The organism is Occallatibacter sp. (assembly GCF_036502485.1).
Taxonomy (GTDB): Bacteria; Acidobacteriota; Terriglobia; order Terriglobales; family Acidobacteriaceae; genus Telmatobacter.
In genome coordinates, this window is the sequence record NZ_DASXYM010000165.1 from 1 (window position 1) to 49,198 (window position 49,198).

Below are 49,198 nucleotides of genomic sequence, written 5' to 3' on the forward strand. Positions count from 1 at the left end.
TTGGTGCCGTCCTTGGCGGTGAACCAGAAGGATTCCATTGGTTCTGGTTCGTGCGCTCCGCCGCCCCAGGTCTGGATACGTTCGAGGACGGCCTCATTCAGGCGAGTCAACTGCGATATCTTGTCCAGTTCGTATCCGGCCGAATCGAGTGAGCCTGGGCGAACATGAATCGCAGATCCGAACTTGTCCACATTCATGCCGCTGTCCACACCCAGTTGCATCACATACTCTTCGGAAGGCTTGGACACTGTCATTCTCGCGGCAAGCAAGTAGCGCCCGTCTGACGTAATGTGGAGGTCACTATATTCGCCGTTTTCAAAATCATTGGCGATCACTCCGAGCCCTGTTCTCCAACTCAGATTGTTGCCGTTCGTGGCCACCGAGAAGATGGGCTCGCTTCCCGAAACTCCGCTCGTGAAATATAGATTCTTTGAGTCTGAAGCCCATGCGAACTCGTCGACCCAGTTGTCGAGTTTTGGAAGTAAATCTGCGAGGGTCTTCGTGGATCGGTCATACAGCATCAACCGGAACTTGTCGCTTTCGTAGCCGGCGCGGGCCTGGCTGCGCCAAGCGATGTACTTCCCGTCGGGCGAGTAGGCGGGATCGAAATTGCCGCCGGCGCTGGTGCTGATCTTTATTGGCTTGGCGGCGGGGTCGGTGAGGTCGAGCGTGTAGATCTGCGCGCTGGTGCTGGTGGCCGGCACCGGATCGGGATTTTCAGTGAAGGCCAGTTCCTTCGAATCGGGCGAGATGGAGAAGCCGCCACCACCACCGAGCGAGAAGGGCGGAACGTCGTGGGAGTCTCCGGGATTGAGGTCGCGGATTTTACCGGAGTCGAGCTGGACGAGGAACAGGTGGCTGCGCTTGGGGCCGGTGAAGTGGTTCCAGTGGCGGTAAAGGAGGGCGGTGAAGATCTGCGCCTTGACTTTGCTTTCGGCTGCGGCCTTGTTTTTATCGGCGTTGCATTTGTCGCCTTCGGCCTTGTCGAAAGTTATGGCGGGGCAATCGGGATAGACGCTCGATGTGAAGACGATGGACTGCCCATCCGGCGACCACCTGGCGTTGTCGGCCTCGGTGGCGATGGTGGTCAGCTTCTTTGCATTGCTTGTCGCGCCGGTTGGGGGGTCGAAATCGGCGAGCCAGATCTGTTGCGCGCCGTCGCGGCTGGAGAGCAACAGGATGTGTTTGCCGTCGTGCGAGAACTGCGGGCCGCTGTCGCCGGGTTGGGCGACGCTGATCTTCATGGGCTCGCCGCCTTCGATCTTCTGCAGCCAGAGCTCCGGCGTCTTCAAGTTCTTTTCGAGATCGACGGTGGTGACGGAGTAGGCCAGCCATTTGCCGTCGGGGGAGACAGCCGTCTCGCCCAGACGCTTCATCGCCATCATGTCGTCGAAAGTCATGGGGCGCTTGGACTGTGCGAAGAGGGCAGGAGACAGAAAGACAAAGAACAGGACGGAAAGCTTGATTCGGTGCATGGGTTTCCCTGTCTGCGCGAGCGGCGGCTGAACGTGGCGCGAAGGAGAAGTTTACACCGCGAATGGGCTGGAAACCTGTGTGCGGGACCCGTCTGGCTGGGTGAATCGAGGGTCCCCAGGGACAACCGCAGATCCTTCGACGCCGCCGGTCAAGGGCGACCGGCTTCGCTCAGGATGACAGTTTTGGTGGTGGTGCGGTCGGGGGTTGGGTCAGTGGTGGTGTTTGCTTCCCTCCCCGGTCCCCAAGTGCGAGGGACCGGGGGCACCCGGCACTCGGCGTCGGTTGTGGAGCGGTCAGAGGCTGGGTGAGATTCGTGGTTTCCCACCTTCGGACGATAAGGCTGTCCGAAGGATGGGGCACCCGGGTTGGTGGTTATGGACGCTACTTCTTCGGGCTGTACTCGTCGCGGAGTTTGGTCTGGCGAGTAACCATGGGGACGGCCACGCCCTGGATGTAGACCTGCTTCACGTCGGTGCGGACGTCCAGCGGGTCGCCGTTGGCGATCACCACGTTAGCCATCTTGCCCACGTCGAGCGAGCCCAGCTTGTCGCCGAAGCCGAACATGTCGGCAACGTTCTGGGTGATGGCCTTGAGGCCTTCGTCGTAAGGCAGGCCGTAGGCTACGGCGAACCCCGCGGCGTAGGGCAGGTTGCGCACGGAGTGGCTGCTGACCGGGCCTTCGCCGTCGGCGGACGAGATAGCGATTTTGACGCCGCGTTTGGCCAGTTCCGCCGGCAGGGTGTAGACCGCGTCAAAGCGCTCGTCGGCACGTGGGGCGTCGTAGATGGAGCCGATGATGACGGGCACGTGATACGCCGCAATCTTGTCGAGGACCTCCTGCGACTGGGTGACGTGATTGAGGATGACTTTGAGCTTGAACTCCTGCGCCAGGCCCATGATGACCTCGACGTCATAGCCTTCATAGACGCCGATGACCACGGGGCGCTCGCCCTTGAGGTACGGGATCAGAGCCTCGAACTTGAGATCGCGCTTGAAGGCTTTGTCGTCTTTTTTGGAGGCGGCATCGCGCTTGGCCACGTAGTCCTGGGTATCGAGGAAGGTCTGGCGGAGCTGGGTGATGAGGCCCATGCGGGTGGAGGGATAAGTGCCGAACCCGCCGCCGCGGCCGCCGCGCCTGCGCTGCTCGGCGCCGTAGTTCATGGCGAGAGCTACATCACGGCCCATGATCATCTGGTCACGATCGCGGCCATAGAGCTGGATGAAGATGTCCTGGCCGGAGATGGAGTCTTCACTTGCCGGTGCGACGACGGCATTGGTCACGCCGTTGAGGCGGGCGACGGGGATGAGCTCGGTCTCAGAGTGGAACGCGTCGTAGACATGCATGTGCGGCATAATCTCATCAGAGCGTTCGATCAGGTCATTGGTCATCTGGTCGGCGGAGATTTCAGTGAGGCCGAAGTTGGTTTCAGGGTCGATGAGGCCGGGATAGACGGTCATGCCCTTGGCATCGACGATCTGCGCATCTTTGGGGATTTTGACTTCGCCGGCTTTGCCGACGGCGGTGATTTTGCCATCGGACAGGACGAGGACGCCGTCTTCGATGGCGCCGTGGGAGACGGTGAGGAGCCTGCCGCCGGTGATGGCTATGACTTTGGGTGAATCAGTTGCCTGGCTCGGGGCAGGGAGTGAGAAGACGGCGAATGTCACTCCAAGCGCGATGGCTCCCAACGTTGCGCCGGAAAAAAGGCGCAAGGATGAGGTACGGAAGGTTTGTGGGGTTGAGGGCTGAAGGGCAACCGCAGGTCCTTCGACTCCCTTCGCTGCGCTACGGTCGCTCAGGATGACAGCGTTGTTTGGATGGCGAGATTTGCCGAAATGCAAAGATTTGAAGTTCACTGGCCGTCCTCCTGGCTGCCGATTTCGTCGTCTGATCCGAACCCGCCGCTGTCGTGCATGACTCCGGTGAAGTGCGTGGTGCCCCAGCCGGGCAGGGAAACGTCAAAGAACAGGTCGCCGTCGATGTAGACCTTTTGGGCACGGGCATAGGTGGAAAGCGGATCGTGGTTCCAGAGGACCAGGTCGGCGTCTTTACCGACGTCGATGGAACCGGTGCGGTCGTCCACGCCGATGATCCATGCGGGGTTGAGCGTGACCATGCGAATGGCTTCGTCTTCGGTGGCGCCGCCATAGTGGACCATCTTGCCGGCCTCCTGGTTGAGGCGGCGGATGTGGTCATCGGAGTCCGACTTGAGCGCAACCTTCACGCCTTCGCGCATGGAGAGGACCGCATTCCACGGAATGGCGTCGCGTGCTTCGTCTTTGAAGCCCCACCAGTCAGAGAAGGTGGCGATGCCAGTGCCGTCGGCGGCGATCTTGTCGCCTACCTTGTACATCTCGAGGGCGTGATGGAAGGCGCGGATCTTGTAGCCGTACTCCTTGGCGATGGCTTCTTCGGTGAGAAACTCGTCGGCGCGGTAGCAGTGGATCTGCACGTAGAGCTTGCCGCGGAGCACGTCGGCCAGGGCCTCAAGCTTGAGGTCGCGCTTGGGAGCGACGGCGTCCTTGTCGCCCTTCTTGACCTTGGCATCGTAGGCATCCCAATCAGCCATGTAGTGTTTGGCGTCTTCAAAGGCCATGCGCATCACTTCGAAGTTGCCCATGCGCGTGGAGGGAAGCTGGTCGCGGCTGCCGTAGACGCGTTTGGGATTCTCTCCGCTGGCGAACTTAATGGAGCCGGGCGCATTGGGGAAGAGCATGGCGTCGCGGTCGAGGCCGAACTTATTTTTGATGACCACGGCCTGCCCGCCGATCATGTTGGCGGAGCCGTGCAGCAGCAGTTCGGTGGTGACGCCGCCAGCGAGGGCGCGATAGAGATCGGCGCTGCGGTTATCGAAGGCATCGATCATGTGCATCGACGGCGTCACCGGGCTGGTGGCCTCGTTCACGTCGCCGTCGAGTGCGGAGTGCGAGTGAGGATCGATGATGCCGGGGGTGAGCCACATGCCGCTTGCATCGAGGACCTGCGCGGAAGACGGAGCGTTGACGGTGGCGCCCACGCCGGCGATCTTGCCGGCATGCACCCAGACGGAGCCGTGCTCAATGGTGCCGTGGCTGGCGGTCATGACGATAGCGTTCTTAAAAACTAAATCCTGCGGTGGCGGCTGTGTGGCGGTCTGCGCGTGTGAAGCAAGGACGCAGAGCAGGATGGGAACGGCGCAGCCCGCCTGGCGCAGGGCGCGCGCACGGTTAGGCAGAGAATCCAAGGGGAACCTCCTGAAGATGAGTGCGGTTACAAAGAGTGGGCGGAGTCGGGGAAGAATCGCGCCGGTTCGATACGGGAAAATCCTTATGCGGGATGCTACAGCATGGGGCGTGAGGTTGCCATTGATGATTACTCAGGACTCGCCGAGTATCGCGTCTGCGATGCGAGCGGCTTCAACGGCGGGGCGCACGGAGTGCACTCGAACAATGGATGCGCCATTGAGGATAGCGGCGACCATTGCGGCCAGGCTGGCGTTTTCGCGCTGGCCAACAGGAGCGGGATCGCCGTTGTGCAAAGGCGCGAGGGTGTGGGCGAGGAACGATTTGCGCGAAAGGCCCGCGAGGAGTGGGTGGCCGAGTTCGAGGAGTTGGCATTGGTGAGCGAGCAGCGCGTAGTTCTCGGCAAAGCGTTTGCCGAAGCCGTAGCCGGGGTCGAGAACCACTGCGTGGGGCGGGATTCCGGAGCTCTCGGCAAGGGAAAGGCTGTCGCTCAAGCCGTCTCGCACCATGTTCAGCACGGCGTCGGGCGCGAGGCGATCCTGGGTACGCCATTCATCGGGGCGGCCGCGGGTGTGCATCAGGATGACGCCTGCGCCCGCTTCTGCGCAGACGCGGGGCATTGCGGGATCCCAGGTGAAGCCGCTGACGTCGTTGATGATTTCGGCACCGGCGGCGAGTGCGGCATTTGCCGTGGCGGACTTGTACGTATCGATGGAGACCACTGCATCGGGGCGAGCGCGGAACAGCGATTCGAGCACAGGTAGAAGGCGAGCCTGCTCTATTTCAGGGTTCACTGCCGCGTCTACGTTCCCGGCGCGGGAGCCGGGACGGGTACTCTCGGCGCCCAGGTCCAGAATGTCGGCCCCCTCGTCGAGGCATTGCAGACAGCGAGCCACGGCAGCCTCATGAGAGAACGCCAGACCGCCGTCGCTGAAGGAGTCTGGCGTGATGTTGACCACGGCCATGACGAGGGTGCGCGCCGCCAGTTCGAGGCTGCGCGTACGCAGGCGCCATTCGGTGATTGTGCGGTGGCTGAGCATGCTCGATCGGCGACATTTCGATTCTATGGGCTGGAAAAGGGCAGTGCGGAAATGCCTGCTACACTCGCGCCATGTATTGTTCCTCACGGGCACTGGCGGTTGCGTTGTCGTGTTCTTTGATCGCAGGCCCGCTTCTGCAAGCGCAGGGTGTTGCTCGGCACAAAGCGGCAGCGCGAGCTGTGGCGAAGACGAGTGCACTGGCTGAGAGCGTGAACGCGATTCTGGCAGAGCCTGCTCTGAGCCGTTCGGAATTCGGGATCAGCGTGACGACGCTGGATGGGCAGGTGCTTTATTCCCTGAATGACGGGAAGCTGTTTGTTCCGGCATCGAATGCGAAGCTGCTGATCACGGCGGCCGCTTACGCTTTGCTGCCGGTAAAGATGCTGACGTGGACCACAAACATTGTGGCGGCCGGGGAGGTCGATTCCGCCGGTGTACTGCATGGCGACCTGGAGATTCTAGGTGCGGGCGATCCCACGCTGAGCGTGCGGAAGTATCCTTATCAGCCGCCTCCGCCACCTCCGCCGCCGGGAACGCCGCCCGCTTCTCCCGCGCCGAAGCCGCGGCCGATGGAGGTGCTCGAAGGACTGGCGCAGCAGATTGAGGAAGCCGGAGTGCGCGAAGTGACGGGCAATGTCGTAGGCGACGACAGCTTCTATCTCGACGAACCGTGGGGCGCGTCGTGGGCCTGGGATGACCTGCAGTGGGGTTACGGGGCGCCGGTGTCCGCGCTGTCGTTCAATGAAAATGAGGTAGGCCTCACAGTAGGCGGCGACGCCGATGCGGGGAAGCCGGACCAGACAGCCGTACAGTGGAATCCGCCGGTGGATTATTACCAAGTGGACAATGCCATGACCGTGGCAGCGGCCGGCGAGCAGGCGCATCCGGGCCTTGACCGCCGGCTGGGGAGCCGCATGGTGCGGGCGTTTGGCACGGCGCCGCAGAATGGATTTCACACCAATATGGCACTTGATGATGCGGCGGAGTTTACCGCAGCGGCGTTTAAGTTGGCGCTGCGAAGCCGCGGCGTCAAAGTAGACGGCGAACCGACCGCGGCGCACCGTTCTTCCATCGCAACCGGGGAGTTCTGGGCGGAGCGGTCGATGCCGATCCAGACGCTGGCGCCATCGACGGCAACCACTGTGGCCGCGCCGCTGGAGGCGCGCAAAGTGCTGGCCCATCGCACCTCTGTTCCGCTGGCCGAGGATATCAAGGTGACGAACAAGGTGAGCCAGAATCTGCATGCCGAGTTGCTGTTGCGGCTGCTGGGCAAGACGTTCGGCACGGATGGCAGCTTCGCCGAGGGCGCGCGCGTGGTGCGGCAGTTCATGGTGAACGCCGGCGTCGACGACAACGATTTTTTCCTCTACGACGGCTGCGGCATGAGTATGGATGACCGGATCGCCCCGCGCGCTTTGACTAAGCTGCTGACCTGGACCGCGCGGCAGCCGTGGGGAGAGGCCTGGCGCGAAACGATGCCGGTGGCCGGGGTGGATGGGACGCTCTCCAACAGGTTTAGGAACTCGCCGGTCGCGGGGCGTCTTTGGGGAAAGACAGGGACTCTAGCCGAAAGCAATGCCCTCTCTGGATACGTGACGACCGCCTCGGGGAAGATGCTGGCCTTCTCCATCATGGTGAACGGCCATCGTCCGGGATCGAACGAAGAGATCAAGGCTGTGGACCGCATTGCGGAGGCGCTTGCGGGAGCTGAGTAAACCCCTTAGGAGACTTGCGGATTGGAAAACATCTTCAGAGACAAAGCTTCGCATCGAATGAAATGACGGGCGTTGTGCCCGACCTCTCGCCTGGGGTTCTGAACAATATGGGAATCACGGAAGTGGTGAACGGCACTCTGCGTGGGATGGGGTGCGAAGCGGACTGTGTTCTGCTTGTGAGCCGCGACGAGCGGCAGGCGCGGCATTGCACGATATTGCAGGTGCCGGATGAAGTTCCGGATGGATACTACGAGGTCAGGTTCCGCAAACAGACAGCTTTCCTGCGTCGCCGCGATGGCCTTTGGGGGACGGGGATTGCCTGGGCGGAGATTCCGGCACGCAAAAGGACCGCGCACCCGGAGCCCTTCGTGGCTCAGTGGATGCGCACTCTGGCAGGCTAGTTCAGGCTTGGGTGCTCAGGGCGAACCAAGGCGGCAGCCGGCCTGGGCCGAGCGACCTAGTATCATCAAGGCAGATGCACACCTATAGGTCTGCTGCCTCAATTGCCGTGTTCTGCGCGGCCGGCCTTTTTATGGCTCTCGGCTGCAAGTCGCTGCCCCCCTCCAAGCCTGAATCCCAATGGACTCCGCAGGAGGCCCGCGGGGCAGTTGTGTACAAGAGCGGCTGCGCGCGCTGCCACTATCCAACCACGACGCAAGGACTGAACGGGCCCGGACTGCAGGCGATCACCAAGGTTCCAGCAATGCCCTCAGGTGCTCCGCCCACGGACGAGCGGCTGGTCAACGTCATTGTCCATGGGCGCAACATGATGCCGGGGACCCAATTGGATAGCCAGCAGATGCAGGACCTTCTGGCCTATCTGCACACGTTATGACGAACGAGCCCGAACAGCAGCCAGAGAATCAGCCCGGCCGGCCGGTACGCCGTATGCCCTTGCCGGGCGTGGCTGCGATTGCGTTCTACCTGATGATTGTGGCGGGCACGATTGCGGTGGGAGTTGTCGGCAGCCATTATCCGCCGCTGTACCTGCTGTTCTCGGTGGCGTTCCTTACTGCCAGCGCGGGGCTGATCGCATCTTTCCGCTGGGCGTGGGCACTGGGGCTGGCAGCGGTCTTCTCCCTCACCGCATACAACGCGTGGGTCTTCTCGCAGCAGCGCTCGGCGCCTGCGGCGGTGCAGGGGCTTTTGAACCTGCTGTTCTTTCTCTATCTGATACGGCCTGAGGTCCGCGCCGGGCTGCGGTAGATGACCAGTTTCATAGTTCCTGTATCTGGCCGGCTTAAGTTCAAGGTGGCGTTCTCTTGAGGAAAACGCCATTGGGCTGTTGCGGCTTCGAGGGCATAGCAACTGTGAAACCGATGCAGACATGCTCATTTGGGGCTTACGCCCGATTTGATAAGCTTCCTGCCATGTCCCTTGTGCTCCGTAAGTCTCTCGTTCCCCTGGTTCTTCTCTCTTGTGCTTCCCTGGCGGTAGCAGCCGACAGCCCGAAGAAGCGCGCCATCACGCTCGACGACCTGGCCAAGATTCAGCGAGTCGGGTCGCCGGCCGTTTCGCCCGATGGCGAGTGGGTGGTCTACTCCGTTTCACAGATCGACACCAAAGAAGACAAGTCGCAAACCCATTTGTGGATGGTGAAGTGGGACGGATCGGCCGATCTGCAGCTCACCTACGATAAGGAAGGCGAGTCGTCGCCAAAGTTTTCGCCGGACGGCAAGTACATCAGCTTCATGTCGTCCCGTCCGGGAACGGCCAAAGGCTCGCAGGTATGGGTTATGGATCGCCGCGGCGGCGAGGCGCAGCAGCTGACCGGCATCACGGATCAGGATGTTGAAGGCTATGCCTGGTCGCCCGACGGCAAGAAGCTGCTGCTGACACTGCATCCCAAGGCGGAGCCCGAGCCCGAAGAAGGCAAGAAGCCGGCGCCTCCCAAGCCCATCGTGATCGATCGGTACCGTTTCAAGCAGGATGTGCACGGCTACATCCGCAACGACGACTACGACGCGCTGTACCTCTACGACCTTGGCACCAAGAAGGCCGAGAAGCTGACTACGGACAAGAATGTCAGCGAAGAAAATGCCCAATGGTCTCCGGATGGCCAGTGGATCGCGTATGTGAGCAATCACGATCAGGATCCTGACCGCACCAACAATACGGATGTGTTCCTGGTGGCGGCGAAGGCCGGATCAGCGGCCAAAAAGCTGACCACCGAAAAGGGAGCGGACGGCGGACGGCTGGCGTGGTCGCCGGATTCGAAGTCGATTGCCTACACGCGGGGTCTGGATCTCAAGCTGTTCGAATATGCGCAGTCCAAACCGGCAGTGGTTACGGTGGACGGCAAGGTGACTTATCCGGCAACCAAGCTGGATCGTGCGGTGAGCCAGCCTATGTTCACGCCGGATGGCAAGCTGAGCTATTTGGTCAATGATGACCGCAATGAGTATCCGGCTGAGGTGGAATTTAGCGGCGAGGGCGTGAAGCGCCTTGAAGATCAGCAGGGCGTGATGCAGACCTGGGAGTCAGAGAAGGGACACATCGCCGCGCTGTACACGAATGACTCCGATCCGGCCGAAATTTATGCTCTTGAGGGCGGCAAGCTGCGCAAGCTGACCACGCACAATGATGCGTTGATGGCGGAACTCGAGCTGGTGCCGGTGGAAGACATCGCAGCCAAAAGCAAGGACGGGACGGATGTGCACGCGCTGCTGACCAAGCCGGCGGACTGGAAGCAGGGCTCGGCGGCGCCGATGATCTTGTTCATCCACGGCGGGCCGAATGGGCAGGATGCGCACTCGTTTGATTTTCTGCGCCAGTGGCTGGCTACCAAGGGATACGCGGAACTGAACGTGAACTACCGCGGCGGTTCCGGGCGCGGCCAGGATTATGCCAAGGCGATCGCAGCGGACTGGGGCCACTATGAAGTGATGGACCTGCAGGCAAGCGTGGACAAGGCAGTCTCCATGGGTGTTGCAGATGCCAACAAGATGTGCGTGACGGGCTGGAGTTATGGCGGCATCCTCACCGACTATATGATTGCTTCGACGGATCGTTTCAAGTGCGCCATCTCGGGCGCGGGGACGGCGAACACGATGTCGTTCTACGGAGTGGACCAGTACATCCTGCAGTACGACAACGAGCTCGGTCCCCCGTGGAAGAACCTGCAGACCTACATCAAGATCAGCTATCCGTTTTTCGAGGTGGATAAGCGCGTACATACGCCCACGATGTTCATGGGCGGAACGTCTGACATGAACGTGCCGTTGCTGGGCGGCGAGCAGATGTACGAAGCGCTGAAGTCGATTGGCGTTCCGACGGAACTGGTGGTGTATCCGGGGCAGTTCCACGGGTTCACGAAGCCCAGTTACGTGAAGGATCGCTACGAGCGCTGGCTGGGGTGGTGGGACAAGTACCTGAAGCCGGGGCAGACACCGCCGGCACAACCCGAAAAGAAGTAGCTTGATGAAAGACGCCCCGCATTCGATGCGGGGCGTCTTTCATTCGTTGGGAATCCTGAGCCTTGTCATCGAATCGCTCTGCAACTCATCGGCGCGATGGAACTGCGCGATCACAGCCGTAATGAAGGCGCCCACCATCAGCAGAATGCCGATGAGGATGAGGGGAACGCCGACGATCACAGGCCAGCCAGTGCTGGTGTAGTCGATGGCGAGCTTCGTCGCGGCCATTGGGATCGCGACGTTGAAACCAGCATTCCCGTGGCCCCAGGCGAAGATCAGCCACAACCCTCCTACGAGGCATACCAGGGCTGCAATCAGCCAGCGATCGGTTCTCATGGTCATCTCCTTCGCCGCGTGCCAGTCGGGGCGATTTTACCGCACTGCGCATGCGCGGGTTTGAGTGATAGCCTTCCGGGGAACAAAAAACAAGGAGCAAATCCTGTGCGTACTCCCTTGCTTCACTTTGCCACAATCCTCCTCCTTGCCGGAGGAGCTACCGCAATCGAGGGCCAGGTTCCGGTCAGAATGCCGGCACTCGCAACCGCAGCCGCAGAACCCGCAGGTCTGTCCGCCGATCCAGCCGCAAACGTCTCTGACAACGCCACCGATCCGGTAGCCGATCCAAAGGCAGTGGTCACGCTGGGCAATGCGCGGTTCACGGTATTAACTTCGCAGCTCATTCGCATGGAGTGGGCGGCGGACGGCCACTTCGAAGACCACGCCAGCTTCGTGTTTCTCAATCGCAAGCTGCCTGTGCCTAAGTTCGAGCGTGTTCTTTCAGAAGACAAAGAGAAGCTGACCATCCGTACCGCGGCTCTGACGCTGGTCTATGCGCCCAAGGCCGGGGATAAGTCGAAGCCGGACGGCAGGTTCACACCCGAGAATCTCACCATCAATCTCAGCGCGGGTGACAGGCTGGTGGTGTGGCGCCCCGGCATGGTGGACGATCAGAACCTGATGGGCACCACCCGCACACTGGACGGCGCACTCGGCGAGAAGACGCGGGAACCGGTTGAAGAGGGCCTGATTTCTCGCGCCGGCTGGGCGATGGTGGATGACTCCTCGCGGCCGCTGTTTGACTCGGCGGACTTCAGCTTTCGCCAGGGCGAGAACAGCCCGTGGCCGTGGGCGATGGAGCGCCCCGCCGGAGACCACCAGGACTGGTACTTCTTTGGCTACGGGCACGACTACAAGAGGGCACTGGGCGACTACGTTAAGGTAGCGGGCCGCATTCCTCTTCCGCCAAAGTTCGCGTTCGGCACGTGGTGGTCGCGGTACTGGGCGTATTCCGACCAGGAGATTGAGGAGATCGTTCGCGGCTTTCATGAGAATGATGTGCCGCTCGATGTCTTTGTTATCGACATGGACTGGCATCCCACGTTTGGGATGAAGTTCAGCGTGATGGACGCGAGCAATCACTCGAAGGGGTGGACCGGTTATAGCTGGAACAAGCTTCTCTTCCCTGATCCCGATCAGTTCCTGGCTAAACTGCACGCTGACAGCCTGAAGACCAGCCTGAATCTGCATCCGGCTTCAGGCATTCAGCCGTGGGAAGATGCATATCCGGCGATGGCCAAGGCCATGGGCATCGACCCCGCGACCAAGCAATACGTGCCGTTCGACATCACCGACAAGAAGTTTGCGACCAACTATTTCAACCTGGTGCTTCACCCGCTCGAGAAGCAAGGCATTGATTTCTGGTGGCTCGACTGGCAACAGGAAAAGAACACGAAGATGGAGGGCGTGAACCCGACGTGGTGGCTCAACTACCTCCACTTCACGGATCAGCAGCGCGAAGGACACCGGCCGCTGTTGTTTCACCGCTGGGGCGGACTGGGGAATCACCGCTACCAGATCGGCTTCTCCGGCGACACGGTTTCGCAATGGCCTTCACTGGCCTTCCAGCCGTGGTTTACTGCAACGGCTGCGAACGTGGGTTATGCGTACTGGAGCCACGACATCGGGGGACACATGCCGGGCGCGGTTGATCCGGAGTTGTTCACGCGGTGGGTGCAGTTCGGGGCCTTCAGTCCCATCCTGCGCACGCACACGACGAAGAACCCCGATTCGGAGCGGCGCATCTGGGCCTATCCCGAGCCGTTCTCGTCCATCCTGCGCGATACATTCCACCTGCGGTACGCGATGCAGCCGTACATCTACACGGAGGCGCGCCGCACCTATGACACCGGCGTGGCATTTCTGCGCCCTCTCTACTACGACTGGCCTGAGGCCTCGGAAGCGTACACCAGCAAAGACGAGTACCTGTTTGGCGATCACATGATTGTGGCGCCGGTGGTTACCGCCTCCGATAAAGTCACCGGCCTGGCAACCGAAGACGTGTGGCTTCCGCAGGGAGAGTGGGTTGAGTGGGCGACGGGCAAGCACCTTGCCGGCGGACAAACGTACAAGCGCAGTTTCGCCATCGACCAGATTCCCGTGTATGTGAAGGCAGGGACGATAGTCCCGATGCAGCCTCCCATGCAGTACACGGGGCAGAAGGCGGTCGATCCGTTGATTCTCAACGTCTGGCCACTGCAGTCGGGCGCCACCAGCGATTACTCGGTCTATGAAGACTCCGGCAACTCCATCGACTATCAACGCGGAGCGTTCACTCACTTGCCCATCAAGGCCACGCAAAAAGAAGACACTCTGCGCGTCGAGATCGGCCCGGTAGAGGGCAGCTTCCCGGGCATGATGCGCAACCGCGGCTATGAGCTGCGGCTTCCGGCTGACTGGCCGCCGGAGACCATCACCGTGAACGGAGCAGCGCTCCACAAAGCCGGACCTACGGGCAAAGGCGGATGGAGCTACGAGGGCGACACGCTGACCACGGTGATCGCGGTGCCTTCTGCGAGCGTCGAGTCGCGTGTGGTCATTGAAGTGCGCCGTGCGCAGGGACTCACGGCCAGACGCTCCGAGCTGGACGGCTTTGCGGGGGCGATGAGCCGGCTGCGCGGCGCCTATGAAGCCATGCACCAGACATGGCCTGTGTCGCACCCGCCCGATCCGCTGGTGGATGCAATGCAGGCGGGCGACCGCCTGGGCTATCACCCCGAAAAGGCCACGGAGGAGTTCGCGCACTTCCGCGAAACGCTGCCGCAGGCCCAGGGAGCTCTTGATGAGGCTGCCAAAGACTTCGCGCAGCGCATGAACGACTACGCCCGGAGTGTGAGCACGACTAACAAGCCCTCCGACATGGATGCCCAGAAGCAGCATCGGATGGACGCCCTGAGCCGCGCGCAGAAGCTCATCGCTGAGGCTACGGAACTGATCGCGCGCGACACCGGGAAGCAGACGGTGGCGCCGGCAGGAAAATAGAAGATCCTTCAAGAACAAAAGGGCGGGATGCGGACCTCAATCCGCATCCCGCTTTTGCGTTTCTACTCCCTTTGACCTATTCCGTCTTCCGTGTTTTACGGGTAGATCCCGCGAACTCTTACCGCGTCGGCCACCCGCCCGATGCCGAGCATGTTGGCAGCGATGCGCATGTGGACCTTGTGGTCGAGACGGATCTTCAGCACGTCGTGGAAGGCGGTTTTCATCACCCGCTCCAGGCGGTCGTAGATATCCTGCTCCTGCCAGAAGAGGTGCTGTTCATCCTGCACCCACTCGAAGTAGGAGACGGTGACGCCGCCGGCGTTACAGAGAATGTCAGGAATGATGAACACTCCTTTGTTTTCGAGGATCCGGTCGGCTGCCGGGGTGAGCGGACCATTGGCCGCCTCTGCCACAATCTTGGCGCGGACCCGGGGAGCGTTGTCCACGCGAACGGCATTCTCGAGGGCTGCGGGAACCAGGATGTCGCATTCCAGGGTCAGCAGATCCTCGGGCGTAATCGGCTCGGCTTCAGGGAAGCCTTCTACCTTGCCGGTCAGAGTCTTCAGGTGAATGAGTTCGGGAATGTTCAGGCCGTTGCGGTTGTAGACGCCGGCAGTCGAGTCGTTTACCGCGATGACCTTGGCGCCGGCATTGTGCAGCAGCAAAGCCGTGACGGAGCCCGCGTTGCCGAACCCCTGCACCACGACGCTTGCGCCATTGAGCGGCAGGCCAAGGTGCTCGCATGCGCGCTCAATGGTGTAGAACACGCCGCGGCCGGTGGCCTCGTTGCGTCCCAGCGATCCACCGAGATTCAGCGGCTTGCCTGTGACCACGCCCGGGACAGCGTAGCCCTTCATCATGCTGAAGGTATCCATGATCCAGGCCATGGTTTGCGAGTTGGTGTATACGTCCGGCGCCGGGATGTCCTTCTCCGGCCCGATGAGGGGCAGGATAGCGCTGGTATAACGCCGCGTGAGCCGCTCCAGTTCATGCGGAGACATGTGCTTGGGATCGCAGGTGACGCCGCCTTTGGCGCCGCCGAACGGGATGTTGACGACCGCGCATTTCCACGTCATCCAGGTGGCCAGCGCCTTCACCTCATCCAGAGTGACCTGGGGGTGATAGCGGATGCCGCCCTTTCCCGGCCCGCGCGCCGAGCTATGCTGCACGCGATAGGCTTCGAAGCGGTGAATGTGGCCGTCGTCCATCCGCACCGGCACGCTCACTGTGAGAACGCGCTCCGGGAACTTGATCATCTCCCGCGTATCGTCATCCAGGCCCAGAACAGCGGCTGCCGCGTCAAAGTTCTGCAGCGCGAGTTCATAGGCGTTTTCTGCCCTTGTTGTCGTCAACATTGTGAGTTCCTCCTCGGCCATCGACGGCCGTGTGGCGGCAGTCCCGCGGGAAGACTTTCAAGCCGACTTCATCCACGGCCCGAAGTGCGGAACCGCTGTGAAACCCGGTACGGGATTCTACGCTCTCAACCGGCAGTGCCGGCGAGGGCAACTTCCGGCTCATGCGGATGCTGCGCGTCATACACCGGCGTGAGCCAATCGCGGTAGAAGCTTACGCGCCCGTGCACCGCGTCGGTGTACAACTGCTGCATGCCGTGAGTGATCGGCCCGACGGCTCCATCCCGCACCGGACGGTGGTTGATACGCACGACTGGCGCCAGCCCCACCGCCGTTCCGGTGAAGAAGGCCTCGTCGCACACCAGCAGCTCGCTGCGGTCGATGGAGCGCTCCACCACTTCAAGGCGCATCTCATGACGGGCAAGCTGCATGATGCAATTGCGGGTGATGCCTTCGAGCACGTTGTCCGAGACCGGCGGCGTAATCAGCCGGCGGTCGCGCACCATGAACAGGTTGCAGGTTGCGCCTTCGGCAACATGCCCGTTCTCGTTCAGCAGGATGGCCTCGTCAAAGCCGCTGTGCCGCGCCTCATCGGTGGCGAGCGCGCTATTGGCATAGGCGCCGCAGATTTTGCCGCGCGCCGGAATGGCATTGTCGTCGATGCGCCGCCACGAGCTGACGCCGGCGTGCAGGCCGTTGGCGCTGTGAAGATATTCACCGAAGGGCATAGCGATGATGGCATGGGCGTCCTGGTCGTCAGGCGCTACGCCGATGCGCTCCGAACATTTGTAGGCCAGCGGCCGCACGTACACGTTCGTCTCGAAGCGATTGCGGCGCATCAGCTCCAGCGTGATGTCCGTGAGTTGCTGGGGCGACAGCGGCACGGTGATGCGCAGGATGCCGCAGTTACGCTTCCAGCGCTCGTAGTGTTCCGGGGCTCGTAAAACATAGAGCTGCTGCTGGCTGTCGTTCCAATGGCCCCGGACGCCTTCAAACACGCCCGTGCCGTAGTGCAGCGCATGGGTAAGGATGCCGACCTTCGCCTCGCCCAGGCGCATGTACTGCCCGTTGAAATAGATGATCAGGTTCTGATCTGCTTCCACCTGCATGGCTTCTCCCTGTCCACTACTGCCGGGCCAGTCGAGTCCACTCGTGGAAACGCGGAGAGAGCCTCGTGGCGGCCTCTCCGCGTCGCTTCCGTGTGCCGCTCAAGGGGTCTTTCCCCACCCGGCGGTGACACTCTTCGAGCCCGCAGTATGGTCCGCCCACGGCGCAGGTCAGGGCTGTGACCGCCATCACGGGCGGAGATCCACCTGAATGTGGGTGCTACAGCGTCTTGCGGGGCTTGCCGAGCTGTGCTTCGTAGTTCGCGGGGCGCCCCATGCTGACGTATGTGAAGCCGTGCTCGGCCATGGTCTGGGGCCGGTACAGGTTTCGCCCGTCAATCACGATGGGGAACTTGAGCAGGCGATTGAGCCGCGGCAGGTCGAGCCGGGCGAACTCTCCCCATTCGGTCAGGATCAGCACGGCATCCGCGTTCTCCGCCGCTTCGTACGGGTTCGCGGCGTAGCTCATCTTGTCAGAGGGCGGAAGCACGCCCTTGGCACGTTCCATGGCCGCCGGGTCGTAGGCCTGAACTTGCGCACCGGCATCCAGAAGCTGCCGGATGACCGCAAGGGCCGGGGACTCGCGGATATCGTCGGTGTCGCATTTGAACGCGAGGCCGAGGGCGGCGAGCTTTTTGCCGCGCAGCGTCCACAGGGCAGACCGCACTTTGTTGAAGAAGACCTCGCGCTGGGCGTCGTTGATGCGCCGAACTTCTTCAAGGAGCTGAAAATTGAGCCCCTGCTGGTGCGCCACCCAGTGGAACGCCGCAACGTCCTTGGGGAAGCACGATCCACCGTAGCCCAGCCCGGCATGCAGAAAACGCGGGCCGATGCGGCGGTCCATACCGATTCCGGCGGCGATGTCCTCGATATCCGCCTCGACACTTTCCGCAAGGTTGGACACCGCGTTGATGAACGATATCTTCAGGGCCAGGAAGGCGTTTGAAGCGTGCTTGATGATCTCCGCGCTCTGGGCGGAGGTCACCAGCAGTTTCGCCGGCTTGTCCGCACTGCACATGCCGGGGAGGGCATCGGGGCGGCTGTAATAGGTCCCCTCGCTCAGCGGAGCATAGATGCGCCGCAGCACCTCGGCCGCGCGGTCAGTTCCGGCGCCCACCACGATGCGGTCGGGATGGAGAAAGTCCTCGACCGCAGATCCTTCGCGCAGAAACTCGGGGTTCGACGCGACGTCAAACCGGGCAGTTGGGACTCCGAGGCGATTCAGTACACGCCGGATCCACTCGTTGGTATAGACCGGCACCGTGCTTTTTTCCACGATGACCTTGTAACCCGAGATTTCGCGCGCGATTTCGGAGACAACCGCCTCGACAAAAGAGAGGTCGGCGGCCCCGGAATCGCCCTGCGGCGTGCCCACGGCAATAAACACCGCCTCGCACTCCCGCACCGCTCCGCCGAGGTCCGTGGTGAACTCCACCCCTTTGCCGCTGTGCTTTTTCAGCAGTTCCGGCAGGTGGCGTTCGTAGATGGGAACTCCGCCGTTGCGCAGCAAGTTCACCTTGGCTTCGTCGTTATCGACGCAAATAACGCGGTGCCCGATTTCCGCGAAGCACACCGCGGCGACCAGACCCACGTACCCCGACCCTATGACGCAAATGGACACTTCATTCATGGAATGTACCGGTTCAGCCATTATAGAAGCAGATGTGGCAGGGCGCTTGCGGCTACAATGGAGGCGGAGCTCGAGAGCCAAGATGAATCTGGACCTGCGCATTCCCATGGGGCTGATGTTCTCCATCGTCGGTATCATTCTGACGGTATTTGGAATCGCCACCAACCACGACGCGGCGCTTTACGCCAAGAGCCTGGGCGTCAACGCCAACTTGTGGTGGGGCATTGTGCTGCTGATCTTCGGGCAGACGATGTTCCAGTTGGGACGCCGCAGCCAGAAGCGCCTGGCATCGCAGCCGTCCGAGCCCCTCGACGAGAGCCGCCCGAGCCACGGTCACTGAGTCGCGGCTTGTTCCGCTCGACCGGCACTTTGCCCCCGCGTATAATCGGACCTATGGCGGCGCAGGCTGCAGGCAATCTTCCCGACGAATCCGCCCATCGGTCCGAAACTCCCGGACCTGAGACGATAGCCAAACTGCGCGCGCTGGAGGCACGCCTGGCCACGCTGGACCGGCTGATGGTCGCGTATTCGGGCGGTGTGGACTCTGCCTTTCTTGGCGCCACCGCGCACCGTGTTCTGGGCGACCGCATGCTGGCCGTACTCGCCGACTCGCCCTCCCTGGCACGCCGCGACATGGAACAGGCCATCGTTTTTGCCCAGTCGCTGGGCCTGCCGCTGCGCGTCATCCAGACTGAGGAGCTCAGCAAGCCGGAGTACAGCCGCAACGACGCCAATCGCTGCTTCCATTGCAAGACCGAGCTCTTCACCGGCATGGAGGCATTGCGGGCGGAAATGGGATTCTTCCACATTGCCTATGGCATGAACGCCGACGACACCCGCGATTACCGTCCCGGCCAGCGCGCCGCCAAAGAGCACGAGGTTCTGGCGCCTCTGGCGGAGGCCGGCATGACCAAGGCCGATGTGCGGATTCTTTCCCGGGCAGCGGGGTACGAGTTGTGGGACCGGCCTGCCGCCCCGTGTCTCTCCTCTCGCGTGGAATACGGCCGAGCCGTGACCCGCGAGGTATTGAGCCAGGTGGAGCAGGCCGAAGAGAGCATGCGGCAGCTCGGCTTTCGCGAGTTTCGGGTGCGCCATCACGGCGAACTGGCGCGCGTGGAAGTTGCGCGCTCAGAAATGCCTAAAGCGCTCGCGATGGAAACCCTCGACGCCATCACCGCCGCCCTTCGCAAGGCGGGATACCAGTACGTCACCCTCGACACCGCTGGCTTCCGTTCCGGGTCGCTGAATGCGTTGCTGCCGGCAGATGTGTTGTTACGGCGCGGCGCCTAGACAATGACGGGGCACACGAACGGGTTCCTCTCTGGAATGGCGAAGGAACTCAAGGGCAAGCTTTAAAGATACGGGCTTTAGGACGCGAACCTCTGCGCTTGGCACGCCAGCGTGACGGGCCCAGCCTGACGCGCCCGGACCGACGCGCCCGGTCTGAAAGCCCCGGAGGCTATCCCTGCAGCGGAGATCCGTTGTTTAAGAGGCTCCGGTTCAGCTACAGAAGCCAAAGTCCTGTCGACCCGGCCATGGACCCGAAGAGAATATGAATGCTTCGCGACAGAACAGATCTTCGTCAGGCGCCGATGAATTGGAAGATATCACTGCCAATAACTAGCAGCGGGGTATCGGATTCGTGGGCCGGGCATCCATCTCGAATCGCGCCCGCCTCTGGTAGCGCGGCCCCTGCGCATTCGGGAAGCTCTCGTAGAGCAGGAACTCATGGGCGGTGAAGCCTGCGAACTCGGGGGCTCGGCCGACGCGCGGCTTGAGCGTACGCATGCCGTTCTCGCGGCCGCGGTTGCGAGCGAGCGTGATGTGCGGGTGGTAGGCACGATCCTCGGGCTCGAAGCCGCATTCGCTGGTGGCAGCTACCACAAGCTTCTGCAGAGTGATGAGCTCCGGCAAGATCCTAATCCCCGCCCAGAACACTCCGGAGCGCTCGAAGAAGCCGAGCCCATCGAGCTGGATGGGAACCGGGCGGGAGTGAACGGCGCGCAGGTGCGAGAGGACGCATTCGTACTGTGCCGGAGTGGTGGTGCCGAGGAACTGCAAGGTGATGTGCCACGCCTCAGAGGCTGACCAGCGCAGGCCGTCGTTGGGGCGCTCGAGGCGGGCGCGCACGGCGGCGAGCTGATCGAGGACCGCGGGGGACATGGGAATGCCGATGAAGAGGCGCACGGTCTACTCCTGTTTCGCCTCGAGGTTGCTGGTGAGGCGGTCAAGAAAAGGGACCTGCGAGGGGAAGATTTTCGAGCGGGCTTTTTCAAGCAAGTACCAGGCGCCGCGGTCGACTTCAGGAATGGAGATCATCTTGCGGGAGCGGGGCGGCCATTCGATTTCGCAGTGGTTGCTGACGAGCTGGGCGGGGTCGAAGTCGCCTTCGATAGCCCAGGCGGAGATGATTTTGCCGGATCCCTGAGTGACGGTACCGAGGTTGAGGAACTCGCCATCGGGTCTGAAGCCGGTCTCCTCTTCGAATTCACGGAGAGCTGCGGCGAACGGCTCTTCGTTGGGCTCGTATTCGCCTTTGGGAATGGTCCAGGCACCTTCATCCTTTTTTGCCCAGAATGGGCCGCCAGGGTGAGCGAGGAACACTTCGAGATCGCCTTTGCGGCGGCGGTAAAGCAACAGGCCTGCGCTGCGTTTGGCCACAGTGAAGAGTCCTCGGTTTCATCTTAGCCAGTCGAGGCCGCGGGTGTTGAGAGCAGCAAAAGAAATCGCCTCTCGAGCCCGGAGTACCCTCGAGAGGCGAAAGCAAGCGTTCTGCTTGGGGAATGTCAGTGAGCGGAGACGGCCTTGACCAGTTTCTCGAGGTCGGGAAGGAAGACGAACTTCACCAGGGCTGAGGGTTTTTGCGCATCGGTGATGATCGCCACCTGCTGGTCGGCCCATCCTGCCGGGGGTGTTGTGTGGGCCTCCATGTAGGCCAAGGCCTCGAGGCCGACGTTGGCCAGCTGGCCGAACTGGCGGACGCGGTCGGCAGCGTCAGCAAGACGCCCGGAGCGCTGGCAGAGGACCTGAAGGTGCGGGCCGGCCGCCTGCCACGATTCGAAGCCGCGACGCAGGCTCATGGCGGCAGCGGCACGATCCGAACCGTGTCCGTTGATGACCGCGTCCACTTCGTCCGCGATCTCCCGGCGGGCAGGTGGATCGGCGACCACCGCGTCGACGAGGCGGTTGAGCGAAGTGTAGGAGTCGGTGTGCTGGGCGTCTTCGCGATCGCCGAAGCTGATGGGCTCGATGACTGCGGCGAGGGTATCGAGGCCCTCGGGATCGGCGGAGCCGGCGAGGCTACGGCGGAGCATTTTGGGACCGAAGAAGTGGTGGAGGCCGACTTCTTCGAGTTCGAGAGAGGCGACGCGCAGACGGCGGTACATGTCGGGCACATCGCGGTCCGATTGCGGTGACCAGAAGCGCTCCGCGATGGCCATGCTGCGCGGCCAGATGCGGGAGTCAATGGTGACGGGGTTAAGCTGCTCGGCCCACATGCAGATCTCGCCGCCAAGGATCAGCTTCTGCTGATCGGGGGTGAGTTTGCTATCGGCGGGGATGACATCGTCGAGGAACATCTGCTCTGAGGTCTTCTGGGCATCGAGGTAGTACGGCGCGGACAGGATTCCCGTGTAGCCCTGAGTAGCGCCGGTCGAGAGGGACTCAACGCCGCGCCAGCTCTGGATCATGATGTCTTTGGGCAGGCCGGGGGTGAGGATCTCGTCCCAGCCGACGACCTTCTTATGGTGCTTGGCGAGGATGGGCAGGAGGCGCTGATTGAAGTAAGTCTGCAACTCGGCGGTGGTCTTGAAGCCCTTCTTGTCCATGAAGGCCTTGATGCGCGGGTTGGCGAGCCAGGCTTTGCCTTCGGTTTCGTCGCCGCCGATGTGGTAGTACTCGTCCGGGAAGATCTCGGCCATTTCACCGACAAAGGCGTCGATGAACTTGTAGGTCTTCTCGTTGGAGGGGTCGAGTTCTGCGCGCGGGCCGTCGTAGACGAGATGCAGGTCTTTGAGGTCTTCGCCGGAGCCGATCTCGGAATATGCAAGCACTTCAGAGGTGCTGTGGCCTGGCATGTCGAACTCGGGCAGGACGCGGATTCCGCGGGCTCGGGCGTAGGCGACGACTTCACGCATTTGTTCCTGCGTGTAGAACTGGCCGCCGGAGGCGGTTTCAGTGAGTTTCGGGAATTTTTTGCTCTCGGCGCGGAATCCCTCGTCATCGCTGAGGTGCCAGTGGAAGACATTGAGCTTGGCGATGGCCATGGCATCGACGGTGCGCTCGACTTCGTCGACTGGCTCGAAGTGGCGAACCACGTCGACGAGGAGTCCGCGCCAGCGAAAGCGCGGAGCGTCGTCGATGGCGACTGCAGGCAGGCGGCAGGCGCCGTCCTGCATGGAGACGAGTTGTAGAAATGTCTCAAACCCGCGCATGGCACCAACATCAGTGGCCGCGGTAAGGGTGGCCTGCTGCGCGGTGACGTTCAGCTTGTAGCTCTCGTCTTCGTCCACGCCTTGCACGGCCTGACCCGGACCGGCGACCTGGATGGTAAGCAGGGCGGCAGCGCCGGCCGGCGCGTCGTGCTGCATGCGGCGTATACCTCCACAGCGATAGTCAAGGCGCGCAAGGAAGCGCTCGAAGGCAGCGTCGAGGCGCTCGTCGTGGTTCCCTGAGAATCCGGCATGGAAGGCCTTGTTGAGCGCGAGACTTCCCTGCCCGAACTCGACGGATCGAGGCAGCGGCATGAGATTGAGTCGTTGCTCTTGTGCTGGGTGCGCCTGTGCGTGGGCGGAGACAGACAAGGCCAGCCAGGGCAGCAGGAGGCCCGCTGTTGAGATTATGCGCTGAAATGCAGCCAAGGATTTCCGTGGTTTCAATTCTCACCTCAAGCGAGGAGATCGCAATGCGCTCTCAATCTGTGAACAGTTGTGTGCGACTGCTGAAGAGATCATACCCTCGCCAACTGATCAAAAGGGCTGAATTGTTCATGACTTAGTGCTGCACACGTTCTGACCGCGTGAGGCGGACTGCCCCTGGTTTGCAAGCCATGGGACCGCGGCCGCCGGGTGCTTAACCAGCTTATTATGATGGGCATAATCCTATGCTTCATGGCGACGTCGTGCGGTGGATTTGCGGAGCTAACGGATGGGTAGGGGAGGCCTGACTCGGCTATCTGCAACAAATTACAATATTTGAGTTTGATTCGAGCTCGAAAGAGGCAAGAAACGAGCAGATTCAATCGTAAGTAGCAAGGTTTTGGGCATTTCATGCCTATTTGTTCAAAAAACTCTTGCCATCTTTATGCGCTCGGGCCTATCGTTCGTAGAAATGGAGTGTGACGCAACTCCATTCGACTCAGGCGCGGATTGCCAAGTTGCCTGAGGGGGTAGGCAGTTCGTTCCAATTCCCACCACCCTTGAATTGTTTAGAACTTTCAGTCCGGTTGCAGGCTGTTTAGGAGGCCCGGTGCAAAGCATTCCTCTCCTCTTCCCGGTGAGGTAGATCGCCGGCCTGCGCACATTTCAGTGACAACTCCGCGAGCAACTGGACGCGCTCGTGAGTATCCATGAAGCGAAAATTCGCTGAGTTTACAGACTAGAGGAGAGGTGCGATGAACAAGTATGAGTTGAATGCATGCACTGATCGGCATTCTTCACCCCTCTGCCGAGATGCTGCGGGTACACGGTCGAGGCGCTGGGCAGCATTTTTCGCTCTGCTGATGGGGACGCTGTTGGTCTCCGGTGGGGCGAGGGCGCAGGAACTGGCCGCGACGCTGAGCGGCACGGTGGCCGATGCCACCAGGGCGGTGATTCCCCATGCCACAGTTACGGTGACGCAGAACGGCGTGAACGGCGTAAAGCGCGTGGTCACGTCAGATGACTCCGGCAGCTACGTGGTGACAAACCTGCAGGCGGGAAGCTACACCGTGAACGTCACGGTAACCGGCTTCGCGACGTGGGAAGCCAAAAATGTGGTGCTGAATGTCGCCGAGAAGCGCGGCCTGAATGTACAGCTCAAGGCAGGCGCCGAAAACACCACAGTCACGGTGGAGGCGAACGCAGTTGCCATTGAGACGGAGAGCGGCTCGCAGGCGGGGACGATTACGGGCCAGCAGATAGAGGGGCTTGAGCTCTCAAACCGGAACTTCCAGCAGTTGGTTACCCTGCAGCCTGGCGTGATCAACAAGATGGATGATGAGACCAACTCCGCCAACACGGCGATGAGTGTGAACGGCGCGCGCACGACGGCCAACAACTGGACCATCGACGGCGCCGACATCAACGACTCGGGTTCGAACGGCACAGTGATCAGCGCGCCCAACGTGGATGCCATCCAGGAGTTCACGCTGCAGCGCGGCAATTACGACGCAGGGTATGGACGCTCCGGCGGTGGGCAAGTGCTGGTGGCTACCAAGGCCGGCACCAGCGCGTTCCATGGCGATGCCTATGAATTCGTACGGAATACCGCGCTTGATGCCAACGACTACTTCACCAAGCGTAGTCAGGTTACGAACGGCGAGCCCAATAAGAACCCGGTAAACCATCACAACGTGTACGGGTTCACGATTGGCGGTCCGGTCTTCATTCCGAAGCTTTACAACACCGAGAAGTCGAAGACATTCTTTTTCTGGTCAGAGGAGTGGCGCAAGATCAGCCAGCCGGGCGGCGACTCGATGCCGGCGCCGACGGCCGACATGCTGGCCGGCAAGGTGGCGGGGAAATTCACCGGCGCTCCCGCAGGCTGCACGACATACGATGCGGCGAGCGACACCACCACCATTTCGCAGAACTGCTACAGCGCAAATTCCAAGGTGTATCTCGACAACCTGTTCTCCAAGTATCAGGCGAACGACGGCAGCAATTACACCTTTGGCTACTCGGCGCAGAACAACTTCCGCGACGATATTGTGCGGGTGGATCACTACTTCACGGACAAGATTCACTTCTATGCGCGCGGCATGAACGATGATATGCCGGTGGACAACCCGGAGGGTCTGTGGGCGGGCAGCAACTACCCCGGCCTGGTAGATACACTGGTGAACTCACCGGGCAAGAACGTGGTGGGAAACCTGACATGGACAATCAATCCCCGGGTGGTGAACGAGTTTGAGTTTGTCTGGTCGCAAGGCACGTACTTCTCGTCTATCAAGAGCGGGCAGTTCGCAACCTCATCCGCGGTAAACGGAGCTTTGACTAACCAATGGCAGCCGGATCCGTACGGCAAAGTGCCGGGTATCAGCTTCCGCATCAGCGGCCCCACAGGCTTCAGCGCCGGCTCATCCCCGTGGAATGAACGCAACCTGGACCGCACGTACTTCGACAATCTGGCGATCAACTTCGGCAAGCACACGCTACGGACTGGATTCCAGATTCAGCAGATGCTGAAGACGGAGAACGCCGTGAACGGCAATCCGTCGTTCCAGTTCAACACATGGGGCGATTTCCTGGTCGGCAATGTGTATACCTTCTCGCAGACGCTGCCTGACATTATTCCGGACCTGCATTTTGTCAACACGGAACTCTATATCCAGGACGACTGGAAGGTGACCCCGCGGCTGTCGGTCAACCTGGGTTTGCGATGGAGCCGCCTGCCTTCAGTTACAGATGTGAAGGACACGTTGTCGAACTTCGATCCGAGTCTCTATAGCGCGCAGATGGCGCCGCAGATCGATCCAGCGACGGGTGATTTTGTAGCTGGGCAGGCGATCAACGGTTTCGGTCTGGTTCCTGCTACCTACACCAACGGCATCATCTTCCCCAAGGGAAACGCGTGCACCAAGGCGCAGGCCATCTCGCCCATGGTGCAATGCTCGCCATTCGGCAAGTATGTGAATCCGAACTATAACAACAACTTCGCGCCGCGTATCGGCTTTTCCTACAATTTGTTCGGCACGGGGAAGACGGTTCTTCGGGGCGGATTTGGACTTTTCTACGACCGGCTGCTGAACGGCATCTGGGAGCAGAACGCCTTTTCAAACCCGCCGCTGGCGCAGTCGACGACCATCAACAACGCGCCGTTTGACAACATCACGGGCGGCTCAATGTCAGTCAGCTACGGCCCCAACAGTCTGACGGCAACCGGTACGCCGCAGTTCAAGGTGCCCAAGTATTCCAACTACAACCTCTCTGTCCAGCACCAGGTGCTGCCCAATACGGTTCTAGAGATCGCGTACGTTGGCGCACAGGCGCGGCACCTGCTCGGGCAGTTTGACGAGAACCAGCCCACGGTGACGGCCAGGCTTGCGAATCCCAACGCGGACGTGAACTACCTGCGGCCTTTCCAGGGTTATGGGAAGATCAATTCCCGTTTCCCGTCGTACACCAACGATTACAACTCTTTGCAGGTGAGCGCGAACCATCACTCGCATGGCCTGACGTTCGGGACCGCATACACGTGGTCGAAGGATATGACAGTGCAGTCCTACGACCGCAGCCAGACATCCACGAACAGTTACGACTTCAAACTCGATTATGGTGCGGCATCGTACAACACGCCGCACGTGTTCTCAGCAAACGCTCTGTATGAATTGCCGTTCTTGAGGGATCAGCGCGGATTTGCGGGCAGGATCCTGGGCGGCTGGCAAGCGTCAGGGATCATCGCCGCGACTTCGGGTTCCAACTTCTCGGTGACGCAAGGCGCGGATCCGTTCGACGTGAACGGAAACCGCGGCATTGGTCTGAGCGGAGTGCGTCCGGATCAGGTGGCTCCGATCCACAAGAGCAAGAGCTTTGATCAGTGGTTCTCCACCGACTCGTTCGCTCACGCGGCTGGGCACTTCGGCAGCGAGAGGTCTAACCCGATTATCGGGCCAGGCTTCCAGAACTGGGATCTTGCCGGCATCAAGAATTTCCGTATCTGGGAGAGCGTCAACTTCCAATTCCGCGCGGAATTTTTCAATGCATTCAACCACACCAACCCGAACGCACCGGACGCGGGCATGGATGACTCGGACTACGGCCGGGTCATCTCGGGTCACTCGCCACGGCGCATCCAGTTCGGCGCCAAGGTCAATTTTTAACTCAGCTCAACTGCAGCGCTGGAGGCCGGAACAAATTGTTCCGGCCTTCATTTTTCGGGGGCCGCCGGGGCGGTTGAGGGAGCTGCGCCGGCAGGTATCTTCGACAAGACTTTCAGCAGGTGTTCATCTGCGGCTTTGTTGAGCGAGCGGGATTTCTGGAACTCCGCGTTGGCTTCGGCCGTCCTTCCCATGGCGCGATAGAGGCGCGCGAGCCGGTAGTGCGCGTTCACGTCATTGGGTGCGAGACGGATGGCCTGCTGAAATTCTTTAATAGCTTCGGCGTTCCGATTGCGTGCCGCATAGACGACCCCAAGATCGCGGTGAGCCATAGCGCTGTCGGGCATCTGCCCTGCCAAACTTTCGAGCATCGGCAAAGCATCGTCAAACTTCTCGAGTTGAATATGGGTGTCTGCAAGGTAGAGCATGGCCTGCGGGTGCTTCGGGTCGTTGTTGAGCTCTGCCTGGAATTCCTGGGCGGCTTCGGCGTACTGGCCTTTGGTCCAGAGAAGATAGCCGAGGCCGAAGTGAACGTTTGGTTCGTTAGGATTGGCTGCAACGGCCGAGCGGAACTCACGTTGAGCGCCGAGGGGGTCTTTCATGTCATCGAGCGCTTCGCCCATCAGCATGTGGGCTTCAGCGGAATTGGGATTGATGGCTACAATCTTGTGGAAGGTATCGAGGACGCATGGGTACTGATGAGCGAAGAGACAGCTGTGCGCAAGGGTAGAGAGCAGAGTGAGATTCTGCGCGTCGCGCTCGGCGGCCTTCTTCAGCCATGGCGTTGCGGCCGCGTATTCGCCGAGGCCGTAATGCGCCATGCCGGTGAGCAGCACGAGGTGGTCGTCGCCGGGGCTGGCTTTGAGTAGCGGCGCGAACGTATCGATGGCCTGACGGTAGTCGCCATTTTTGAAGTACGCAAGACCTAGGTTGGGGCGGAGGCCGGGCATTCCGGGCGCGAGCGCCATGGCCTTCCTGTAGTGGCGGACGGCCTCGACGTAATTTTGATCGCGCGACTCAAGGAGCCCGAGATGGGCGAAGGCTTCAGCATCGGAGGAATGACTGGCTGTCCAGGCGCGCCAGGCCGCCTCGGCCTCGTTTGCTTTGCCCTGCTGTTCGAACTGGATTGCCGTCTGCCGCTGGTCCTGCTGTGCTGCTGAAGTCAGATTGCTCATTGCTAGAGTCGCCAGGCAGATGGCGGCGATGGAATGGGATCTATGATTCACGCGGGCTCCCTTCGCATTCTCGCCCGAACGAGCAAGTGCGTGCAATCGGGTGTTCAGCAATGGCGGCGGTAGCACGTATCTTTATTTGAAGGCGAAACGGTGGAAGGATTGAAGAGATGGCCGCGTTACGAGCTGGCGGCCGCGACGAGGCACACCGCATGGGGTTGAACGCGTCAGACTTTCTAGTGATCCTCGCCTATCTGGCGGCGGTCACAGTGTTCGGCTTGCGGTTCCGCGGGAAGGAACGCACGCTGCGCGGATACTTCCTTGCGAGCAATAGCATACCGTGGTGGGCAATATCGATTTCGATTGTCGCGGCGGAGACCAGCACACTCACCATCATCAGCCTGCCCGGCCTGGCGTACGCTCAGAACTTCCGAATTCTCCAACTGGCCCTGGGATACATTCTGGGCCGCATTGCCGTGGCGACTTTGTTCATCCCCCACTACTTTCGCGGCCAACTCGTTACCGCTTATGAACTCATTGCGCGCCGCTTTGGTGAGAGGCTCCGGTGGATGACTGCGGGATTGTTTCTGGTGACGCGCGCCGCTGCTGAGGGCATACGCGTATTCGCAGTGGCGCTGGTGGTGCGCATCGCACTGGGGCCGCTGCTTGGCGGCATGAGCGACCTGGGGCGCGACGTTGCGGCCGTCGGGGTGGTGACACTGCTTACCCTGGTTTACACCTTTGAGGGCGGGATGCGGGCGGTGGTCTGGACGGACGTGGTGCAGTTATCGCTCTATGTTGCTGGAGCCGTTGTGGCGATCTTCGCGATTGTGGGGGCTCTTCCGGGAGGATGGCATCAGGTTTTGGCGGTCGCCGTGCCCGCCGGCCGCTTTCGCGTATTCGACCTGTCCTTCCATCTGACGACCACATATTCGCTGTGGGCCGGTGTTATCGGCGGCGCATTTCTCACGACTGCGAGCCACGGTACGGACCAGTTGATCGTGCAGCGACTGCTGGCAGCTCGTAACGAGCGGCAGTCCAAGATCGCGCTTGTTACCAGTGGATTTGCGGTGGCAATGCTGTTCACTCTGTTTCTGCTGATTGGGGCGCTGCTGTTCGTGTACTACAACGAGTTCCCACCAGCTACTGCGTTTACGAAGACGGACATGTTGTTTCCCACGTTCATCGCCACGCGGATGCCGCACCTCATTGCGGGCCTGTTGATTTCGGCGATTCTTGCGGCTGCTATGTCGAACCTGAGCGCCGCGCTGAATTCCCTTTCTTCCATAACGGTTGTGGATTTCTACGCTAGATTGTTTCCGCAGGCAGGTGAGGACAGGCGCGTGCGCATCTCGCGCGCGGCGACTCTCTCCTGGGCCATGGTGCTCTTTTTCCTGGCATTGGTCTCACGGCGAGGCGGAACTGTTATTGAGATGGGGCTGTCGATTGCGTCGGTCGCGTACGGGTCGTTGCTGGGCGTGTTCCTGTTGGGAGTGCTTACGCGTTCGGCCTCTGAGCGAGGTGCAATGATCGGAATGCTCTGCGGACTCGGGTTTAACGTGTATTGCTGGGGGTTCACCCGCATTCCTTTCACGTGGTATGTCGTGTTCGGCTCGGCCGTGACTTTCGTGATTGGCTATGCTGGGAGCCGAGTGCTGGTTTGGACACGCAGGCCGGAAAAAGAGGTGAGCACATCGTGAGATTTGGAGCCGTGTATCAAGTGCCCATGAGATCCATTGCTACTTTGCTGATCTGTGCGTTCCTCATTTCTTTGTCTTCCGCAACCGCAGAGGATGCACGAAGGACGAGTTCGGAGAAGCTTACGCGAATTCTCGATCCGCTGATGGAGAAGGCTGTTGCCGATGAAAACATGCCCGGGGGCGTTTTGCTGGTGGGGCACAACGGACACGTTGTCTATCGGAAGGCGTTCGGGTTTCGCTCGCTTGAGCCCAGACGCGAGGCAATGACCCCCGACACCATTTTCGATCTCGCCTCCCTGACCAAGTGCATCGCGACCACGACGTCCGTGATGAAGCTGGTTGAAGACGGGCGCGTTCGTCTGAACGATCCGGTGGCGGCGTATCTGCGGGAATTCGGGCAGAACGGGAAGCAGGACATAACGGTACGGGAGCTGATGACGCACTACTCGGGGTTGGCCCCAGATCTGGATCTGACGCAGACGTGGTCGGGGCGGGAGGCGGCGTTCAGGATGGCAATGGAACAGAAGCCGGCGAATCCGCCGGGAACGAAATTTGTCTACAGCGACATCAACTTTGAAGTGCTCGGGTTCCTTGTGGAGAAAGTGAGCGGCGTCCCCCTGAACGAGTTTGCGGCGAAGGAGGTGTTTGCGCCACTGGGGATGAAGCACACGCGGTATCTGCCACCGGAGGATTGGAAGGTGAAGATTGCGCCCACACAGTATGACGAGGAGAACCACATGCTGCGCGGCGTTGTGCATGATCCCACGGCGCGCCGGATGGGCGGAGTGGCGGGGCATGCGGGCCTGTTTTCGACGGCGGACGATCTGGCGGTGTTTGCGGAGGAGTTGTTGCGCGGATCGAAGGTGCTGAGCCGCGTTGCGGTGGAAAAGATGTCGACGCCGCAAACGCCTGCCAACGCGGCGAGCGTGCGCGGACTGGGGTGGGATATTGATTCGCCGTTTGCCAGTAACCGCGGCGAGCTGCTGCCGGTGGGATCGTTTGGACATACCGGTTTTACGGGAACTTCCTTGTGGATCGATCCAAGCACGGACACGTACGTGATCCTGCTGACGAACGCAGTGCATCCGCGCGGCGGCCGCTCTGTGGTTTCGCTGCGGACACGCGTGGCGACGGCGGTAGTGGAAGGCCTTGAGCTCACGGTGAGCGAAGAAAAAAGGCTTCGGCTTGCGAGGATTACGGGATATAACGAATCGCTGATGGCGTCGCGCCGGATTGAATCGCGCAATGGCGACGTAAAGAACGGCATCGACGTGCTCGAGGCGCACGGGTTTCGCGAACTGCACGGCAATGGTGCGCATCCGGTGAGGGTTGGGCTGGTGACGAATCACACCGGAGTGGACCGCCGCGGGGAGCGCACGATTGACGTGCTGGCCCACGTGCCGGGGGTTCAGCTGGCGGCCATCTTCAGCCCTGAACACGGGGTTGCGGGGAAGGTTGACACCACCGATATTGCGAATTCGCGCGATGCTGCCACCGGTGTGCCTGTCTACAGTGTGTATGGCGACAGCGATGCGAAGCGCAGGCCGGATTCGGCGGTGGTGGCAGGGTTAGACGTGCTGGTCTACGACATTCAGGATGTGGGCGTGCGGTTCTACACATATGAGACGACGCTGGGGTATTTTCTTGAGGCGGCGGCAAGGGCGGGCAAGGAGTTGATTGTGCTGGACCGACCGAACCCTGTGAACGGCGCGTTTGTTCAGGGGCCGGTGGCGGATGCGAGCCGCGAATCGTTTGTGAGCTACTGGAAGACGCCGATCCGCCATGGAATGACGGCTGGTGAGCTGGGGCGCATGTTCAATGCGGAGCGCGGTATTGGCGCGAAGATGGCCGTGGTGCCGATGGAAGGGTGGTTCCGGGGTGACTGGTTCGACTCCACGGGACAGATATGGATCAATCCGTCGCCGAACATGCGGAGCCTGAACGAAGCCACGCTGTATCCAGGTTTGGGGATGGTTGAAGGGACTAACATCTCCGTGGGGCGCGGCACTGACACACCGTTTGAAGTTGTGGGAGCGCCGTGGATCAGCGCGGCTGAGATGGCGCATCATCTGAACGAGCGCGCGATTCCTGGAGTGCGATTTGTAGCCGTGGAGTTTACCCCGGGTAGCTCAGAATATGCGGGGCAAAAGTGTGGAGGCGTAAATCTCGTCCTTACGGATCGCAATGCGCTGGATGGCCCGGAACTGGGCCTGGAGCTTATGTCCGCATTGCAGACGCTGTATCCAAAGCAGTTCCAGATAAAAGAACTCGACCGGCTGATGGTGAACAAGGTAAGCATGGATGCGCTGGCGCTGGGCGAGGACCCGCGGCGGATTGCGGAGAGCTGGCGCGAGGGGATCGAAGAGTTTGAGGAAACGCGGGCGAAGTATCTGCTGTATCAGCCGGCCGCTGTGAACAAGCCCTAAAAGAAGGTCTGTACCAGGTCGATGACGTTGTAGCTCGCATCCAGAATCGGCAGCACCCGCCACTTGTCGAATGTGAGGCAAGGGTGGCAGATGTCGGAGGCCAGCATGTCTCCCACGCGGAGGTCATCGCCAGGTTCGATCTGCAGGTAAGCATGCTGGTCCATCAGCTTGGTCACTGCCCAGTGCGAGGGCGTTGGCCTGGGGGCCTCCGCGCCGGGACGGTAATGCAGGGCCGGGACGGGCAGGCCGGAATCGAAGGCTGCATCGCGACGGCCCATGCCGAGGATGGCGCGGGTGGGTTCGGGGATGGACTGCACGTAGGCCCAGATGTGGAGAGCGGTCTGGAGACCTGGTCCCAAATCGCGTGCCACGGGATTGCTGTGATGCATCCGTTCCTGTGCTTTGCGATAGGAGCCCACGTCGTGGGTGAGATAGCAGCCGGGACGGAGAACAAGCTCGACGGGCTGGCTGAAGTTGGCGCGAGTGAATTCCTCGGCGACGATGTCAAACCAGGCCGAGCCTGCGCCAGTGAGGATGGGCGTTTGGCGCTGGAAGCGGCCTGTGGTGATGAGTTGTTGAGTGACGGCGCAGGCGCGCTGGAGGAATTCGCGGATGGCGGGTTCGTTGTCCAGAACGCCTTCATAGACTTCAATGCCGGAAAGGCGCAGGGAGTTCTGCCAGTGACTGAGGGCGAAGAGGAGCTCATGCAGGTCGCGGTCGTCGCGCACGCCGGCGCGGCCACCCGGCACGCCGAGCTCGATGAGCACATTGAGGGTCTGCTGCTGTGCGGAGAAGTAGGAGCCTAGCTGCTCCACCTGGGCCGCGGAGTCGGCCAGGCAGTAGAACTCAAATGCATGATCGCGCAACAGGCGCGCAATCATGGCCATGTTCGGTTTGCCCACGAGTTGGTTGGCCATGAGGACGCGGCGTACGCCATGCTCATACGCAACGAGGGTCTGGTGCGCGGTGGCAAGGGTGATGCCCCACGCGCCGCCCTGCAACTGCAGGTCAAAGAGCCTGGGCGCCATGGTGGTTTTACCGTGCGGCGCCAGATTGAGTTTGTAGGCTGCAATGAATTGCCGCATCCATTGCTGGTTGTGCAGCAGCTTGTCGCGGTAGAGCACGGCTGTGGGCAGGCTTAGGTCTTGGTGCAGCAGGTTCCACCCCAGGCGCACGAGGTTGTCCGCGGTCGAGTCGTGTTCCATCGCGCCCAGGCCTTTGTTCAGCATGCCGATGGTCTCAGTGTTTGACGAGCTCAAATGTCACCTCCGCCCCTGCACCGATGAGCGCAGCCGGTATCGCGCTTAGTCTATATTCTGGAGCGAAGCGTCATGGCAGATTGCGACATTCTTATTCGGGAAGCGACGATCCATGATGGGAGCGGCGGTGATGCCTATCTCGGCGATATCGCGATCGCGGGACAACGCATCGTTGAGGTCGGACCCGGGCTGCAGTTTCGCGCGGGAGCGGTGGTGGACGCCGAGGGGCTGACGTTGGCCCCGGGGTTCATTGACACGCATACGCACGATGACACCAGCGTGATTGAGACCCCGGAGATGCTGCCCAAGATCTCGCAGGGCGTGACCACCGTGATTGCGGGAAACTGCGGGATCAGCGCGGCGCCGGTGCGGTTGCGCGGCGAGCCGCCCGATCCGATGACGCTTCTGGGTCCCGCAGGCTTCTTCCGCTATCCTCGATTCGCGGATTATGTCGATGCCGTTCGAACCGCAAGCCCCGCGGTGAACGTGGCGGCCTTTGCCGGACACACAGCTCTGCGCAACAACCACATGGATGGGCTGGACCGAGCCGCTACGGCTGAAGAGATTGCGGCGATGCGCGCCGATTTGGCCGAAGCGCTGGATTGTGGCGCGCTGGGCCTGAGCTCCGGGCTTGCGTATGCCAATGCCAATGCTGCTCCCACCGCGGAAGTGATTGCGCTGACTGAACTGCTGCGCGACCGACAGGCTATCTACGCCACGCATATGCGCACGGAGACGGAAGGGATTCTGGACGCGATCAAGGAGGCGTGCGAGATCGGGCTGGGAGGCGGCGCGCGCGTTGTCATCTCGCATTTGAAATGCGCCGGTATCGCTAACTGGGGGAGGAGCGCCGAAGTGCTTGAGGCCTTCGATGCGGCGCGGTCCTCGCAGCCGCTCTGCTGCGATTGCTATCCCTATGCTGCTGGTTCGAGCACGCTCGATCTGAAGCAGGTGGATCCCCGTGTGGAGATCACGATCACGTGGAGCCGTATGCATCCTGAGGTCGCCGGGCGATCCCTGGGGCAGATCGCAGCCGGCTGGGATGTCTCACAGCTTGAGGCCGCGCAAAGGCTGCAGCCGGCTGGCGCGATCTATCACAGCATTGCGGAGCAGGACATGCGCCGCATTCTTGCGCATCCAGCAACCATGATCGGTTCGGATGGCCTTCCCCATGATTCGCGGCCGCATCCCCGCCTGTGGGGAACTTTCCCGCGAGTGCTGGGACGCTATAGCCGCGAGGAGAAGCTGTTCGCCATGGCGGAAGCAGTCCGCAAGATGACGGCGCTGCCTGCCGAGACGTTCGGACTTGGCGATCGCGGCCGAATTCAGAAGGGCCATTTTGCCGATCTTGTGTTATTCGATGCGGCGCGGATCATCGATACGGCAACCTACGCTGATCCCATTCAGCGCGCCGAGGGAATCGCGAAGGTCTGGGTCAACGGGGTGCTCACGTACACTGCGGATGGACCTACGGGCCAACGCGCCGGACGTTTTCTCCTACGCTCCGGCACATCGAACAATCGGTAGATCAAGTCAGGTACCGCACTAAGCATGATGGATCCCCACAGCGCCTTTCTTTTGCTCTCCACGCTGATCGCGGTTGTCGCGCTGATCCTGCTGGTTGCTGTTTTCAAGCTCAACCCTTTTCTCAGCCTGTTTCTGGCCTCGCTCGGGCTGGGCATCGCAGCGGCGATGCCGATGGCGACGATCATTCATTCTTTTGAAGCGGGAATGGGCGGGACGCTGGGCCATATCGCGATCGTGGTTGCGCTGGGCACGATGCTGGGCAAGATGATGGCCGAATCGGGTGCATCCGATACCATCGCGCATACACTGGTGCGCTGGTTCGGGGAGAAACGCGTACCGCTGGCGATGATGGTGAGCGGGCTGGTGGTGGGTCTGCCGGCGTTCTTCGAGGTCGGATTCGTGCTGCTGGTGCCGATTGCCTTCACCGTGGCGCGGCGGACGCGGACAAATATGCTGCTGGTCTGCCTGCCCATGGTGGCGGGGCTCTCAGTGGTGCACGGGCTGGTGCCGCCGCATCCAGCGGCGCTGATGGCGGCCATGATCTACAAGGCCGATGTGGGGCGGACGATCCTCTACGGATTGCTTATTGGTATTCCGTGCGCGTTCCTTGCCGGGCCGCTGTTCGCGCGCCTGATTGCGCCGTTTATCCAGCTGTCCGAGGAGAACCCCATGGCGGCCGAATTCATCGATCATGGACAGGAGCGAAGCCTGCCCAGCTTTGGGCTGGCCCTGGCGACCATTCTGCTGCCGGTGCTGCTGATGTTGATCGGCAGCTGGGCGGACAGGTTTGCGCCAGCCGGAAGCACCTTGAACGAGGCCATTCGACTGGTGGGTAACGACGATATGGCGCTGCTGATTGGAGTGCTGATCAGCTTTTTCACGCTCGGCAAGATGCGGGGGTTCAACCGCGACACCATTCTGCGGTTTACGAACGAGTGTCTTGCACCCACCGCCACGATCACTTTGCTGGTGGGTGCGGGCGGCGGGTTCGGCCGCGTGCTGCAGGATAGCGGGGTTTCGCACGCGATCATAACCATCGCCCTTCGCAGCCATGTTTCGCTCCTCCTGCTGGCGTGGCTTACGGCGGCGCTGGTGCGGCTTGCCACTGGATCCGCGACGGTGGCCATGACGACCGCCGCAGGGATCGTGGCGCCCATCGCGCTGCAGACCGGGGGAGCGCATCCGGAACTGCTGGCCATTGCGACGGGTGCGGGATCGCTGATCTTCTCGCACGTGAACGATGGCGGGTTCTGGCTGGTGAAGGAGTACTTTAACCTGAGCGTTCCTCAGACGTTGAAGACCTGGTCGATCTGCGAGACGATCATTTCCGTCGCCGGTCTTGCTTTCGCCTTTGCGCTCTCGCTTGCGCTCTAGACAGACCGCGATAGCCGGCCGGGAGCTGTATCGATCTGATGCTTGGGGCGAACAACCTCGCAAGTGACCAGAATCAAGACAGTTCCGCCTTGTTTTCGCTCATCAGCTAGAGTGAAGCCCGTCACATCCTGAGCTATCGACCCAGGCATAGAATCTCCAAGGTTACGAGCGCGGAGTTCCGCGTTCGCGCTGGAGACGCAATGGCGAAGCAGCAGGAACGCGGCAGGTCCCGATCGATGCAGGAGAGGATTGCCGATCTGCGCGCACGGCGGGACATGGTTGAGCTCGGCGGCGGCAAGGAACGAATTGCCAAACAGCATCAAGCGGGCAAGCTGGCCGCGCGCGAGCGGATCGCCGCGCTGGTGGACAAGGCGAGTTTCCAGGAGATCGGGGTGTTCGCACGCCATCGCGCCACGTACTTCGGGATGAGCGGCAAGGAACTGCCGGCCGATGGGGTAGTCACGGGGTGCGCCACCATCGAGGGGCGGCTGGTGCACCTTGCCAGCCAGGATTTTACGGTGGCGGGAGGCGCGGCCGGGGAAGTTCATTGCAGCAAGATCGTCGACATGATGAACATGTCGCTGAAAACGGGCAGCCCTTTTGTCTTCATCAATGATTCCGGCGGCGCGCGCGTGCAGGAGGGAATCGACTCGCTGGACGGCTATGCGCGGGTGTTTCACCGCAACGTGATGCTCTCCGGCACGGTTCCGCAGATTGCGGTGATCTGCGGTCCGTGTGCGGGCGGCGCGGCTTACAGCCCGGCGCTCACTGATTTCGTAATCCAGACGCGGGCGGCGCGCATGTTCATCACGGGGCCGCAGGTGATCAGGCAGGTTACGGGCGAAGAGGTCAGCGCTGAGGAGCTTGGCGGCCCGGTCTCGCAGATGAACAACGCCGGAGTGGTCGATCTGATCGCTGAGAACGATGAGGAAGCTCTTCAGCTCTGCCGCCGCCTGCTTGCTTTTTTGCCTTCCAACAATCTGGAGGATCCGCCTCGCGCCCCGTTCAACTCCCGCTTGAAGACTGACTCTGACCTGAACGAGATCGTTCCTGTGGATCCAAAGATTGCCTATGATGTGCGGTCGGTCATTGTGCGCATTGTCGACAGTCAGGATTTTCTGCAGATTCAGCCGGGGTTCGCGCCGAATCTTGTCATCGGGTTTGGACGTCTTCAAGGGCGCCCCGTGGGCATTGTGGCGAATCAGCCCAACGCGCTCGCCGGAGTTTTGGATATCAACGCATCGGATAAGGCGGCACGATTTGTTCGCTTCTGCAATGCGTTCAATATCCCGCTGCTCACGTTCGTGGATGTGCCGGGATTTCTGCCTGGTGTGGAGCAGGAGCGCGGAGGCATTATCCGGCACGGAGCCAAGCTGCTGTTCGCCTATTCCGCGGCCACGGTGCCGAAGATCACGGTGGTGCTGCGCAAGGCGTACGGCGGCGCGTACATCGCTATGTGCTCGAAGGGACTCGGAGCTGATCGCGTCTTCTCGTGGCCGACCGCCGAGATTGCCGTGATGGGCGCCGAGGGCGCTGCGGAGATTGTCTTTCGGCATGAGATTGATGCGGCCGAGGACCAGGGTATTCGCCGCAAGGAACTCGTCGAGGAGTATCGCGACACGTTTGCCAATCCCTATGTGGCCGCGGGGCGCCGTCTTGTGGACGACGTGATTGAGCCCGCGGAGACGCGGCGCTACGTGGCGCACGCACTCGAGTCGCTCCACGCCAAGCGCGAACTGCGCCCGGCCAAGAAACACGGACTGATTCCGCTCTAGGAAGGAGTCTCACGTGACGGAGAACTGGGCAGTTGCGGCACTGATCCTGGCAGCGTTTGCGGTTGGTGCCGCGGCGGTGTGCATGGTCCTCCTGATGCGTTTGCAGCACCGACTGTTGGCCGGTCAGCAGGCGCTTGGGAATCAGGCAGGCAGGCTCGACGAAGCAGTTCAAATGATTGAAGCCCGACTTGCCGAACTGCACGCATCTATGTACCCCGCGGCAGCCGGAGACGCTGACACCGAATCGGCTGCGGAGCTGGGAGAGGCGGCGGCTCAGGAAGCCATGCAACCCGCGATCGAGCCGCAGATTCAGGCGGCGATTGCTGCCGCAGCCGCGGTTGCGATAGGACCGCATGCGCGCGTGCGGTCAGCCAGGATTGTGAACCCGCAGGAGGATGCCAGCGCCTGGTCGCAGCAGGGGCGCGTTTTGGTGCAGACCTCGCACAATCTCCGCTAAGTGCGAGCGACGGAAAGGATGTTCCCTTGAAGCTCCGAATCACCATCGCCGGCACCACCTACGAGGCCGACGTAGAGGTGCTTGAAGACGACGAAGCGGCGGCGCCGTATATTCCGCCGCCGCGGCCGTATATCCCACCGCCTCAGCCGGGCCCCGCGCTCCCGCAGGAATTTTCGGATAACGTGTGCCGAAGCCCGGTCACTGGGCTCGTGATCCGCATCCCCGTGCAGGAAGGCCAGAGCGTGGAAGCAGGCGATCTGCTGATTGTGCTTGAGGCCATGAAGATGGAGACGCAGGTCACAGCTCCGCGCGCGGGATCGGTTTCAAAGATACAAGTTGTGCAGGGCAATTCCGTCAAGGCCAATCAGCCGCTGATTGAGATGCAATGGCAAGAAGCGCCCGCAGGAGAAGCAGAGAGATGAGCACAGAAGTGCAGGAAGAAATCGCGGGGGGGCCGGGGATTCGATGCGTCGATCACGTTGCCATCGCCGTAGCGCCGGGCGAACTGGAGAAGCAGGCCGACGCATACAAATTGATGGGCTTCCGCGAGATTCATCGGGAGGACGTGTTGGGGCGCGATCAGGTGCGCGAAGTGCTGTTGCAGATCGGCGATGGCCCCAACCTCATCCAGCTTCTGGAGCCGCTCTCACCGGATTCGCCGGTGAACAAGACCATCGAGCGCAACGGGGGACGTCCTGGGATTGCACATATCGCATTTCGCGTTCCGGATGCGCGGAAGGCGTTTGATGGATTGCGGTCAGCCGGTTTCAACATCATCGATAGTGCCCCACGGCCTGGCTCACGCGGCACTTCGGTCTTTTTCGTTCACCCCAAATCGCATGTCGACCACGCATTTGGAATTCTTTTTGAGATCGTCGAAGACAACTCAGCAAAAGTGAATGACCATGCCTGACGACAAACTTCTTTCGGAATTCCCGCCGATTGCCACGCCCGCGTGGGAGGCTGCCATCCGGGAGGACCTGAAGGGCGGCGATCCCGAAAAGCTTGTGTGGCACGCCGAAGAGGGACTTGACCTGAAGCCGTTCTACCGCGCTGAAGACACTGCGGGATTGGCACTGACCAGGGCCGTTCTGAGGCGATTTCCGTATGTGCGCGGCGCGGAGTTCAACGGCAATTGGCGCATTCGCGAGCTGATCGACGCTTTCGATCCCGAAGAAGCAAACCGGCGGGCGCAGGCCGCTGTGTCGGCTGGCGTGGAAGAGGTAGCGTTTCGACTGGAGGGGCTCCGTGCGCCGTCTGACCTGGCGGTGCTGTTCGCGCAGCTTGAGGACGTTCCGCTTCAATTTGAAGGGATCGACAGAGACACGCTGCGCGCCCTGGCGGTCCGGCTTCGGAAGCGCTCGCATGGTGCCACAGTGTCGGCCAGTTTCGACCCCCTGACAGACCTGGCGTTTACGGCTGAGATGCTTGCCAGCGCGCCGGTTGGGCTCCGTCCATTTACGGTGGGGGGATCAGCGGGGGATTCCGCATCCTCTGCGCAGCAGATCTGCAGCGCGGTGGCACAGGCGGCCAGGTTTATTCAGGCCATGCAGGACGCAGGGATTTCTGCGGAGCGCGCTGCGGCTTCCATCACTTTTTCTGTCGCTATGGGTTCGCGCTTTGTTGTGGAGATTGCGAAACTTCGGGCATTGCGCGTGGTATGGGCCAAGGTGCTGGATTCGTACGGTGTGGCAGGCGAGGATGGTGCGGCTCGGATTCACGCTTTTACGTTGAGCTCCGTTTCGAATCCGGACGTGGCCCACATGGATATTCTGCGCGGCGCCGTCGGAGCCGCGGCCGCGGTGTTGGGAGGCGCAGATTGCATCACCGTAGAGCCCTGCGCGGCCGTTGGGCAGTTCACAGGGGAGCAGGCTCAGCGGATTGCCCGCAACACGCAAATCATTCTTAAACACGAGTGCCAATTCTCACAGGTGGCCGATGCGGCCGGCGGGTCGTACGCAGTGGAGTCCATCACCGAGCGCCTTGCGACCGAAGCGCTGGCGAAACTTCACGGAGTCGTCTCGCTCGAACACGGCACCGGAAAATCTCCGCAAGACGCCGGGGCCGGAAGGGCTCCGGAGGCAGCGGAGCATCTCTCGCGCGAGCACATCCCGATCAAGCCGTTTTATGCGGCAGAGGATGTAGCGGGTCTGGAGCATCTGGAGTATGCGGCTGGCATGCCGCCCTTCCTCCGCGGGCCTTACAGCACGATGTACACGCTGCAGCCGTGGACGATCCGCCAGTACGCGGGCTTTTCTACAGCCGAGGAATCGAACGCCTTCTACCGCCGCAATCTTGCCGCCGGGCAAAAGGGACTTTCCGTCGCTTTCGATTTGCCCACGCATCGCGGCTATGACTCCGATCATCCGCTGGTGGCCGGCGACGTTGGCAAAGCCGGAGTGGCCATCGATTCCGTGCTGGACATGAAGGTGTTGTTTGATGGTATTCCGCTGGACCGGATGTCGGTCTCGATGACCATGAATGGCGCGGTGCTGCCGATCATGGCGTTCTACATCGTGGCGGCTGAAGAGCAGGGTGTGCCGCTCAACAAGCTCAGCGGAACCATTCAGAACGACATTCTCAAAGAGTTCATGGTGCGCAACACATATATCTATCCGCCCCAACCCTCGTTGCGCATCATCGGCGATATTTTCCGATACTGCGCTGCGCAGATGCCGCGCTTTAACTGCATCAGCGTGAGTGGCTATCACATGCAGGAGGCCGGGGCCACGGCCGATATCGAGCTGGCTTACACGCTGGCCGATGGACTGGAGTATTTGCGCACCGGGATCAAGGCGGGGCTGAATGTGGATGACTTTGCGCCGCGCATCTCGTTTTTCTGGGGAGTGGGCATGAACCACTTCATGGAGATTGCCAAGATGCGTGCGGCGCGCGTGCTGTGGGCAAAGCTGGTGAAGGGCTTTGGTGCGAAGAATCCCAAGTCTCTGGCATTGCGGGCGCATTCGCAGACTTCCGGCTGGAGCCTGGCGGCGCAGGATCCTTATAACAACGTGGTGCGCACTTGCATGGAGGCGCTTGCCGCTGCGATGGGGCATACGCAGTCGCTGCACACCAATGCGTTGGATGAAGCTCTTGCGCTGCCGACGGATTTCTCCGCGCGCATTGCGAGGGACACGCAGATCTACCTGCAGCAGGAGACCGGCATCACGCGCATCATCGATCCGTGGGGAGGCTCCCATTATGTCGAACGGCTCACGCATGAGCTCATGCACGCGGCGTGGGAGCTGATTGAGGAGGTCGAGGGTCTGGGCGGCATGACTAGGGCGATCGAAACCGGCGTTCCCAAGATGCGCATTGAGGAGGCCGCGGCGCGGCGCCAGGCCTGCATTGATTTGGGCAGGGATGTGATCGTCGGTGTGAATGCCTACCAACCTGCGGAGGAGACGCCGATCCCGGTTCTAGACATTGACGATGCTGCGGTGCGTGCCGCGCAGATCGCGCGGCTGGAGCAGGTTCGCCGCGAGCGTAGCAGTGAGGCCGTCGCGCAGTCGCTGGCGGAGCTTGAAGCGTGTGCTCGCGCAGTCGAGGGGAATCTGCTGGAATGCGCCGTTGTAGCGGCGCGCAACCGCGCCACGCTGGGCGAAATCTCGCTCGTGCTTGAGAAGGCGTGGGGCCGCTACCAGGCCGTTCCGCGGGCGGTTACGGGTATCTATGCCGCTGAGGCGGCGGGCGAAGACTTCCGGATGACGCAGCGAATGGTGGCGGAGTTTGAGGAGGCGGAGGGCCGCCGCCCGCGCATCCTGGTCGCGAAGATGGGACAGGACGGGCACGACCGCGGAGCCAAGGTGATTGCGAGCGCCTTCGCGGATCTGGGGTTCGATGTGGACATCGGTCCACTCTTCCAAACTCCGGCGGAGGTGGCGCGCTTCGCCGCGGAAAGCGACGTGCACGTGGTGGGTGTATCAACTCTTGCCGCCGGGCACAAGACGCTTGTGCCGCAACTCATTGGAGAGCTGCGGACACTGGGGCGCGACGACATTCTTGTGGTGGCCGGGGGAGTGATTCCGCCGCAGGACTATGACTTTCTTTACCAGGCCGGAGTGGCCGGGATCTACGGTCCAGGCACTCCCATTCCCAAGGCTGCGCAGCAGATACTGCGTGTGCTGGCCGCAACTCCGGTGGGAGGAGCCGCGCGTTGAGCATTGCGATGGGGAGCCCGCTTCGCATCCGGGCCGGGTCGGCACCGCATGAACGGCCGGCTCAGCCAGCGCTGCGTTTTCGAAGGCCGCTCACGCGCGATGAATATATCGAGGGAATTCTGCGGGGCGACCGCCATGTTCTCTCGCGTGCCATTACGCTGATCGAAAGCTCGCGCGCGGCGGATCGCGATCTGGCGGATGAAGTTGTTGAAGCCTGCCTGCCGCACACCGGCCGCGCTCTGCGCGTGGGCATCACGGGTGTGCCTGGGGCCGGCAAGAGCACGCTGATTGAAGCCGTGGGGCAGTACATCCTTGGCGAATACGGACAAACGGTCGCGGTGCTCGCCGTGGATCCAACCAGCCAGATCACGGGCGGGAGCATTCTGGGCGACAGAACGCGCATGGTCGCGCTGTCGTCGTGCGAAGGAGCATTCATTCGGCCATCGCCCTCGCGCGGATCGCACGGAGGGGTGGCGCAGAGCACACGCGAGGCGATGCTACTGTGCGAGGCTGCAGGCTATCAGAACATCGTGGTTGAAACTGTGGGTGTAGGGCAGTCAGAAACCGCGGTGCACGGCATGGTGGACTTCTTTCTGGTGGTGATGCTGGCAGGCGCGGGTGACGAACTGCAGGGCATTAAGCGCGGCGTGATGGAGCTTGCCCATCTCGTCGCCATCAACAAGGCGGACGGGGAGAATATCGCGGCAGTTGAGCGCACCCGCTCCGAAGCCGAACGGGCGCTGCACTACTTCCCTGCTGCGGTGTCGGGCTGGACGCCGCGGGCGATCGCCTGTTCCGCGCTGACGGGCCGCGGGATTCCCGCGTTGTGGAATGCAGTCCAGGAGTTTGCCGAACTCGCGCGGGCCAATGGCAGCTTTGAAAGGAACCGCTGTGACCAACGCCGCCGCTGGCTGCGCGATGCGCTCGACCAGGGTCTTGCCCGGCTGTTCCGCTCCCATGCGCTGGTGAGTCAACACATGCCGGAGTACGAGCGGGAAGTAACTGAGGGGCGCATCACGCCGTTCCGCGCGGCCCGGCAGTTGCTTGAGATCTATACGGGCGCATCGCGAGCCGGTTTGTGACGCACGCGGGGTGTGAATCGCTCTCCCACTTTTCCTCAGTCTGGTCCTTTACGATAACGAAGGATCACTCATGACTGAATCGAAGACTCTCTCCCCCGAAATTCTCCTTCATATTGCAAATTCTCTGAACCTCCCTATGCGCGGGGTGATGGCCGTTATCGAACTGCTGGACGACGGCGGGACCGTTCCATTCGTCGCGCGCTATCGCAAAGAGGCCACCGGCAACCTGGATGAAGTGCAGATCCGGGCGATTGAGGACAAGCTTGCGTACTTCCGCGATCTCGTCGACCGGCGCAAAACGATTCTTGCGTCTATTGCCGAGCAAGGCAAGCTGACCGACGAGCTGAAGGCGCGCATTGAGGCCACGCTCGAAAAGAACGAACTTGAAGACCTGTATCTGCCTTACAAGCCGAAGCGCCGCACCAAGGCGACCATCGCGCGCGAAAAGGGTTTGGAGCCGCTGGCCAAATATCTGTGGGAGCAGCAGCCCGCTGCTGACCCATTGAACAGTTTCGCCGCAACTTTCGTGAATGCGGAGGTCGGCGTAGCTAACGTCGATGACGCGCTGGAAGGGGCGCGCCATATTGTTGCTGAATGGATGAGCGAAGACGCGAACCTCCGCAAGGCCCTGCGGCAGCTCATGTTCGACGAAGGCACCGTGGTGAGCCGCAAAATGATGGACGCGGTGGACGAGCAGGGAAAGTTCAAGATGTACTACGAGTACTCGGAGGCGGTGAAGACGATTCCTTCGCACCGCATGCTCGCCATTCGTCGCGGCGAGAGCGAGAACGTGCTTTACTTCCTGATCGAGCTTGAGGCCGAGCGTGCTCTTGCCGTTCTGCGTCGCAACGTACTGCGGGCGCCGGCAGACTGGACCTCGCAGCTTGAGCTCGCCATTGAAGACGCATGGAAACGCCTGCTCAACTCATCCATCCAGGGCGAAATCCGCCTCCAGCTGAAGCGACGCTCTGATACCGAAGCTATCCAGGTGTTTAAGGACAATCTTTATAACGTGCTGCTGGCTCCGCCGGCCGGCCCGCTTTCCGTGCTCGGGATTGATCCCGGCCTGCGAACGGGTTGCAAGGTAGCGGTGGTGGATGAAACGGGCAAGCTGCTTGCGCACGATGTGTTCTACCTGCATACGAGCAAGAGAGGCGACGCCGAGGCCTCGCCCAAGATGGAATCGTTGCTGCGCAAGTACAACGTGCGCGCCATCGCTATTGGCAACGGAACGGCGTCGCGCGAGACCGACGCGTTTGTGCGCGGATTCCTGCGCGAAAAGGGGATTGACGGCATCTTCTCCGTTACGGTGAGCGAAGCCGGCGCCAGCGTCTATTCGGCTTCTGACGTAGCGCGCCAGGAGTTTCCCGATCTCGATCTTACGGTTCGCGGCGCCATCTCGATTGCACGGCGCCTGCAGGATCCCCTCTCCGAACTTGTCAAGGTCGATCCCAAGTCAATCGGCGTGGGCCAGTATCAGCATGACGTGGATCAGCGCCAGCTTGCGGAGTCGCTGCAGGCGGTCGTGGAGAGCTGTGTGAATCGCGTGGGCGTCGACCTCAACACCTCATCATGGATGCTGCTGCGTCATGTGGCCGGGATCAGCGAGCGCACCGCTCTGCACATCGTCGCGTTTCGCAACGAGAAGGGCGGCTTCCGCTCGCGACGACAAGTTCTGGAAGTTCCGGGCGTGGGCCGGAAGACGTTTGAGCAGGCCGCCGGTTTTTTGCGCATTCGCAATGGCGACAATCCGCTTGACTCCACCGCAGTGCATCCGGAGTCGTACCACGTGGTGGAGCAGATCGCGTCGATGCTCAACACGCCTGTGGCGGAGATCATCAAGCAGCCGGAGCTGCTGGAGAAGGTTGAAAAGAACAAGCTGTCCGCCGGGGCGTTCACGCTGAATGACATACTCGCCGAACTGCGCAAGCCTGGCCGCGATCCGCGGGACAAATTTGTCGCTCCCAGCTTCCACGACGACGTGAAGCAGATCGCGGACGTGAAGGTGGGCATGGCGCTGGAGGGCGTGGTGACCAACGTGACCAAGTTTGGCGCGTTCGTCGACATTGGCGTGCACCAGGACGGGCTGGTCCATATCAGCGAGCTTTCCAACAAGTTCATCAGGGAGCCCTCTGAGGCGGTGAAGACGGGGCAACTGGTGAAGGTGAAGGTGCTGGCGGTGGATGAAAAGGCCAAGCGCATTTCGCTCTCGATGAAGGCGCTGATGGCCGGCGGCCAGCGGTCTGCCGCAGCCAGGCCGGCGCCGAAGCCGGAGATGCAGGTGCAGGACAAGCTAGACCTGCTCTCCTCGAAGTGGAAGACCCGCACCTAAGAGCCGAAGAGCAAGAACCATCTGTACGCCTGAAGGCCTGCGCTTGTGCGGGCCTTTTCGCTTTTGGTGCTGACTGCCAACTCGCGCGTGAAGCGTTCGGACAGCTATAGTGTTGCTGCCCGGGAACAGTGCTTCGCCGCCGGCGTATCTTCGCTGAACGAACAGCGATGTGCCGTCTTCTGAATCATTCAGCGGTTCCCCTCGGAGGACGGATGCTCGAAGTATCCCAGCGCAAAAAGGTCTATGACGTCTGCATTATCGGTTCAGGGGCCGGTGGCGGGACAGCCGCGAAGATCCTCACCGAGGGCGGCCTCAGTGTTGTGATGCTGGAGGCTGGGCCGCGCCTCAATCCCGACACCGATTTCAAAGAACACGTCTGGCCGTATCAGCTTCCGCACCGTGGCGTCGGAGTAGGCGGAACGCAGCGCGGCCTGGTGACGGAGTTCATGGCACCCAACGGCTTCTGGGACATTCCCGGCGAGCCCTACACTACCGCGCCGGGATCCTCGTTTCGCTGGTTCCGTTCGCGCATCGAAGGAGGCCGCACCAATCATTGGGGACGGATCGCACTGCGCTTCGGGCCTGCCGACTTCAGGGCGCACTCTACCGACGGTATGGGAGATGATTGGCCGATCACGTACGAGGAGCTCGCGCCCTACTACGACAAGGTGGAGTCCTACATCGGCGTGTTCGGGTCGAAAGAAAACGTGCCGAACGCGCCGGATGGCATCTTCATGCCGCCACCCAAGCCGCGCTGCACCGAGACGCTGGTCAAGAAGGCGTGCGACAAGCTGCATATCACCTGCATACCCTCGCGCCTGGCGATTCTTACGAAGGCGCTGAACGGGCGCGATGCGTGCCACTACTGCGCGCAGTGCGGGCGTGGCTGCCGCACGGCTTCCAATTTCAGTTCGAGCCAGGTGATGATCCCGCCGGCGGCAGAGACCGGCCGCCTGACGATGATTGCCAACGCCATGGCGCGCGAGATCGTTTTGGGCGCCAATGGAAAGGCAGAGGCGGTCTCCTATGTGGACAAGAGCACCAAGCAGGAGCAGCGCGTTTACGCACGTTCCATTGTTGTGGCGGCGAGTGCGTGCGAGTCGGCGCGGCTGCTGCTCAATTCGCGCTCATCCAGTTTTCCGAATGGAATCGCCAACTCATCCGGTGTTGTTGGACGTTATCTGACGGACTCGGTGGGCAGCGATCTGGTGGGGCACTTCCCGCAGCTTGAGGGGATGCCCGCGCACAATCACGACGGCGTGGGGGGCATGCACATGTACATGCCGTGGTGGCTGTTCGGAAAGAAGAACGAGTTTCTGCGCGGGTATCACATTGAGTTTGGAGGGGGGCGCGATATGCCGGGCGTGGGCGGGTTCCAGCACGTGTGCGAGGAGCACGAGGGCTACGGCGCGAGTCTCAAACAAGCCTGCCGCAAGGATTACGGCACCTACATTGGTTTCAATGGCCGGGGCGAGATGATTCCCAACGAGAAGTCGTTCTGCGAGATTGACCCCAGCGTGAAGGATCAGTGGGGGATACCGGTTCTGCGGTTTCATTGGGGGTGGGGGGAGAACGAGATCAAGATGTCGGATCACATGCAGCAGACGTTCCGGCAGATTATTGAAGGTGCGGGTGGAACGGTGGCCACGTTCCGGCGCCATTCGCCGCCGCCGGCGAGCGCGGGGGAGAGCCTGGCGCTTCGCCAGCAGCCCGCGGGGCGCATCTCGGAGGGCGGCGAGATCATTCACGAACTGGGCACGGTGCGCATGGGCGATGATCCGAAGACGTCGGCGCTGAACCGGTGGTGCCAGGCGCATGATGTGAAGAATGTGTTTGTTGCGGATGCGGCGCCGTTTGTCACCAACCCTGACAAGAATCCGACGCTGACCATCATGGCGCTGTCGTGGCGGACGTCAGAGTATCTGCTGGAGCAGGCGAAGAAGGGAGAGCTGGGATGACGCTGGATACGGTTTCGCGCCGGGCGGTTCTCAAGTCTCTGGGCATGAGCGTGGCGGTGGGGTCGGTGCTGCGGGTGATTCCTGTAGAGGCGGCGGAGCATGCGCACCACATGATCGAAGCGGAGAAGGATGGTGCTGCGGGGGCGTATGCGCCGAAGTTCTTTGATGCGCATGGGTTCAAGACGCTGCAGGGGCTGGCCGATACGATTATGCCGCCGGACGCGGATTCAGGCGGGGCGGTGGAGGGCGGGGCGCCGGAGTTCATCGATCTGCTCAGCAGCGAGAATCCCGAATACCGGGCGACGCTGGGCGAGTTCTTCGGCTGGCTGGACGCGGCGTGCACAAAGCGCTACGGGAAGGCTTGGGTCGACTGCGCCAAGGGGCAGCAGACGGAGATTCTGGACCTGGTGGCGTACCGCAAGAACGCGGAGCACGATGCGAGCCTGGAGAAGGCGGTGTATGGGTTCTCGTTCCTGAGGAACTTTGTGGCGGACGGGTTCTTCACCAGCAAGGTTGGGATCCGGTATCTGGGGTACAAGGGGAACACGTATTTGACGGAGTTTCCGGGGTGCCCGCCGGTTCCCGGGGTATGACCTGGGGGGGGTATATTTACGGATTAGTAAACATAGTTTCGCAGTCTTGTGATTGACAACTGCTTGGAATTGCGCTCGCCCGCAGGGTTTTG

General features: G+C 61.4%; 35 protein-coding genes. 22 read left to right on the forward strand and 13 right to left on the reverse strand.

What is annotated here, in order from left to right:
- The 4 genes from VGL22_RS20335 to folP all read right to left on the reverse strand — a co-directional run.
- The coding region (locus tag VGL22_RS20335; protein WP_465268793.1) for a TolB family protein at nt 1-1,475 on the reverse strand (1,475 nt) is incomplete at its 3' end.
- A gap of 382 nt (nt 1,476-1,857) precedes the next feature.
- Entirely contained in the window at nt 1,858-3,144 is a 1,287-nt protein-coding gene (locus tag VGL22_RS20340) for an amidohydrolase family protein (protein WP_465268794.1), read from the reverse strand.
- A 185-nt stretch (nt 3,145-3,329) separates the two neighbouring features.
- A complete protein-coding gene (locus VGL22_RS20345; RefSeq protein ID WP_465268795.1) occupies nt 3,330-4,700 on the reverse strand; it encodes an amidohydrolase in 1,371 nt (456 codons plus the stop codon).
- A gap of 132 nt (nt 4,701-4,832) precedes the next feature.
- Nucleotides 4,833-5,738, reverse strand: coding sequence for a dihydropteroate synthase (gene folP, locus VGL22_RS20350; RefSeq protein ID WP_465268796.1), 906 nt, complete (start codon nt 5,736-5,738; stop codon nt 4,833-4,835).
- A 179-nt stretch (nt 5,739-5,917) separates the two neighbouring features.
- Here folP and dacB point away from each other — a divergent pair, with 179 nt between their 5' ends.
- The 5 genes from dacB (at nt 5,918) to VGL22_RS20375 (ending at nt 10,869) form a co-directional block, all read left to right on the forward strand.
- Nucleotides 5,918-7,453 carry a D-alanyl-D-alanine carboxypeptidase/D-alanyl-D-alanine endopeptidase gene (gene dacB, locus VGL22_RS20355; RefSeq protein ID WP_465268797.1) on the forward strand — a complete coding sequence of 512 codons (1,536 nt, stop codon included), beginning with the start codon at nt 5,918-5,920 and terminating at the stop codon, nt 7,451-7,453.
- Nucleotides 7,454-7,467: 14 nt separating this feature from the next.
- Nucleotides 7,468-7,854: a hypothetical protein gene (locus VGL22_RS20360; RefSeq protein WP_465268798.1), complete on the forward strand. Its 387-nt coding sequence runs from the start codon at nt 7,468-7,470 to the stop codon at nt 7,852-7,854.
- A 74-nt stretch (nt 7,855-7,928) separates the two neighbouring features.
- Complete coding sequence (locus VGL22_RS20365) at nt 7,929-8,288, forward strand: c-type cytochrome (protein WP_465268799.1); 360 nt, start codon at nt 7,929-7,931, stop codon at nt 8,286-8,288.
- Nucleotides 8,285-8,659 carry a hypothetical protein gene (locus VGL22_RS20370; RefSeq protein ID WP_465268800.1) on the forward strand — a complete coding sequence of 125 codons (375 nt, stop codon included), beginning with the start codon at nt 8,285-8,287 and terminating at the stop codon, nt 8,657-8,659. Before VGL22_RS20365 ends, VGL22_RS20370 begins: the two co-directional genes overlap by 4 nt.
- 164 nt (nt 8,660-8,823) lie before the next feature.
- Nucleotides 8,824-10,869: a S9 family peptidase gene (locus VGL22_RS20375; protein ID WP_465268801.1), complete on the forward strand. Its 2,046-nt coding sequence runs from the start codon at nt 8,824-8,826 to the stop codon at nt 10,867-10,869.
- A 39-nt stretch (nt 10,870-10,908) separates the two neighbouring features.
- Here the strand turns inward: VGL22_RS20375 and VGL22_RS20380 are convergent, their stop codons facing one another.
- A complete protein-coding gene (locus VGL22_RS20380; protein ID WP_465268802.1) occupies nt 10,909-11,205 on the reverse strand; it encodes a hypothetical protein in 297 nt (98 codons plus the stop codon).
- Nucleotides 11,206-11,310: 105 nt separating this feature from the next.
- On the opposite strand from VGL22_RS20380, the gene VGL22_RS20385 reads away from it, so the two are divergent.
- A complete protein-coding gene (locus VGL22_RS20385) occupies nt 11,311-14,187 on the forward strand; it encodes a glycoside hydrolase family 31 protein (RefSeq protein WP_465268803.1) in 2,877 nt (958 codons plus the stop codon).
- Between the two features lie 95 nt (nt 14,188-14,282).
- Here VGL22_RS20385 and VGL22_RS20390 read toward each other — a convergent pair whose 3' ends face one another.
- From VGL22_RS20390 to VGL22_RS20400, 3 genes are all read right to left on the reverse strand, one after another.
- Nucleotides 14,283-15,542 carry a Glu/Leu/Phe/Val family dehydrogenase gene (locus tag VGL22_RS20390; RefSeq protein WP_465268804.1) on the reverse strand — a complete coding sequence of 420 codons (1,260 nt, stop codon included), beginning with the start codon at nt 15,540-15,542 and terminating at the stop codon, nt 14,283-14,285.
- A 125-nt stretch (nt 15,543-15,667) separates the two neighbouring features.
- Nucleotides 15,668-16,648 carry a branched-chain amino acid transaminase gene (locus VGL22_RS20395; RefSeq protein WP_465268805.1) on the reverse strand — a complete coding sequence of 327 codons (981 nt, stop codon included), beginning with the start codon at nt 16,646-16,648 and terminating at the stop codon, nt 15,668-15,670.
- A gap of 217 nt (nt 16,649-16,865) precedes the next feature.
- Nucleotides 16,866-18,275, reverse strand: coding sequence for a UDP-glucose dehydrogenase family protein (locus tag VGL22_RS20400; RefSeq protein ID WP_465268806.1), 1,410 nt, complete (start codon nt 18,273-18,275; stop codon nt 16,866-16,868).
- 82 nt (nt 18,276-18,357) lie between these two features.
- Here VGL22_RS20400 and VGL22_RS20405 point away from each other — a divergent pair, with 82 nt between their 5' ends.
- Together VGL22_RS20405 and larE are read left to right on the forward strand one after the other, a co-directional pair.
- On the forward strand, nt 18,358-18,615 hold the full coding sequence (locus VGL22_RS20405) for a hypothetical protein (RefSeq protein WP_465268807.1): 258 nt from the start codon (nt 18,358-18,360) through the stop codon (nt 18,613-18,615).
- Between the two features lie 53 nt (nt 18,616-18,668).
- The gene (gene larE, locus VGL22_RS20410) at nt 18,669-19,565 is read left to right on the forward strand and encodes an ATP-dependent sacrificial sulfur transferase LarE (RefSeq protein ID WP_465268808.1); all 897 of its coding nucleotides are present in this window, start codon (nt 18,669-18,671) and stop codon (nt 19,563-19,565) included.
- A gap of 330 nt (nt 19,566-19,895) precedes the next feature.
- On the opposite strand, the gene thpR is transcribed toward larE, so the two are convergent.
- The 3 genes from thpR to VGL22_RS20425 form a co-directional block, all read right to left on the reverse strand.
- Entirely contained in the window at nt 19,896-20,462 is a 567-nt protein-coding gene (gene thpR / locus VGL22_RS20415) for an RNA 2',3'-cyclic phosphodiesterase (RefSeq protein WP_465268809.1), read from the reverse strand.
- A gap of 3 nt (nt 20,463-20,465) precedes the next feature.
- A complete protein-coding gene (locus VGL22_RS20420) occupies nt 20,466-20,936 on the reverse strand; it encodes an NUDIX hydrolase (RefSeq protein WP_465268810.1) in 471 nt (156 codons plus the stop codon).
- Nucleotides 20,937-21,061: 125 nt separating this feature from the next.
- The gene (locus VGL22_RS20425) at nt 21,062-23,020 is read right to left on the reverse strand and encodes a beta-N-acetylhexosaminidase (protein ID WP_465268811.1); all 1,959 of its coding nucleotides are present in this window, start codon (nt 23,018-23,020) and stop codon (nt 21,062-21,064) included.
- Between the two features lie 974 nt (nt 23,021-23,994).
- Between VGL22_RS20425 and VGL22_RS20430 the strand changes: the two genes are divergently transcribed.
- Nucleotides 23,995-27,294: an outer membrane beta-barrel protein gene (locus tag VGL22_RS20430; RefSeq protein ID WP_465268812.1), complete on the forward strand. Its 3,300-nt coding sequence runs from the start codon at nt 23,995-23,997 to the stop codon at nt 27,292-27,294.
- Nucleotides 27,295-27,341: 47 nt separating this feature from the next.
- On the opposite strand, the gene VGL22_RS20435 is transcribed toward VGL22_RS20430, so the two are convergent.
- Complete coding sequence (locus VGL22_RS20435) at nt 27,342-28,517, reverse strand: tetratricopeptide repeat protein (RefSeq protein WP_465268813.1); 1,176 nt, start codon at nt 28,515-28,517, stop codon at nt 27,342-27,344.
- A gap of 116 nt (nt 28,518-28,633) precedes the next feature.
- Between VGL22_RS20435 and VGL22_RS20440 the strand changes: the two genes are divergently transcribed.
- Together VGL22_RS20440 and VGL22_RS20445 are read left to right on the forward strand one after the other, a co-directional pair.
- Nucleotides 28,634-30,163 carry a sodium:solute symporter gene (locus tag VGL22_RS20440; protein WP_465268814.1) on the forward strand — a complete coding sequence of 510 codons (1,530 nt, stop codon included), beginning with the start codon at nt 28,634-28,636 and terminating at the stop codon, nt 30,161-30,163.
- 26 nt (nt 30,164-30,189) lie between these two features.
- On the forward strand, nt 30,190-32,589 hold the full coding sequence (locus VGL22_RS20445; protein WP_465268815.1) for an exo-beta-N-acetylmuramidase NamZ domain-containing protein: 2,400 nt from the start codon (nt 30,190-30,192) through the stop codon (nt 32,587-32,589).
- Here the strand turns inward: VGL22_RS20445 and VGL22_RS20450 are convergent.
- A complete protein-coding gene (locus VGL22_RS20450; RefSeq protein WP_465268816.1) occupies nt 32,586-33,848 on the reverse strand; it encodes an amino acid deaminase in 1,263 nt (420 codons plus the stop codon). The genes VGL22_RS20445 and VGL22_RS20450 overlap by 4 nt on opposite strands.
- Before the next feature lie 72 nt (nt 33,849-33,920).
- Here VGL22_RS20450 and VGL22_RS20455 point away from each other — a divergent pair, with 72 nt between their 5' ends.
- The 11 genes from VGL22_RS20455 (at nt 33,921) to VGL22_RS20505 (ending at nt 49,106) form a co-directional block, all read left to right on the forward strand.
- Nucleotides 33,921-35,375, forward strand: a complete 1,455-nt coding sequence (locus VGL22_RS20455) for an N-acyl-D-amino-acid deacylase family protein (RefSeq protein WP_465268817.1) — start codon at nt 33,921-33,923, stop codon at nt 35,373-35,375.
- A gap of 24 nt (nt 35,376-35,399) precedes the next feature.
- Nucleotides 35,400-36,749 (forward strand): GntT/GntP/DsdX family permease, encoded by a 1,350-nt coding sequence (locus VGL22_RS20460; protein WP_465268818.1) that lies wholly within the window; start codon nt 35,400-35,402, stop codon nt 36,747-36,749.
- A 200-nt stretch (nt 36,750-36,949) separates the two neighbouring features.
- A complete protein-coding gene (locus VGL22_RS20465; RefSeq protein ID WP_465268819.1) occupies nt 36,950-38,524 on the forward strand; it encodes an acyl-CoA carboxylase subunit beta in 1,575 nt (524 codons plus the stop codon).
- A 13-nt stretch (nt 38,525-38,537) separates the two neighbouring features.
- Nucleotides 38,538-38,981 (forward strand): hypothetical protein, encoded by a 444-nt coding sequence (locus VGL22_RS20470; RefSeq protein ID WP_465268820.1) that lies wholly within the window; start codon nt 38,538-38,540, stop codon nt 38,979-38,981.
- Between the two features lie 26 nt (nt 38,982-39,007).
- Nucleotides 39,008-39,403 carry an acyl-CoA carboxylase biotin carboxyl carrier protein subunit gene (locus VGL22_RS20475; protein WP_465268821.1) on the forward strand — a complete coding sequence of 132 codons (396 nt, stop codon included), beginning with the start codon at nt 39,008-39,010 and terminating at the stop codon, nt 39,401-39,403.
- A complete protein-coding gene (locus VGL22_RS20480) occupies nt 39,400-39,894 on the forward strand; it encodes a VOC family protein (protein ID WP_465268822.1) in 495 nt (164 codons plus the stop codon). Before VGL22_RS20475 ends, VGL22_RS20480 begins: the two co-directional genes overlap by 4 nt.
- Nucleotides 39,887-43,141 (forward strand): methylmalonyl-CoA mutase, encoded by a 3,255-nt coding sequence (gene scpA, locus VGL22_RS20485; RefSeq protein WP_465268823.1) that lies wholly within the window; start codon nt 39,887-39,889, stop codon nt 43,139-43,141. The genes VGL22_RS20480 and scpA overlap by 8 nt, the downstream gene beginning before the upstream one ends.
- Nucleotides 43,138-44,223 (forward strand): methylmalonyl Co-A mutase-associated GTPase MeaB, encoded by a 1,086-nt coding sequence (meaB, locus tag VGL22_RS20490; protein ID WP_465268824.1) that lies wholly within the window; start codon nt 43,138-43,140, stop codon nt 44,221-44,223. Before scpA ends, meaB begins: the two co-directional genes overlap by 4 nt.
- 70 nt (nt 44,224-44,293) lie before the next feature.
- Nucleotides 44,294-46,555 carry a Tex family protein gene (locus VGL22_RS20495; RefSeq protein ID WP_465268825.1) on the forward strand — a complete coding sequence of 754 codons (2,262 nt, stop codon included), beginning with the start codon at nt 44,294-44,296 and terminating at the stop codon, nt 46,553-46,555.
- 212 nt (nt 46,556-46,767) lie between these two features.
- Nucleotides 46,768-48,513 (forward strand): GMC family oxidoreductase, encoded by a 1,746-nt coding sequence (locus tag VGL22_RS20500; protein ID WP_465268826.1) that lies wholly within the window; start codon nt 46,768-46,770, stop codon nt 48,511-48,513.
- Nucleotides 48,510-49,106, forward strand: coding sequence for a gluconate 2-dehydrogenase subunit 3 family protein (locus tag VGL22_RS20505; RefSeq protein ID WP_465268827.1), 597 nt, complete (start codon nt 48,510-48,512; stop codon nt 49,104-49,106). The genes VGL22_RS20500 and VGL22_RS20505 overlap by 4 nt, the downstream gene beginning before the upstream one ends.
- The last annotated feature ends 92 nt before the right edge of the window (nt 49,107-49,198 follow it).

Bases quoted from the DNA above. Each gene is read 5' to 3' on its own strand.
- VGL22_RS20365 (WP_465268799.1), top strand. From the start codon at position 7,929: ATGCACACCTATAGGTCTGCTGCCTCAATTGCCGTGTTCTGCGCGGCC.
- VGL22_RS20445 (WP_465268815.1), top strand. From the start codon at position 30,190: ATGAGATCCATTGCTACTTTGCTGATCTGTGCGTTCCTCATTTCTTTG.
- VGL22_RS20395 (WP_465268805.1), bottom strand. From the start codon at position 16,648: ATGCAGGTGGAAGCAGATCAGAACCTGATCATCTATTTCAACGGGCAG.
- VGL22_RS20480 (WP_465268822.1), top strand. From the start codon at position 39,400: ATGAGCACAGAAGTGCAGGAAGAAATCGCGGGGGGGCCGGGGATTCGA.
- VGL22_RS20505 (WP_465268827.1), top strand. From the start codon at position 48,510: ATGACGCTGGATACGGTTTCGCGCCGGGCGGTTCTCAAGTCTCTGGGC.
- VGL22_RS20500 (WP_465268826.1), top strand. From the start codon at position 46,768: ATGCTCGAAGTATCCCAGCGCAAAAAGGTCTATGACGTCTGCATTATC.
- VGL22_RS20465 (WP_465268819.1), top strand. From the start codon at position 36,950: ATGGCGAAGCAGCAGGAACGCGGCAGGTCCCGATCGATGCAGGAGAGG.
- VGL22_RS20440 (WP_465268814.1), top strand. From the start codon at position 28,634: ATGGCCGCGTTACGAGCTGGCGGCCGCGACGAGGCACACCGCATGGGG.
- VGL22_RS20430 (WP_465268812.1), top strand. From the start codon at position 23,995: ATGGGGACGCTGTTGGTCTCCGGTGGGGCGAGGGCGCAGGAACTGGCC.
- VGL22_RS20380 (WP_465268802.1), bottom strand. From the start codon at position 11,205: ATGAGAACCGATCGCTGGCTGATTGCAGCCCTGGTATGCCTCGTAGGA.
- VGL22_RS20390 (WP_465268804.1), bottom strand. From the start codon at position 15,542: ATGTTGACGACAACAAGGGCAGAAAACGCCTATGAACTCGCGCTGCAG.
- folP (WP_465268796.1), bottom strand. From the start codon at position 5,738: ATGCTCAGCCACCGCACAATCACCGAATGGCGCCTGCGTACGCGCAGC.
- VGL22_RS20370 (WP_465268800.1), top strand. From the start codon at position 8,285: ATGACGAACGAGCCCGAACAGCAGCCAGAGAATCAGCCCGGCCGGCCG.
- VGL22_RS20400 (WP_465268806.1), bottom strand. From the start codon at position 18,275: ATGAATGAAGTGTCCATTTGCGTCATAGGGTCGGGGTACGTGGGTCTG.
- VGL22_RS20375 (WP_465268801.1), top strand. From the start codon at position 8,824: ATGTCCCTTGTGCTCCGTAAGTCTCTCGTTCCCCTGGTTCTTCTCTCT.
- VGL22_RS20460 (WP_465268818.1), top strand. From the start codon at position 35,400: ATGATGGATCCCCACAGCGCCTTTCTTTTGCTCTCCACGCTGATCGCG.
- VGL22_RS20495 (WP_465268825.1), top strand. From the start codon at position 44,294: ATGACTGAATCGAAGACTCTCTCCCCCGAAATTCTCCTTCATATTGCA.
- scpA (WP_465268823.1), top strand. From the start codon at position 39,887: ATGCCTGACGACAAACTTCTTTCGGAATTCCCGCCGATTGCCACGCCC.
- larE (WP_465268808.1), top strand. From the start codon at position 18,669: ATGGCGGCGCAGGCTGCAGGCAATCTTCCCGACGAATCCGCCCATCGG.
- VGL22_RS20425 (WP_465268811.1), bottom strand. From the start codon at position 23,020: ATGCCGCTGCCTCGATCCGTCGAGTTCGGGCAGGGAAGTCTCGCGCTC.
- VGL22_RS20455 (WP_465268817.1), top strand. From the start codon at position 33,921: ATGGCAGATTGCGACATTCTTATTCGGGAAGCGACGATCCATGATGGG.
- VGL22_RS20405 (WP_465268807.1), top strand. From the start codon at position 18,358: ATGAATCTGGACCTGCGCATTCCCATGGGGCTGATGTTCTCCATCGTC.